The 57,671-nt window shown below is 44.8% G+C and carries 58 protein-coding genes, 2 pseudogenes and 1 riboswitch (1 of these 61 running past the window's edge); of the genes and pseudogenes, 21 read left to right on the plus strand and 39 right to left on the minus strand.

Annotation, left to right across the window (positions count from 1 at the left end):
- Positions 1 to 174: 174 nt before the first annotated feature.
- Positions 175 to 1,767, minus strand: a complete 1,593-nt coding sequence (locus RXV91_RS13480) for an HIRAN domain-containing protein (protein WP_316440293.1) — start codon at positions 1,765 to 1,767, stop codon at positions 175 to 177.
- Here RXV91_RS13480 and RXV91_RS13485 point away from each other — a divergent pair.
- Complete coding sequence (locus RXV91_RS13485; RefSeq protein WP_316440294.1) at positions 1,745 to 1,942, plus strand: hypothetical protein; 198 nt, start codon at positions 1,745 to 1,747, stop codon at positions 1,940 to 1,942. The two genes, RXV91_RS13480 and RXV91_RS13485, sit on opposite strands and share 23 nt — an antisense overlap.
- Positions 1,943 to 2,008: 66 nt before the next feature.
- Here the strand turns inward: RXV91_RS13485 and RXV91_RS13490 are convergent, their stop codons facing one another.
- The 5 genes from RXV91_RS13490 to thiM all read right to left on the minus strand — a co-directional run bounded on the left by RXV91_RS13490 (position 2,009) and on the right by thiM (position 6,314).
- Entirely contained in the window at positions 2,009 to 2,749 is a 741-nt protein-coding gene (locus RXV91_RS13490; protein WP_316440295.1) for a gamma-glutamyl-gamma-aminobutyrate hydrolase family protein, read from the minus strand.
- Between the two features lie 81 nt (positions 2,750 to 2,830).
- A complete protein-coding gene (cytX, locus tag RXV91_RS13495; RefSeq protein ID WP_316440296.1) occupies positions 2,831 to 4,030 on the minus strand; it encodes a putative hydroxymethylpyrimidine transporter CytX in 1,200 nt (399 codons plus the stop codon).
- A complete protein-coding gene (thiE, locus tag RXV91_RS13500) occupies positions 4,030 to 4,683 on the minus strand; it encodes a thiamine phosphate synthase (RefSeq protein WP_316440297.1) in 654 nt (217 codons plus the stop codon). The genes cytX and thiE overlap by 1 nt, the downstream gene beginning before the upstream one ends.
- Positions 4,673 to 5,497, minus strand: a complete 825-nt coding sequence (gene thiD / locus RXV91_RS13505) for a bifunctional hydroxymethylpyrimidine kinase/phosphomethylpyrimidine kinase (protein ID WP_003646310.1) — start codon at positions 5,495 to 5,497, stop codon at positions 4,673 to 4,675. The genes thiE and thiD overlap by 11 nt, the downstream gene beginning before the upstream one ends.
- A 25-nt stretch (positions 5,498 to 5,522) precedes the next feature.
- Positions 5,523 to 6,314 (minus strand): hydroxyethylthiazole kinase, encoded by a 792-nt coding sequence (thiM, locus tag RXV91_RS13510; RefSeq protein WP_316440298.1) that lies wholly within the window; start codon positions 6,312 to 6,314, stop codon positions 5,523 to 5,525.
- A 78-nt stretch (positions 6,315 to 6,392) separates the two neighbouring features.
- Positions 6,393 to 6,498: riboswitch (TPP riboswitch) on the minus strand.
- A 171-nt stretch (positions 6,499 to 6,669) separates the two neighbouring features.
- Here thiM and RXV91_RS13515 point away from each other — a divergent pair.
- A complete protein-coding gene (locus RXV91_RS13515) occupies positions 6,670 to 7,647 on the plus strand; it encodes a zinc-binding dehydrogenase (protein ID WP_316440299.1) in 978 nt (325 codons plus the stop codon).
- A gap of 198 nt (positions 7,648 to 7,845) precedes the next feature.
- Here the strand turns inward: RXV91_RS13515 and larE are convergent, their stop codons facing one another.
- The 6 genes from larE to larA are packed head-to-tail and all read right to left on the minus strand — an operon-like array spanning position 7,846 to position 12,730.
- Positions 7,846 to 8,676 carry an ATP-dependent sacrificial sulfur transferase LarE gene (larE, locus tag RXV91_RS13520; protein ID WP_316440300.1) on the minus strand — a complete coding sequence of 277 codons (831 nt, stop codon included), beginning with the start codon at positions 8,674 to 8,676 and terminating at the stop codon, positions 7,846 to 7,848.
- 24 nt (positions 8,677 to 8,700) lie between these two features.
- Entirely contained in the window at positions 8,701 to 9,417 is a 717-nt protein-coding gene (larD, locus tag RXV91_RS13525) for a D/L-lactic acid transporter LarD (protein WP_003643656.1), read from the minus strand.
- A 4-nt stretch (positions 9,418 to 9,421) separates the two neighbouring features.
- On the minus strand, positions 9,422 to 9,853 hold the full coding sequence (gene larC, locus RXV91_RS13530) for a nickel insertion protein (RefSeq protein WP_003641714.1): 432 nt from the start codon (positions 9,851 to 9,853) through the stop codon (positions 9,422 to 9,424).
- Positions 9,854 to 9,891: 38 nt separating this feature from the next.
- A complete protein-coding gene (locus RXV91_RS13535) occupies positions 9,892 to 10,683 on the minus strand; it encodes a LarC family nickel insertion protein (protein WP_021730410.1) in 792 nt (263 codons plus the stop codon).
- A gap of 30 nt (positions 10,684 to 10,713) precedes the next feature.
- The gene (larB, locus tag RXV91_RS13540) at positions 10,714 to 11,454 is read right to left on the minus strand and encodes a nickel pincer cofactor biosynthesis protein LarB (protein ID WP_012778339.1); all 741 of its coding nucleotides are present in this window, start codon (positions 11,452 to 11,454) and stop codon (positions 10,714 to 10,716) included.
- A gap of 1 nt (position 11,455) precedes the next feature.
- Entirely contained in the window at positions 11,456 to 12,730 is a 1,275-nt protein-coding gene (gene larA / locus RXV91_RS13545) for a nickel-dependent lactate racemase (RefSeq protein ID WP_316440301.1), read from the minus strand.
- Positions 12,731 to 12,981: 251 nt separating this feature from the next.
- Here larA and RXV91_RS13550 point away from each other — a divergent pair, with 251 nt between their 5' ends.
- From RXV91_RS13550 to RXV91_RS13570, 5 genes are read left to right on the plus strand one after another with little or no spacing between them, the layout of a single operon-like run.
- Positions 12,982 to 13,647, plus strand: a complete 666-nt coding sequence (locus RXV91_RS13550; protein ID WP_003641710.1) for a Crp/Fnr family transcriptional regulator — start codon at positions 12,982 to 12,984, stop codon at positions 13,645 to 13,647.
- Between the two features lie 14 nt (positions 13,648 to 13,661).
- Complete coding sequence (cbiM, locus tag RXV91_RS13555) at positions 13,662 to 14,648, plus strand: cobalt transporter CbiM (protein ID WP_316440302.1); 987 nt, start codon at positions 13,662 to 13,664, stop codon at positions 14,646 to 14,648.
- Entirely contained in the window at positions 14,623 to 15,444 is an 822-nt protein-coding gene (locus tag RXV91_RS13560) for an energy-coupling factor transporter transmembrane component T (protein ID WP_316440303.1), read from the plus strand. Before cbiM ends, RXV91_RS13560 begins: the two co-directional genes overlap by 26 nt.
- A gap of 1 nt (position 15,445) precedes the next feature.
- A complete protein-coding gene (locus tag RXV91_RS13565; protein WP_316440304.1) occupies positions 15,446 to 16,177 on the plus strand; it encodes an ABC transporter ATP-binding protein in 732 nt (243 codons plus the stop codon).
- A gap of 20 nt (positions 16,178 to 16,197) precedes the next feature.
- A complete protein-coding gene (locus RXV91_RS13570) occupies positions 16,198 to 16,431 on the plus strand; it encodes a hypothetical protein (protein ID WP_003641706.1) in 234 nt (77 codons plus the stop codon).
- A 67-nt stretch (positions 16,432 to 16,498) separates the two neighbouring features.
- Here the strand turns inward: RXV91_RS13570 and RXV91_RS13580 are convergent.
- Positions 16,499 to 17,276 (minus strand): annotated as a pseudogene (locus RXV91_RS13580) (aminoglycoside adenylyltransferase domain-containing protein).
- 90 nt (positions 17,277 to 17,366) lie between these two features.
- A complete protein-coding gene (locus tag RXV91_RS13585; protein ID WP_316440307.1) occupies positions 17,367 to 18,116 on the minus strand; it encodes a hypothetical protein in 750 nt (249 codons plus the stop codon).
- Between the two features lie 669 nt (positions 18,117 to 18,785).
- Here RXV91_RS13585 and RXV91_RS13590 point away from each other — a divergent pair.
- Positions 18,786 to 20,429 (plus strand): peptide ABC transporter substrate-binding protein, encoded by a 1,644-nt coding sequence (locus RXV91_RS13590; protein WP_316440308.1) that lies wholly within the window; start codon positions 18,786 to 18,788, stop codon positions 20,427 to 20,429.
- A gap of 101 nt (positions 20,430 to 20,530) precedes the next feature.
- Here RXV91_RS13590 and RXV91_RS13595 read toward each other — a convergent pair whose 3' ends face one another.
- Positions 20,531 to 20,965, minus strand: a complete 435-nt coding sequence (locus tag RXV91_RS13595; protein WP_003641701.1) for a pyridoxamine 5'-phosphate oxidase — start codon at positions 20,963 to 20,965, stop codon at positions 20,531 to 20,533.
- A 169-nt stretch (positions 20,966 to 21,134) separates the two neighbouring features.
- Between RXV91_RS13595 and yaaA the strand changes: the two genes are divergently transcribed.
- Positions 21,135 to 21,881, plus strand: a complete 747-nt coding sequence (gene yaaA / locus RXV91_RS13600) for a peroxide stress protein YaaA (RefSeq protein WP_316440309.1) — start codon at positions 21,135 to 21,137, stop codon at positions 21,879 to 21,881.
- 181 nt (positions 21,882 to 22,062) lie between these two features.
- Here yaaA and pepI read toward each other — a convergent pair whose 3' ends face one another.
- A complete protein-coding gene (gene pepI, locus RXV91_RS13605; protein WP_396426782.1) occupies positions 22,063 to 22,947 on the minus strand; it encodes a proline iminopeptidase in 885 nt (294 codons plus the stop codon).
- Positions 22,948 to 23,932: 985 nt separating this feature from the next.
- Between pepI and RXV91_RS13610 the strand changes: the two genes are divergently transcribed.
- The gene (locus RXV91_RS13610; protein ID WP_003641697.1) at positions 23,933 to 24,088 is read left to right on the plus strand and encodes a hypothetical protein; all 156 of its coding nucleotides are present in this window, start codon (positions 23,933 to 23,935) and stop codon (positions 24,086 to 24,088) included.
- Between the two features lie 202 nt (positions 24,089 to 24,290).
- Positions 24,291 to 25,625, plus strand: a complete 1,335-nt coding sequence (locus tag RXV91_RS13615; RefSeq protein ID WP_316440310.1) for an MATE family efflux transporter — start codon at positions 24,291 to 24,293, stop codon at positions 25,623 to 25,625.
- Positions 25,626 to 25,777: 152 nt separating this feature from the next.
- Here the strand turns inward: RXV91_RS13615 and RXV91_RS13620 are convergent, their stop codons facing one another.
- Entirely contained in the window at positions 25,778 to 26,101 is a 324-nt protein-coding gene (locus RXV91_RS13620; protein WP_033610874.1) for a helix-turn-helix transcriptional regulator, read from the minus strand.
- 166 nt (positions 26,102 to 26,267) lie between these two features.
- Between RXV91_RS13620 and RXV91_RS13625 the strand changes: the two genes are divergently transcribed.
- Positions 26,268 to 27,272, plus strand: coding sequence for an NADP-dependent oxidoreductase (locus tag RXV91_RS13625; RefSeq protein ID WP_316440311.1), 1,005 nt, complete (start codon positions 26,268 to 26,270; stop codon positions 27,270 to 27,272).
- Between the two features lie 44 nt (positions 27,273 to 27,316).
- Complete coding sequence (locus RXV91_RS13630; protein ID WP_316440312.1) at positions 27,317 to 27,991, plus strand: type 1 glutamine amidotransferase domain-containing protein; 675 nt, start codon at positions 27,317 to 27,319, stop codon at positions 27,989 to 27,991.
- 29 nt (positions 27,992 to 28,020) lie between these two features.
- Here the strand turns inward: RXV91_RS13630 and RXV91_RS13635 are convergent, their stop codons facing one another.
- The 6 genes from RXV91_RS13635 to RXV91_RS13660 form a co-directional block, all read right to left on the minus strand.
- A complete protein-coding gene (locus RXV91_RS13635; protein WP_316440313.1) occupies positions 28,021 to 28,512 on the minus strand; it encodes a GNAT family N-acetyltransferase in 492 nt (163 codons plus the stop codon).
- A gap of 187 nt (positions 28,513 to 28,699) precedes the next feature.
- Positions 28,700 to 29,584: a DMT family transporter gene (locus RXV91_RS13640; RefSeq protein ID WP_316440314.1), complete on the minus strand. Its 885-nt coding sequence runs from the start codon at positions 29,582 to 29,584 to the stop codon at positions 28,700 to 28,702.
- A gap of 5 nt (positions 29,585 to 29,589) precedes the next feature.
- On the minus strand, positions 29,590 to 29,859 hold the full coding sequence (locus tag RXV91_RS13645; RefSeq protein WP_396426783.1) for a DUF3658 domain-containing protein: 270 nt from the start codon (positions 29,857 to 29,859) through the stop codon (positions 29,590 to 29,592).
- The gene (locus tag RXV91_RS13650) at positions 29,754 to 30,218 is read right to left on the minus strand and encodes a hypothetical protein (protein ID WP_316440316.1); all 465 of its coding nucleotides are present in this window, start codon (positions 30,216 to 30,218) and stop codon (positions 29,754 to 29,756) included. Before RXV91_RS13650 ends, RXV91_RS13645 begins: the two co-directional genes overlap by 106 nt.
- 17 nt (positions 30,219 to 30,235) lie before the next feature.
- Positions 30,236 to 32,254 (minus strand): translation factor GTPase family protein, encoded by a 2,019-nt coding sequence (locus RXV91_RS13655; RefSeq protein ID WP_316440317.1) that lies wholly within the window; start codon positions 32,252 to 32,254, stop codon positions 30,236 to 30,238.
- Positions 32,255 to 32,535: 281 nt separating this feature from the next.
- Positions 32,536 to 33,180, minus strand: coding sequence for an NAD(P)H-dependent oxidoreductase (locus RXV91_RS13660; protein WP_316440318.1), 645 nt, complete (start codon positions 33,178 to 33,180; stop codon positions 32,536 to 32,538).
- Between the two features lie 119 nt (positions 33,181 to 33,299).
- Between RXV91_RS13660 and RXV91_RS13665 the strand changes: the two genes are divergently transcribed.
- Complete coding sequence (locus RXV91_RS13665; RefSeq protein ID WP_316440319.1) at positions 33,300 to 34,220, plus strand: WYL domain-containing protein; 921 nt, start codon at positions 33,300 to 33,302, stop codon at positions 34,218 to 34,220.
- Between the two features lie 87 nt (positions 34,221 to 34,307).
- On the opposite strand, the gene RXV91_RS13670 is transcribed toward RXV91_RS13665, so the two are convergent.
- Positions 34,308 to 34,976 carry a type 1 glutamine amidotransferase gene (locus tag RXV91_RS13670; RefSeq protein WP_316440321.1) on the minus strand — a complete coding sequence of 223 codons (669 nt, stop codon included), beginning with the start codon at positions 34,974 to 34,976 and terminating at the stop codon, positions 34,308 to 34,310.
- Between the two features lie 142 nt (positions 34,977 to 35,118).
- On the opposite strand from RXV91_RS13670, the gene RXV91_RS13675 reads away from it, so the two are divergent.
- Positions 35,119 to 35,568, plus strand: a complete 450-nt coding sequence (locus RXV91_RS13675) for an ASCH domain-containing protein (protein WP_316440322.1) — start codon at positions 35,119 to 35,121, stop codon at positions 35,566 to 35,568.
- Positions 35,569 to 35,648: 80 nt separating this feature from the next.
- Complete coding sequence (locus RXV91_RS13680; protein ID WP_316440323.1) at positions 35,649 to 37,079, plus strand: 4-hydroxyphenylacetate 3-hydroxylase N-terminal domain-containing protein; 1,431 nt, start codon at positions 35,649 to 35,651, stop codon at positions 37,077 to 37,079.
- A 77-nt stretch (positions 37,080 to 37,156) separates the two neighbouring features.
- On the opposite strand, the pseudogene RXV91_RS13685 reads toward RXV91_RS13680, so the two are convergent.
- The 8 genes and pseudogenes from RXV91_RS13685 to arsC form a co-directional block, all read right to left on the minus strand.
- Positions 37,157 to 37,903, minus strand: a pseudogene (locus RXV91_RS13685) (tyrosine-protein phosphatase).
- 166 nt (positions 37,904 to 38,069) lie between these two features.
- Positions 38,070 to 39,413, minus strand: coding sequence for a threonine/serine exporter family protein (locus tag RXV91_RS13690; RefSeq protein WP_316440324.1), 1,344 nt, complete (start codon positions 39,411 to 39,413; stop codon positions 38,070 to 38,072).
- Positions 39,414 to 39,626: 213 nt separating this feature from the next.
- Positions 39,627 to 40,298, minus strand: a complete 672-nt coding sequence (gene pgmB / locus RXV91_RS13695) for a beta-phosphoglucomutase (protein WP_316440325.1) — start codon at positions 40,296 to 40,298, stop codon at positions 39,627 to 39,629.
- Between the two features lie 329 nt (positions 40,299 to 40,627).
- Positions 40,628 to 42,163, minus strand: a complete 1,536-nt coding sequence (locus tag RXV91_RS13700; protein ID WP_316440326.1) for a helix-turn-helix domain-containing protein — start codon at positions 42,161 to 42,163, stop codon at positions 40,628 to 40,630.
- Between the two features lie 173 nt (positions 42,164 to 42,336).
- On the minus strand, positions 42,337 to 42,990 hold the full coding sequence (locus tag RXV91_RS13705; protein WP_316440327.1) for a nitroreductase family protein: 654 nt from the start codon (positions 42,988 to 42,990) through the stop codon (positions 42,337 to 42,339).
- Positions 42,991 to 43,017: 27 nt separating this feature from the next.
- Complete coding sequence (locus RXV91_RS13710; protein ID WP_316440329.1) at positions 43,018 to 43,863, minus strand: acetoacetate decarboxylase family protein; 846 nt, start codon at positions 43,861 to 43,863, stop codon at positions 43,018 to 43,020.
- Positions 43,864 to 43,895: 32 nt separating this feature from the next.
- On the minus strand, positions 43,896 to 44,756 hold the full coding sequence (locus RXV91_RS13715; protein WP_021730379.1) for an SDR family NAD(P)-dependent oxidoreductase: 861 nt from the start codon (positions 44,754 to 44,756) through the stop codon (positions 43,896 to 43,898).
- 369 nt (positions 44,757 to 45,125) lie between these two features.
- Complete coding sequence (arsC, locus tag RXV91_RS13720; RefSeq protein ID WP_316440330.1) at positions 45,126 to 45,545, minus strand: arsenate reductase (thioredoxin); 420 nt, start codon at positions 45,543 to 45,545, stop codon at positions 45,126 to 45,128.
- 467 nt (positions 45,546 to 46,012) lie between these two features.
- Here arsC and RXV91_RS13725 point away from each other — a divergent pair, with 467 nt between their 5' ends.
- Positions 46,013 to 46,438, plus strand: a complete 426-nt coding sequence (locus RXV91_RS13725) for a flavodoxin domain-containing protein (RefSeq protein ID WP_316440331.1) — start codon at positions 46,013 to 46,015, stop codon at positions 46,436 to 46,438.
- Between the two features lie 73 nt (positions 46,439 to 46,511).
- Here the strand turns inward: RXV91_RS13725 and RXV91_RS13730 are convergent, their stop codons facing one another.
- Positions 46,512 to 47,402 (minus strand): LysR family transcriptional regulator, encoded by an 891-nt coding sequence (locus RXV91_RS13730; protein WP_316440332.1) that lies wholly within the window; start codon positions 47,400 to 47,402, stop codon positions 46,512 to 46,514.
- A 105-nt stretch (positions 47,403 to 47,507) separates the two neighbouring features.
- Positions 47,508 to 48,923, minus strand: coding sequence for a DASS family sodium-coupled anion symporter (locus RXV91_RS13735; RefSeq protein WP_021730374.1), 1,416 nt, complete (start codon positions 48,921 to 48,923; stop codon positions 47,508 to 47,510).
- A 463-nt stretch (positions 48,924 to 49,386) separates the two neighbouring features.
- Here RXV91_RS13735 and RXV91_RS13740 point away from each other — a divergent pair, with 463 nt between their 5' ends.
- From RXV91_RS13740 to RXV91_RS13750, 3 genes are all read left to right on the plus strand, one after another.
- Entirely contained in the window at positions 49,387 to 51,756 is a 2,370-nt protein-coding gene (locus RXV91_RS13740) for an FAD-binding protein (protein WP_316440333.1), read from the plus strand.
- Positions 51,757 to 51,909: 153 nt separating this feature from the next.
- Positions 51,910 to 52,743 carry a DUF2785 domain-containing protein gene (locus RXV91_RS13745; RefSeq protein ID WP_060684236.1) on the plus strand — a complete coding sequence of 278 codons (834 nt, stop codon included), beginning with the start codon at positions 51,910 to 51,912 and terminating at the stop codon, positions 52,741 to 52,743.
- A 196-nt stretch (positions 52,744 to 52,939) separates the two neighbouring features.
- The gene (locus RXV91_RS13750) at positions 52,940 to 53,587 is read left to right on the plus strand and encodes a FusB/FusC family EF-G-binding protein (RefSeq protein ID WP_316440334.1); all 648 of its coding nucleotides are present in this window, start codon (positions 52,940 to 52,942) and stop codon (positions 53,585 to 53,587) included.
- A 67-nt stretch (positions 53,588 to 53,654) separates the two neighbouring features.
- Here RXV91_RS13750 and RXV91_RS13755 read toward each other — a convergent pair whose 3' ends face one another.
- The 5 genes from RXV91_RS13755 to RXV91_RS13775 form a co-directional block, all read right to left on the minus strand.
- Positions 53,655 to 54,023 carry a 6-carboxytetrahydropterin synthase gene (locus RXV91_RS13755; protein ID WP_316440335.1) on the minus strand — a complete coding sequence of 123 codons (369 nt, stop codon included), beginning with the start codon at positions 54,021 to 54,023 and terminating at the stop codon, positions 53,655 to 53,657.
- 110 nt (positions 54,024 to 54,133) lie between these two features.
- The gene (locus RXV91_RS13760) at positions 54,134 to 54,784 is read right to left on the minus strand and encodes a nitroreductase (protein ID WP_316440336.1); all 651 of its coding nucleotides are present in this window, start codon (positions 54,782 to 54,784) and stop codon (positions 54,134 to 54,136) included.
- Between the two features lie 249 nt (positions 54,785 to 55,033).
- A complete protein-coding gene (locus RXV91_RS13765) occupies positions 55,034 to 55,615 on the minus strand; it encodes a uracil-DNA glycosylase family protein (protein ID WP_316440399.1) in 582 nt (193 codons plus the stop codon).
- A 29-nt stretch (positions 55,616 to 55,644) separates the two neighbouring features.
- Entirely contained in the window at positions 55,645 to 56,598 is a 954-nt protein-coding gene (locus RXV91_RS13770; RefSeq protein ID WP_316440337.1) for a DUF5655 domain-containing protein, read from the minus strand.
- Positions 56,599 to 56,756: 158 nt separating this feature from the next.
- Positions 56,757 to 57,335 (minus strand): TetR/AcrR family transcriptional regulator, encoded by a 579-nt coding sequence (locus RXV91_RS13775; RefSeq protein WP_316440338.1) that lies wholly within the window; start codon positions 57,333 to 57,335, stop codon positions 56,757 to 56,759.
- A 167-nt stretch (positions 57,336 to 57,502) separates the two neighbouring features.
- Between RXV91_RS13775 and RXV91_RS13780 the strand changes: the two genes are divergently transcribed.
- Positions 57,503 to 57,671 carry the 5' end (the start) of an oxidoreductase gene (locus RXV91_RS13780; RefSeq protein ID WP_316440339.1) on the plus strand. It continues 656 nt past the right edge of the window, so only the first 169 of its 825 coding nucleotides appear in the window; it begins with the start codon at positions 57,503 to 57,505; its stop codon lies beyond the right edge, outside the window.

Raw genomic sequence — 57,671 nt, forward strand, 5'->3', positions numbered from 1 at the left:
ATTAAAATACATACAAAAATATCTGCTGCCAGTAATCAAGTTTTCACTTAATTACCAACAACAGATATTATAGAACCTGAGTTTAAAGCCTCAGCGGGATTTTTTATCGAATTCAATCTGGCTTGTATCACTAGTACTCATAAATCGTACGCAAATTCGTTTTTGACTGTTCGTTCAAAAATTGTCATTCCACCCATGTAAGAATATGCGTAACCAATCCGGACTTTCCGTCTCCGGTGTTGTCTGGGGATGCTCCGGATCGGCAATAATCGCGATACGAGCAATTGCCGTCAGCGGCACCTGTTGGATTTCAAACGTTTCGTAATTGTAAAGCGCTAAGCAGCCCACTAATTGTGCATCATCCTCATCCTTAGTCGTGGTGCTAAATAATTGAATCGGATAAATAACCTGGTCGACCATCCCTACAGTCGGCTGGTAATAGTGCATGGTCGTCAACTCATGATACGTGACTGCATGAATCAACGCCTGTAACAAGGTCTCGTTGACACCTTCCGTACTACCCGCAACTAGCTGAACATGACGCTGATAATTCGCCAGCGCATGATACGTCTGATCACCTAACGTCTGCCGCAATTTTTCTACCGTTATCGCTGTCACACTTGGTTCTAGGCGTTGACCACCCTGATAATTTGGTAATGCGGAGACTAACAAGGCTGCCAACTCTTGCTGCGTAAACGTCGCGTTGGTGCGACTAGGTGTTACTGGATGGTAAGGAACTAGCGGTTGTGAGGAGAAGTGCAATGCTAATTTCAGTGCTGGTTGTACGCGCGGATCACCAAACGGCGCCCAGCTGACCATGAAGCCGGCCTGCATATGTGCACTAACCTGGCCAACCCGGTAAATAACCGCGGGTTGCGCGGCATCATCGACCAAGTTATCATTCAGCCCCGTCTTGGTTTGAGCACTGATACCAACCACATAAAAGCTACTAGCGTTCGTTAAGACCGCTGCTGAAATGTGTTCATTTTGCCACCGCTGAACCACGTCGGCCTTCGCCGTCACTTGACAAGTAATGAGGCTGTCCGGCGGCACTTGTGACCAATCAGGCGTTAATAGATAACGTTTGGTGACGTGTAATTCATCAGTGGGCGTCAACCATGGCGATAACGGAACCTGCTGATACTTAATCGGGTGACCATTGCACATCATGACAATTGTTCCTAACGGTGTCTGTAACGAATGCGTTGGCACCGCCCCTAAATTTGCCCTCGGCTTAGTTAATCGTTGGCGAATTTGTAACGCCTCAATCGGACTCGGGACTGCAGTAGTCCGCCATAGCATCAATTCAAGATGCTGTTTTTGCTGATCCAATACCGTCACGATGCCATACAATCGTTGCCCCTGATCCATCAGTGCCGCGTACGGCTGGTTCTGATACCGGGCAATGTAGCCTAACTTAGCATGTTGCAACGTCCACACCGAGATCGCATTATCATCGTATTGATTGCCACTTTCTCGCTGGAGCAACACCGCCATACCCACTCTGAGCGTCGTTAACGTTGCCACAATATCATCGACATACCGTTCGCCAACGACCGTGACTGTAGCCAATGCGACGGCTGCATCGCCTGTTGAATTTTGTTCAGTTACTTGAACAACTGTGGTCACTGGAATTATTTCAATGTCAGCTGTTTCTGGCTCGTGGGCGCGAACTAACAGTTCTTGCCCCTGATTAATCACAGCGATAACCCGATAGGTCTGCTTCTTCAACGTCATTACGCTCATGCCAGCTTCAATTTGTTCCATAGCGGTCACCCCCTTAGCAATAACTTTATTCCATTATACGAAAGCGTTACCAGTATTAACAGCTTTACGAATTGTTTTACACGTCAGCTTACAATATCTTGGATTAGTTATCGTTGCCATCACCATTTCAGATGTTTCACGTGAAACATTAATTAGTTTTGCGGCCGCACATTAAAAACGTGGTTATCCTACAATTCAGAATAACCACGCCCTATTTTATCAACTTGCTAGTCAATGCTATCTACGCCACACAAGCCCGCACAAACGCCGCAAACAACCGCGCCTGCATGGAGTTTACCTGTTGCATCATTTCCGGATGCCACTGGACACCCAACTGTAGACCACCAGCTGTCGCCTCAATTGCTTCAACAACCTGATCCGCACTTTGGGCCACCACCTGAAAGCCCGTTGCCACCTGTTTCACGGCCTGATGATGAAATGAATTGACCGTGATTGCGTCACTAGTGGTGCCTAAATATTCAGCTAAGGTCGTACCTGGTACGACCTCCACGTGATGCATGCCGTAAGCGGCCAATTGTCCTTGCATGTGTTTTAAGGTACCCTGACCAGCTGGCAGTTCACTCATATCCTGATAAAGATTGCCACCATAGCACACGTTTAAGATTTGTAAGCCCCGACAGATACCGAGCACCGGTTTACCAACGGCGTGGGTGGCACGAATCAGCGCAATTTCATACTGATCCCGTTCCGGATCTACCCCACCCAATTTAGGCTGGGGTTCCTCCCCATACGTCAATGGCGCCACATCTGCACCACCACAAAGTAGTAGACCATCGATCATTCCAACGTACTGTTCAATCGTCGTTGCGTCGGTCGTTACCGGTAATACCAATGGCACGCCGCCATTATTCGTTACTGATTTTAAATAATCACGATTCACATAATCACGGACCCGCCCTGGGAACATCTGGCTGTTCACTGTCACAACGCCTGGTGCGATTCCAATTATCGGTTTAACCATTCTGTCGCCCTCTCTCAAAAAAATCCCACGGTAACATGCGTATTACCAATGGGATTATCATTTACTTTTTACATCTAATTGTCAATGACTAAGCTCGCGATATTCGAGCTCGGTTGGTTTGACGATAATTCCCGTCAACCAGACGGCGATGCTCAGCCCAACCAATACTAATAGCGTCGTGCCACCAATGAAATCAATGGCCTGTAACTGATAATAGGCGACAATCCCCACAATCCACCAGCAAAAGTTCAACCAGTATGGTAACGTAGCGTGCCGCACAAAGTACGTGACGAAGATAATAGCATATAGCGGTGTGAAGACCGAACCAATCAAATACAGGAAGTTCTGATAATACGTCATGGCAACCGTCAGCGCAATCAATAGCCCAACTACCGTCACACCAACGGCTAATCGATTAACATGGCGGCTACCGGTCAGATTAGCCAAACTCGTGGCGGCCGAATAAGTATCTAAAAATGTCGTCGTCACCGTTGAGAAAACGATAATCAGCAATGCAACCAATCCTAAACCGGACCGCGTCAGCAATGCCGTGATATCAGTTTGCCCTGTCCGTAACACAACTAATAGCCCCGTCACAAACATCACTAAACTGCCTAACATATAGCCACCCGCGCTGACTAGTGCGACTGGTAAAGGACGATCAACACGCTGGGTATAATCACCAATTAGTGGCAACCATGAGAGTGCCATCGTAACGTTCAATTCCACTGCTTGCCCAAACGTCATACTAGTCGTTGATACCGACTGACTAGTTGTCGGTGCCATAAATACCATTACGAGCATTAACACCGTCCCGAGCACCAACAAGCCCACAACGGCATTGTTGATTTTGAACAGTAACTGACTACCCATGAGCAACCACGCAATAATCAAAATCGCCACGATGGTTGCCATTAATAGCGGACTTCGAAAGCCAAATAGCTTTCCACTAATACTGTTCATGGCTAACTGAGCATTGACGATCATCACCGCCGTCCAGCCAACGAGTTGCAAGGCGTTGAGTCCTGACGCTAGTAACACCCCGCCGCGACCAAAAGCCAGTTGAGCTGACGCTAGCGCGGACTGGTGCAATTTAGCCCCCAAATAGCCGGCTGGAACCAAGAACAGGCCACAGCCGATCAAGTGCCCCAATACAATCGCAGCCAATCCGCGTGTCAGCCCCAGTGGTGCCATCAGCGTACCTGTTAGGATTTCAGCAATTGAGATAGCCGCACCGAGCCACAGTAAAAATTGGCTCCGAAAAATCCCGTCATGTTTCATCAGTGCACCTCCGTAGCCGTGAGCATCGCCTTGACCGTGGCGGCCATATCGGGACTACGCGTTAACATTGAGATCACCGCAGCGCCAGCCGCACCAGTAGCCGCAATAACTGGCAGTTGCGCGACAGTAATTCCGCCAATGGCGACAACGGGACAGGATGCAGTCATGACTAATTGTCGCAACCCCGTCAGACCGACTACTGGATCCGCATCGGCCTTAGATGTCGTTGGAAAGATGGGACCACTACCAAGGTAGGCAATGCCTTTCAATTGGTTAGCAGTCTGCACTTCAGCTAAGGTTGAACAAGACAAACCGACAAACATTTGATTAGCGACCCGTTGAATAACTTGTGTCACCCGGTCGTCCTTTTGACCAACGTGGACCCCATCTGCTTGCAGTGCGAGTGCCAGCTCGACATCATCATCGACGATAAAGGGAACGTGCGCTTGCGCACAGCGTTCCCGCAATTGCTGCCCCAATGCAAAACGCTCAGCCGTAGTCAACTGGCTATTACCTTTATCTCGGTATTGGAATGCCGTGATGCCTGCATCCAAGGCCGTTTGGACGACCACATTTAGATCCTGTCCCGGCACGTCTTGTGTCCCGCACACAAAATAAGCACGTAATTGTGTGGGTTCAAATTTAAGCGTCATGAACGATCACCTGCTCACTTGGGGTTGCCCAATGATTCAACGGGCCATGACCATGCCCGACCTGGATACCATCCTGAATCGTCCCAGCAACGTACGCCTTAGCCGTTTTAATGGCCGCAGCCATTGACCGTCCTTTTGCTAATTCGGCGGTAATACATGCCGATAGAGTATCTCCCGTGCCGTGGGTCCGCACCGTATCAATCCGTGGAGCCGAAAGCCAAAAGGCGGTCCCGTCAGCCAACAATACGAAGTCATTAGCTAAATCAGGATTATCACCATGACCACCTTTAATAATGACATTGTCAGCACCTAACCCCTGTAGCGCATGTCCAGCTGTAACCATCGCTTGATTACTAGTGATTGCCTGACCGGTTAATCGTTCTGCTTCCGGCAAATTCGGCGTCACAACAGTCGCTAACGGGAGCAGTTCGTCGCGAACCGTTTTAATCGCATCCGCGGCTAATAACGCCGCCCCGCCTTTCGCAATCATGACTGGATCAACTGTTAGCGGCCCAAAATCAACTCGTTTCAAGTTCTCAACAACGGCATGGACGTGTTCAGCATCCGCAAGCATCCCCGTTTTGCAAGCGCGAATGTCTAAGTCAGCTGCTAACGAAGCAAATTGTTCGTCAATGAGCTTCGTTGGCATTGCCATAAAATCTTGGACTCCCAATGTATTTTGAGCTGTCACGGCAACGACTACCGCGGTACCAAAAACGTGACGCGCCTGCATCGTTTTTAAATCGGCCATGACACCGGCACCGCCGCCACTGTCCGTACCAGCAATCGTTGCCACTTGTGGAAATTCATTCATTAAATCTCGCGCTCCTTCATTATATTTAATCAACTTTAGCAATTGTTTGAATTTCTGACACTGTCACTAAGCTCAACCGGTCAATCAAATCAGTGGCAAATGTGGCGGGACGATCGGCCGTCAGCTGACTGGCGACCAGTTCCCCCGCCCCCGCTAAGACTAAGCAAGCCACTTGCGCCGCCTGGTAAATATCGGTTGGACTAACGGCTGTAAAAGCCGCGACGATACTAGAAAGTAAATCGCCCGAGCCCACGTGACGTTGGAAGAGCGGGGTACCATTAGCGACTTTAGCCACGTGCTGACCATCCGTAATAACATCAGTAGGTCCCGACAATATGACACAGCATTGGAATTGCTGTGCACAAGCTTGAGCAATTTCAACCAGGTCGCCCTGACCGCTCCCCGCATCAATGCCCTTCGCTTGCCAATCCATGCCAGCCAATGCCGCAATTTCACCAGCATTGCCCCGAATAACATCGACTTGAAAATCAGATAGTAATGCTAGCGCGACTTCTTTTCGATAAGGGACCGCCCCGACGGCCACCGGATCAAGAACGACTGGCTTATGATACTGATTAGCAAGCTTACCAACCACTCGCATTTGATCAATCTGGGTGGTGGTCAAGGTTCCTAAATTAATGCAAACTGCCCCGGCAATTTGGACCATCGTCTCCGCTTCTTGGACTTCAGCTGACATAATTGGCGAGGCCCCTAACGCGTTTAGCCCATTGGCAACGTCTTGAACCGTAACAAAATTGGCAATGTTAAAAACAATCGGATTGTGATCCCGTAAAGTATTCAATAATTGTAATTCCATAGCAATTCTCCTCCTCATTGACCGTCACGCCAATTAAAAACGGCCACCAATCAACATGCATTGATCCAGTGGCCGCTAACATTAGCTGTGACACTTTCCTACGCAAGTTTGAGCTTACAGGTTCAAAGGGATCGGTACTTACAGCACCATCTCAGCCCATTTTTGGACACCCCTAGTGTTTAAAAATATTCAATTACTAGCCTTAGTCTAACGATTGTAACCGCTAACGTCAACCTTTCCGTTAGCCGAATCACCCTCATTGCTGCTTAATTAATTAGGCATTAAAGTTTAAATTCACCGCCACAACCGGTTATAATAAAAAGCAAATATGTCTTTAAGGAAAGAGTGATTGAAGATGCAAGCACTGGTTGTGCCAGATCCATCCGCTCAAACTATAGAACAGCTGCAATGGCAAGAACGGCCCATGCCCAACCTCGGGCCAACTGAGGTGTTGATCAAGACCCAAGCAGTCGGGCTCAATCCGGTAGATTTTAAATTAGTTGCGGCGGGTAACGCCGCCTGGCAATATCCACACACACTAGGACTAGACACAGCTGGAATCGTGGAGGCGGTTGGCGCTGAGGTCACTAATTTTCGGCCTGGCGAACGAGTTTGTGGGCACGCTAATCTCGCCAATAATGGGACGTTTGCCGAATACGTGAGTTTACCAGCAGCCGTGCTAGCTAAGATTCCAACGACTATGAGCTTTGAAACAGCCGCCGCTAGTCTCTGCGCTGGATTGACGGCTTATCAGGCCCTCCTACGCAAAGCCAATTTAAATGCCGCGCAAACTGTGCTGATTCATGCAGGTGCAGGCGGTGTAGGCAGTATGGCGATTCAACTCGCGAAAGCTGCTGGTAAGACTGTCTTTACAACTGTTTCACAACACAAGCAAGCCTTCGTGGCACCACTGCATCCCGATGCCCAAATCGATTATCATCATGAAGATGTGACCACACGCATTCAAGACCTAACGCAGCAGCACGGTGTTGATCTGATCATTAATACCATTGGTCATGCTGATGCGGACCTACCGCGCTTAGCTTACAACGGCCAGCTTGTCTGTGTATTAGCAACTCCGGACCACTTTCTAAGTAATCAAGTGGTAACTATCAGTAAATTGGACCTCGGTGGCGCCCACCGTAGCGGTAACCCAGCGCAAGTTGCCGATCTTGGGCAAATGACCGCTGCCTTATTAGCTTTGGTCCAAGCTGGCAAGGTCGACCCACTAATTACTCAGGTCTTGCACCGTGACCAACTTGTAACTGGTTTGCAACAACTACAAGCTGGTCAAGTCGTTGGCAAACTCGTCGTGACTTTTGACGCCTGTTGATCTAAAAATGAAGATACGAAAAACGCAGTTCAAGGGCGGCCTTGAACTGCGTTTTTGGGGTGTCTGGTGATAACCGCAACGTGTGCGTATCGGCTGGGGTTACGACTACCATCGGATGGGCGGATGAGTCATGATCACCGCCGCTCAGTCGCCCATCGCCGATTAATCCCGACACCACTATCACTAATTTGATTAGACCTAGGCAAAAGTGGCCAATTGTGCCTTGGTCAACGTATCATTCATCCGACCACTACGGAAGCCGCCTAAGTCAAGGGTAACGTAGCGGAATCCAAGTGATTGTAATTGACGGTTAACGCGGTCGTTAAAGACTAAGAAATCACCAATCCGTGCTTCTGGTAATTCGATCCGCGCAATATCATCGTGGAAGCGAACCCGGACCGTTGGAAAACCTAAACTACGCAAATATTTTTCGGCGGCCATCACTTGAGCAATATTGTCATGTGTCAACGTCGTCCCGTATGGGAACCGTGAAGATACAGAGCATGACGCCACTTTATTCCAGTTCATCAAACCGAGTTCTTGTGCCAAGGCCCGAACGTCAGTCTTGAAGAAATCAGCTTCTTGTAACAAGCTCCGGGCCCCCGCTTCACTACGGGCCTTCAAACCAGGACGATAATCATTTTCATCATTCTTGATCATACCGTCTAAGACAGCGGCACTACCGTTATTAGCCGCAATGTCATTCAACCGGCTGTAGAACATCTTCTTCGCATAGTACCAGCTATCAGGCGTGTTGTTCTTGATGTGGTCATCGCTCAAGTAGTCTAGCGTAGTTCCTTGAACGTTAGCACCTAGTTCTTCGGCTAAACTCATCGCTTTATCGAATTCTTCATCCGTAAATAATTCAGAGTTCGCAACCACAGCGGTCACATTGTCACGGCCTAAAACATCGAGGGCCATCTTCAAAACTAAGGTACTGTCGATCCCACCAGAAAAGGCCACGGTGACCCGTTGTAAATCCTTTAATGCTGCTACTAACGTTGCTTTTTTTGTTGCTAATGTTGCCATAATAAAACCCTTCTTCTATTTAATTTAATTAATTCCAAAAAAGCCATGCATAAACCAAGCGGCAATTGCTGCCCCGACAAAGGGCGCAATTCCTGGCACAATGATACCGTATTGCCAATCACTATCGGCTTTATTGGCAATTGGTAAGATGGCGTGGGCAATCCGGGGCCCCATATCTCGAGCTAAGTTCATTGCGAACCCAGTTGGACCACCAAGTCCCATCCCAATGGCCCATACAAGTAGGCCAACGCCAATTGGCACGATTCCCGGCGTTTTAATCTCAGAAATCGCTAAAATACCCGAAATAAAAATAAATGTATCAAATAATTCCACAAAGAAATTCCGCGGTAAGTTACGAACGGCTGGTGCCGTACAGAATAAGTTCCGAATTGTAATGGGTGAAATCTCATCTGTTGAGGCTTTAAAATGATCAGCATACATGATCCAAACGATCACTGAGCCCACGACCCCACCAAGCACTTCCGCAACGGAATACGGAATAAATAAAGACCATGCGATATTTCCTAATAGACACTGCGCCAAAACCATTGCCGGGTTAATGCAAACATTGCCAAAAATGAATAAGGCAACGCTAATCCCAAAACCCCAAGTTGTAATGGCAAAAATATGACCGGAACCCCGATACTTGGTTCCCTTTAATACGGAACTACAATGAACACCCACCCCAAAAATAATCATTAGGGCTGTGCCCATAAATTCAGCAATCAACTGATGTACCAAAAAATTACGCCTCCTCATCTAATTGATCTACCGCCACTAAGGCTGCCTGGTAGACCGTTCTAAACGGAATATGAAATTGCTGCGCCAGCTGGGCACAATCCGCATATTCCGGCATCTTCTTCTCAATATCTTGATATGTCGCCACTTTAACTTGAACATCACCGTACGGCGTTGCGACCGTTAGGAAGTGCCGTTGCATAATAGTACGTTGCCACGTCTGGTAACGTACACCAATCGTCGTCGTTTCTTGTAAAATCAACTTAGTCAGCAAGTCCTTATCGTTAACGTTTCCCAAAACCGTTAACTTGGTCGCCGGCCGATCTTTCTTCATCTGAATGGGCGTGAAGAACACATCGTATGCGCCCGCCGTTAATAACTGGTTCATCACGTACCCCAGTCCTTCACCCGTCTGATCATCCAGATTAGCCTCAATCATTAAGACAGCATCGGCCGTCCGGTTAACGATTTGCTGACTTAGTTTTTTTTTTCGAATAATACGGCTCGCAGTGCATTGAAACCACCCGTGTCCCGTTTACCAAACCCATAACCAACTTTAGTTGGCACGGCATTTTCCGGTAACGGTCCGAATTCACGTACGAGCGTCTTGACCAAGCCCATCCCAGTGGGGGTAATCAATTCAGTATGCACATCCAACCGTTGTTGAATCGGAATGGCACTACCAACTCGCATCTGCATCACGGCCGGTACGGGAACTGGCATCTGACCATGGGCAACGTTAATAAAACCACTGCCATCGCTTAACGGGGAAGCCATGATGGTATCAATCTGCATCAATTCCAACCCAATACAGCAACCCACAATATCAACAATCGAATCCAACGCACCCACTTCATGGAAATGAACTTCAGCTAGTGGCATGTGATGAACCGTTGCTTCCGCTTGCGCAATTTCCATAAAGATCGCTTTCGCGTGGTGTTTCACGGTATCTGATAAGTCACTGCCGTCAATTAACGCCTCAATATCAGCTAAATGACGCGCTTCATGATCATGATGATGCCCAGCTTCATGCTGATGATGGTGATGTTCCACAAAACCATGGTCCTTACCACCCGCAACCTGAACATCAAAGCTCGTGCCATAGATGCTACTCTGGGCTTCCCGTTGCTGCGTTAATTCATAACCGTGCACGTGTAACTTAGCCAATTCGGTTTTTAATTGCTCAAAATCAAGTCCTAAATCGAGTAACGCGCCCAGAAACATATCACCACTAATCCCCGAAAAAGCGTCTAAATAAAGTGTTTGCATTTATCTTCTCCTTGTTCAGTTAACTGAATCTTACATTTGATTGATCATACTAGCTGAGTAGGCGGCACCAAAGCCATTATCAATGTTGACAACGGTAATCCCCGACGCACAGCTATTGAGCATGGTCAATAGCGCGGTCATACCTTGAAAACTAGTACCATAACCAACGCTTGTCGGCACGGCAATCACGGGCTTATCAACTAGTCCACCAACGACACTGGCCAGCGCACCTTCCATGCCCGCGATCACAATGACCACCCGGGCACCACGAATCACATCCAACTTGGCAAACAGTCGGTGGATTCCCGCAACACCCACGTCATAGACTCGTTCAACACGATTGCCAAAAGTTTCCGCGGTTACTGCTGCTTCTTCAGCGACCGGTTGATCGGAGGTCCCCGCCGTTACCACGGCAATGTACCCTGGTGTTTTCGGTGCCGGTTGTTCTCCGACCGTCATACACTGTGCAGTGGCATGATAAACAGCCGTTGGTAACGCCGGTTGGAGTGCCGCGAATTTTTCCGCGGATAACCGGGTCGTTAAAATCGGTAACGTCTGTTGGGACAAAGCTTGCACGATACCCACAATTTGAGTTGCCGTCTTACCAGCACCGTAGATGACCTCAGGGAAGCCATTGCGGCGTTGACGATCTAAATCGACATTGGCAAAACCTAATGCCGCTGTTTTGCCCGCTTCTAACTGTTGGGCAGCCACCGTCGGACTTAATTGCCCTGCCGCCACTTGTTGTAATATTTCTGCTGTGGTTGCCATACTACTTCACAATAACGCCTAAACCATCAGGAATAACCGTCACTTTAGCGGCTTGACCCTCGCGCGCATAGGCTTTTTCCATGGCTTCATCTAACGTCTTGGCCAGTTCCATATGCATATTCGTAATCAAATCAGGATCAACGAGGTCTGACACAAAAATCACGTGATGATGAACTAAGATTCGAGCAAAGATTTGGGCCGTCCATTGGTCAGGAATAGTTTTAAGCCGTGGCGTGTTGATTGCTTGGTCCAGGAATTCCTTAGGATCATCAACGTCAGCTAAGTTGTGATAAAACCCTTCGCCACCGTGACCATCACGAGCACCGGCAACCATAATAATCGTGCCGCCTTCTTTGTTGGTTGCTTCAGCAGCGGTCATTCCTTTGACGGCCTGATAAATATTTTGATCAAGCGGATAACCACCATTCGTCGAAATCGCAATGTCACAATCAATGGCTGGTACACTAGAAAGTTCTTTGACAAAGTCACAGCCCACTTTATGGGCGGCTTCCATGTCACCGGCAAATGACCCAATGATTTTTTTATCTTCGTCTAAAACAACATTGATAATAAAGGCAAGTTTAGCGGTCCGAGCAGCGTACACCATATCCTTATGAATCGGATTATGCATTAAATTACCGGTCCGGGCCTTCGGTGAGTTAATAAATTCGCCGGAATGGTTCGCCATAATCGTCTTGTATGAAGCAATCCCAGGTAAAACGGACTTCCGACCACCTGAAAAGCCAGCAAAGAAATGTGATTCGATAAAGCCTTCGGAGATTAGCAAATCTGCTTCAGCAGCGACCTTATTAATAATGCAATCGCCGCCAGATGGTAATTGGCCAATCTTGACCATACTACTGTCATCGGTTGAGACATGCATCACGATTTCTTCGTTATTGACGATGTCTTCACCATACTTATTCACCAATTCTTCGTGGGTTGATGGCCGATGAAAACCAGTAGCTACGAGGATCCGAATCCGTGCATCGGGCGCCACTGACCGTAACCGCCGCAATAGGATCGGGGTGATAATATGTGAAGGAACTGGGCGCGTGTGATCGGAACTAATAATCACAATATTGTGCTTCCCACGAGCAAGTTCCTCCAGCTTATCGGAGCCGATTGGATTATCCAGCGACTTCTCGACCGTCTCCTGTTCTGATAATTTGTTATGATATGTTGCAGCTTGCGACACTAACTTACCGGCGTAATTTTCATCATTAATCTGAGCCGTAATTGTGCGCTTGTCATATGGTAAATCAATTGTAACCATGACTTTTAGCCATCCTCTTTCTCTAAAAACTAATTTTTACATGCACGTTTTGTTATACTAGAAGACGGATAACTTGTCCGTTACATTTTAAGTTTTCAAAAATAGTTAACAAATGTATACTTTAAATGCGATTGTCACAATCATGAAAACCGCTATGCTTAAGTAGCGTTACCGTCGTGATTACCGTTGAGAATCGTTATTTTTACCACCCTCAACCTTAAAATTATTCACGAAAGAACTGAAAAACTAAGATGGTATTAACTGATATTGAATATTTACTAAGTTATTTGGAAGCCCATCACGTGCCGACAATCAAAAAAAAGCGGCATACTTACCTGACCTACCATGGTTTAGCCGAACACTATACGTACGTCTTAAAGGACGGCATCATCAAAAACAGCATTATTTTACAAGACGGTCGCGAATATAATTTATCTTATATTGCCAAGCCCGACGTGATCTCCCTGCTGCGTGATGAAGTTTCTCGTTCTACGGACCAACCGTTTAACGTCCGTATTGAGTCCGAATACGCCACTTTCTATCAAGTCAACCGGGTCGCTTTTTGGAAGTACGTCAACAGCACGCCTGAACTGCAAAACTACGTTAAAAATTATTACCGTAAAAAGTTGTCCGAAAACATTCTTCGACTGCAACGGATGGTCATGAACGGTAAAAAGGGGGCCATTTGTGCCTTTATTTATAGTCTTGTTGATTTGTTCGGACGAAAAGTTAACGAAGGGATTCTGATTGACTTTGTGGTTACCAATGACGACATTGCTGGTTTCTGTGGCATCAGTTCCCGAAGTAGTGTCAACCGGATGCTCAAAGAGCTACGAACAGATGGTGTCATTACGGTCAAAAATCACAAATTTATTATTCAAGATGTTAGTTACCTCTTAGATCAAATTGCAAATTAGTGAGGTGCTCATCCGTGCATATTCCGGATAATTATTTAAGTCCCGCAACTTGCGGAACGTTGGTCACCGCGATGGCTCCCGTCTGGACCGTCGCCGTTTTAAAAGTTAAAGTTCAAATCAAAAAACATCATGAAACCCTGCCAATGCTCGGCATCGCCGCTTCATTGGCTTTTTTAATTATGATGTTCAACTTGCCAATTCCGGGTGGGACCACGGCTCACGCTGTCGGGGGAACCCTGTTAGCTGTCTTGATTGGCCCATGGGCGGCGTGTCTTGCGCTGACCGTGACGTTACTACTACAAGCCTTATTATTCGGTGATGGCGGTATCCTAGCCTTTGGCGCTAACGCGTTGAATATGGCGGTCATTATGCCGTTTGTCGGCTACGCCTGCTATCGCCTAGGTCAAAAATGGCACCATGAAAAGTTGGGGCTCGCAATTGGTGCTTACTTAGGCATTAATATGGCGGCGCTAGTTGCTGGTATCGAGCTCGGGTTACAACCCATACTGGCTCATACGGCAAGTGGTGCGCCGCTCTACTGCCCATATGGCCTCAACATTACGGTACCCGCAATGTTGACCGCTCACTTATTAGTCGCCGGTTGGGTTGAAGTTGCTTTCACGCTACTCGTCTTTCAATTTGTAAAACGGGTCGCACCAACTAACCTCTATCAGACGCCCACTCGGCGCAATCAGCGGCCGTGGATTGCACTGCTACTCGGGTTAGCGGTGTTATCACCATTAGGCTTGTTGGCTAGCAATACGGCTTGGGGCGAATGGAGCCCCCAAGAATTACAGCAACGGCTAGCGCAACAACATATCAGCACTCACGCGCCTCAAGGAATGGTCCACGGGTTCCATTTTCAGGCCCTGTTCAGTGATTACGCCATCGCGGGCTTACCGGTTAGTGTGGGTTATATTTTATCGGCCATTACCGCTGTTTTGATTTTCTTACTTTTGATTCGAGGTCTTCAACATGAAACCGACACGTCCCAACACTGATATTCCAGCTTGGCTGCAAACTACGACCACCACGCCAACACCTGCTATTAAAGCGAAATTTTGGCAACGTAATCAGCGTCACCTACGCCAATTACTCAGTCGACTAGCACAGCCAGCGCCAGTCACGGCAACGTCTCATTGGCGCGTTGCACCGCAATTCAAATTAATTCAGCTCCTGTTGCTCGTCATTTTAATTGCTTTAAGTAATAATCTCATTCTGTTATGGGGCCTAGCACTATTAGTTGGGTGCCAATTATTATGGTTACCTCCACGCCAACTGCGCCGTTTTATGGGAAGCTGGCTAATCAGTGTTGGGATGGCCATGCTGTTCGTATTACCGAGCTACTGGTTAGCCGGTCCCACCACGCTATTATTCTTTGGCCTTAAAACCAGTCTAATGCTGGCAAACACTCAATATTACCGTCTAACCACGCCGTTTCAAGATTTATTGGCTGGCTTGAAGGCACTCCATTGCCCTGATCTATTAATTATGACTTTGGCCATTGCCATCACGTACTTACGAATGCTCGGCCAACATCTATTGCTGACGATGGAAGCCCTAGAATTGCGGACGGTCGCCCCAACGGCTCATCCATACCGTTTAATCGGCGCATTATTTGGTAATTTATATCTTAAAAGTTACACTTATGCGCTAGAACTATACGCTGCCATGGAAGCACGCGGGTTCAATGGTCATTACGCGCGCTCAACCGGGCGTCGTACCCATTGGCGCGATTATCTTGCCCTGAGCCCAGCGATTATTGTCTGGATATTATTTATTTTTTGGAGGCATTAACGTGGTATTGATTAAATTGGTGAATATTTGCTATGATTATCCTGACACGTGTGGCTTGAAGAACCTCAGCTTAACGGTCAACTCAGGTGACTTTGTCTGCCTAATGGGACCCAATGGATCTGGTAAATCGACCCTTTTACGACTATTGAGTGGATTAGCTAGTCCAACTAGTGGCACTTATCAGTTTCACGATCGGCCGATTACGACCACTTATCTCGCTGATGCCCAAAATCGACAACAACTTCATCAGCGGATCGGCATGGTCTTTCAAAATACTGATGTTCAACTATTCAACACGTCCGTCACTGAGGAAGTCGCTTTCGGTCCCCGACAACTCGGTTTATCAGCAGCCATGGTTGCGCAACGCGTCGCCGACTGCTTACAATTAACGGACTGTGCTAACTTAGCAGACCGGGTCCCTTACCAACTTTCAGGTGGCGAAAAGAAGCGCGTGGCACTAGCCAGTGTTCTCGCTTTGAACCCTGAAGTTTTATTGTTAGATGAACCGCTGAACGGCTTAACAATTGCCGCTCAGCAGCAAATGCTAACCCTACTGCAACGGCTACAAGCTGCTGGCAAAACTATCATCATGGCAAGCCATAACTACCAGCAAGTCCAAGCCGTTGGTGAACGTTTCATTATCTTTAACAGTACCCACCAAGTCGACGCTGACCTAACGCGCGCTGATCTTGATCAGCAACCCGCTCGGCAAGCGCAATTGATGACTTTATAATTAAGAGGAGTTGAGAAGAGATGCTTAATCCAAATACTGAGATCCATCGTGGTTGGAACCGGCGCGTTGTGACCGGTAAGACTTTAGCTGAATGTGATGAACGTTTAGTGAAGTATTTAAACGACCAAGATTATGGTTCTGGTGAATTCGTTGTTTTACACGAAAATGACGGTAGCAACGAAAACACTGGCTATGATTTACCTGATGGCGATAACTGCTACATTAGTTTCTTGATTTATAACAGCCGACTTTAAGTTGGTGGTGACAAAAATGCTTACTGGTGGATGATCGCCAGTAAGCATTTTTTGTTAAACTCACAAACTATTCTGATTTTAAGCCCAACTCGGCTAACATTATGCGTGCAAACGCCACTAAGACTGATCGTGGCCATCGTATATCCTGTTCGTCCTGTTGGCCGGCATAGGCTGCTAACGCCTGCCTGATCAATGGATGCCACTGTGATGGCAACTGCTGTAACCCCCATTCACCCCCGGCCTGCTTAGAAATAATTAACTGATCTTGCTGGTAAGCGCGAACTCGACAAAGGTTTAATACCCGTATACATTGGTAACTGAACGATCGCCGTTTCAGCATTCGCGATATCAGACTTGATACTGTCCCAGTAGGCCGCCACAGGGACGGAGCCAAAGACCGTTGTAATGGCTGGTCCAAGCAAAACTTGTCCCGCTGCTTGGAGAATCGTTAAGTGAGCAGCAAGATCAGGATCAGTGCCGTGCATCGCCTTTAGGTAGGCCAGCGGTGCCCGTTGATAATCCTCATAATGATATTTTGAAAAATGAAAATCAAACGGGCAAGGATGCACAAAATGCTGGGTTGCACTCAGTAACAGCACGTGAAACTCCAATCCCTTGTGTGGCGCTAATGGCCACAATTGCGTTATGGTAGCTGTCATTAACTGCTGTTTTTCAGCTAATGTTAACGGACGCCGAACAACGATCAGATAGTCTAAATCGCTCACCTGTTCGTTATATGAGCCTAAAACATAGGATCCATGCAGGTAAATACCAACTAGATTGTTTTTTACAATTGCGGTGACCGTTTGTTGGATTGCTTGTAAGAGTTGTTGGGTTCGGTACATGGAAAGCCTTCTTCCCTAGTTGAGACTATTGGTCCAGCAACAAAAATTTATCGAACTACATTTCCGGTCAGTTGTTCCACGTGAAACATCCTACTTCAAATATACACGAGTCAATGCCTCATTTAACCTTTGATTATGTTCCTGAGCTATCCGAATCGTCTGTAAGACTTGTTGTTCGTCGCTCACTGATTGAGTTAATGCCACCCACGTGTCAATGTTAGCTTGGTACGTATCATCACTCAAATGAGTAGGTAAGACCGTTGAAAGTTGCGGCATTGGTTGATCAATCCGCTGTAACGTTAATCCAAGTTGGTTAATAACTTTAATTAGCGATACTAGCGGTGCTTGTAGCGGTTCAGCTAGCGTATCGCTCAATTGCCGAAAGCCCACACTATCACCTAGTGCCCAGTTGCCACTAAAACTAGCTGAATCGACTGCATCATCCGTCCGGCGATAAGTGACATATCGGACCGGCATTGGGCCCTGAACTAATAATCCCGGCATCGTTTCCAAGTTCGTATTAATCGCTTCTAAACTCAATTCCCGAAAATCATGACCAGCTAATTCATAACGACCACCGACCAGTTGATAATCAACCAGACCCATTGCTTTAACCAACCCCGCTTGAATTTTAAAACCATCATAAGCTACTTTAAGGGCGTCGAACACGTCAATCGCCTGTGTATCCGTTCGAAAACCAAAGTTAGGCCCCGCCCCTTCTGGATAAACAAGATTGCATTGATACTGAAACGACATCCCAATCACGCCTAAATCTTGATTAGCCTGTTTAGCTTCATCACTAAACTCACCGAAATAACCAGCAACCACTCTAAAACTCATGATTAATCCTCCTCAACTTTATTAAGCATCTCATCGAATCCGTTTTCATCGTTGATGTCATTATAATTTTTATTACCACACAATGAAAGCAATTAATGCGTACGAAGAGAATTTAAACTTGCTACTCAATATCATCTTGGCAACTCTATCAAGCTCATCTTCCCGACTAATGATCATTTTTTTATCTTGCTGAATTTAGCTGAACAATATTTTTCCAATTCTTGACAACTGATTTTCAAAAGCGGTATACTCATTTCAACAAAATATCGTCCTTATAAACCAATGAGGTGGAGATCAAGATTATCGTGCCCGCACAGAGAGTCATCGTTGCTGAGAGTATGGCCGAACGCAGGTAATTAAATGGACCACCGAGGGCTTTGCCGAAATTAACGTCAGTTGAGAGTACGGAAAGACGTGCGACATACGTCAGTTGTCAGGGAAATGTTAGTTTCCTATGGAGTAGGAGTGTACGCGTGATTTAATCACTAAATTGGCGAACACTCAATTAAGGTGGCACCGCGGTTATCAAACCGTCCTTAACACAGCATTGGCTGGATAAGGACGGTTTTTTTGACGATAAAAACGGGGTGAAATAAATGGTCACGAAACGATGGCAAAACTCATGGATCAAACTAACCAAATACAATTATACTTTTGGAGGATTTAATTATGAGTTTATCCGGAACACACAAATTAATTTTAACAATCGGCAGCGTGGCTATTATTGGCGGCATCGGGTTTACCGTCAACGCCCACTCACGTTCGACCACAACTAAACAGTCGCAAGTTATCAACTTATCAGCTGGCTCAGAAATTATGAGCTTAGATCCCGCGAAAATGACGGACAGCGTTTCTAATAGCCAAGTCACCCAAGTTGACGAGGGGCTCTATCGGCTGAACAGTCAGAGCCAACCCGTCAACGCTTTGGCTACTAAGACAACTGTCACCAATGGTGGTCATACCTACACCATTCAATTACGCCACGATGCGCGCTGGAGTAACGGTAACAAGGTGACCGCTCACGATTTTGTCTATTCATGGAGACGAACTCTTGATCCAAAAAGTAAATCTGAATTCACCTATGTCTTCACAAACATTAAAAATGCCGACGCCATTGCAGCCGGCAAGAAAAAGCCATCAACCCTTGGTGTCAAAGCTAATGGTGACTATCAATTAACAATCACGTTAAGCAAACCCGTCGCCTACTTTAAAAAGATTTTAGCTGTTTCGACCTTTTATCCGGTCAATCAAAATGCTGTTAACAAATACGGGAAGAAGTACGGGACTTCAGCCGCGACGACCGTCTACAACGGGCCATTTACGCTTACTGGCTGGACCGGGACTAATAATACGTGGACCTTAAAGAAAAATCCAGCTTATTACGATCACAAACTGGTGAAACTGCACCAAATCAATTATCAGGTTATTAAGTCCAATACGACTGCCTATAATTTATATCAATCTAATAAGTTAGATAGTGTGACACTTAATGGCGAGCAGAGTGTCCAGAATAAAAATAATCAAGAACTCAAAACACTTGCGGGTGGTCAAATCAGCTTTATTCAATACAATCACCATGACCATGTAGCAGCCAACCGTGAACTCCGCACCGCTTTATCCTTAGCGATCAATCGGTCGCAACTGACCAACAAGGTTCTAGAAAATGGTTCGCTTCCAGCCAAAAGCTTTGGTGTGCGCAATATGGCTAAGAATCCTAAAACTGGTACCGATTTTGTCAATGATGCGACCGTTGATGGTACTGTTAATTATAATCTCAACCAGGCTCGAGCCGCCTATCATAAAGCACAACGACAATTGGGTAAAAAATCGCTAACGTTAACGATTACTTGTGGTGATGATGACAACTCACATCAGGTCGCTGAATTCATCCAGGGACAATTGACCAGTCACCTCCCCGGACTAAAGGTAACAATCAAGGCAATGCCATTTACCGCAATGCTAGGTAAAGTTTCCAAGGGAGCCTTCCAGCTTAATTTAACTAGCTGGAGTATGGATTTTGCCGACCCTTCACAATCATTAACAATTTTGACTGGCGACAGCAACTCCAACATGGGCCACTATCAAAGCAAGGCTTACGACCAGGCAATGCAAGCCGCTGATGGTCCAGATGCTTTGAACGCGACCAAGCGCTATCAAGACTTAGTTCAAGCCGCTAAAACGGCGCTAACTGATCAGGCCGTGACCCCACTCTACGAAGGCCGTTCCCATCTGCTCGTTAAGTCGCACTTAAAGGGCGTCATCTATAATAATTTCAGCGGTGCCGCCAATTATCGGACCGCATATGTGAAGTAACGCCTCATAGTTGCTCCTAAAATTACCCGACCAAAAAGCGTTTCAAGACCATAGCTTAACCTAAGCCGGCCTTGAAACGCTTTTAGTATAGGAATCCAGTGTTAATTAAAAGTCAGTGTTTGCTTCTCGCCACCAACACCCGCGTCAACAAAAAGATCAGTTAGTTTTAATTCAAAAACAACGAGTGTCGATCCAATAGCATCCCAGACTTGTTGATAATTCGGAACTGTTTCTAAATATTGGGGTAGCAAGTCGGTCATCGTCTTAGTTGACCGTTGTAACTTAACGTGTTGGGCTCGTAGATATGGATTGCCCGCTGTTCCATCATTAGGAATCGTAATGAATGCAATATCCGGATTCTGGTCATAAACCTTCAAAGCGGGACTCGTCTTAACTGATGAGAAGTATAGCGTATCTGGTTGTGCTTCGTACCAGACAAAGTTAACGATTTTAACATCCGCTTCATTATTGACGGCTGTGCTGAGGGCAATCTTATTAGTTGATTGAACCACTTGTTTTAATAGTGAAATATCCATACCGACAAACTCCTTTTACTCAATTAGTATCATAATTTCATTATACCGCAATTGATAGTTTTAGAAACGTACGTTTGTCTAATGTGCTATCATATTTCTATAGCTTAGTTTTTGCTTTAAATGCTATCAACATCATTTATAAACTGAACGCTTCGAAAGTAGTGACCTTATGAAAATCATCATTGCACCTGCGAAAAAAATGATTGTCGATCAAGATGCCTTTCCAGCCCTAACTGAACCAATCTATCTTGATCAGACGCAACAACTGTTAACCCAATTACAACACCTCACCTATTCTGAGGCCAAGACTTTATGGCATTGCAGCGATAAATTGGCACAGCCAAACTATGATTGGCTTCAAAAAATTGACCTAATCCGTAATCTGACTCCCGCTATTCTCAGTTACAGCGGTATTCAGTATCATTACATGGCCCCGGACGTCTTTACCCAGCCAGCCCTTGACTATATTCAGGAAAACTTACGAATCTTGTCAGGCTTTTACGGCATTCTCCGACCGTTTGATGGTATCGTTCCTTATCGGTTAGAAATGCAAGCACGGTTGGCTGTTGGTCATACCAAGAACCTCTATGCGTTTTGGGGCGACCGCCTCTATCAGGCACTGACTCCGCGCCCAGAATCCATTATCAATCTTGCTTCTCAAGAGTATGCTAAGACCATTGCACCTTATCTGGCTCCGCATCAATCAATGATTGATATTGTCTTTGCAAGCCTTATCGACGGCAAACCCAAGACTAAAGCCACATTAGCTAAGATGGCACGTGGAGCCATGGTCCGTTTTTTGGCTGAACATCAAATCGATGATGTGACGGCCATTCGCACATTTGACCATCCCGATTATCAATTTGACGAGAAGCGCTCGACGGCCAATCGATTCGTCTTTATCTATCAACATTAAACATCATCACAGCAATCACAAAAGCGCCCGCAGAAGGCTAACTTCCACAGGCGCTTTTGTCTACTTTAAACCTTTTAATAACCATTATAGTGACAGCCAAACAAAATCAGATCACGCCGATAAACTTCTCAATCTAGCTATTCAGCAAATTATTTCCCGGGAAATGATTACGCTCATTTCTCTAATCATGGGCTGCTAGCCAGTGACGCAATCGCGTCATATAGGCCGTGGTTTCATCGATAAACGCCATGTGACGGCTACGGGGAAATAACGTCCAAGTCGCATGAGGTAACTGGTCGACCATGGTCTTAGCGACTAATGGCGTACACAAATCATCCGTTCCACTGGTGACTAAAGTTGGCATCTGCAAATACTGTAATCGGTCGGTATACTCATAATCTGCTAACGTACCAGTCGGATTATATTCATTGGGACCCCACGCTACATTATAAGCCGTGGTCCCCACCCGTTTTGATCGCCGTAGGAATTCAGGATCATCAGCAGTAATCGGGCCCGACGCATGTTGCGTCATAAAATGTTGATTAGCAGTCAGGTAGGCAGCACCTGTGAAATCCTGTAACCGTTCTGCTGTCGCAATAGCCGACTGATCCGCTGGGGACATTAACCGAATCATCCGATGCTGTTCCTGAGCCCACAGTCGGGCTGAAGACAAGGTACTGGCTAAAATTAAACTTTTAATCCCCTGTGGTCGATAGTCACAACCATAAATAATGGCTAGCATACCACCCCAGGACTGCCCTAGTAAGTGAATCTCGGGTAAGTCTAAATACGTACGTAACGCCCGCAACTCTGCCACCCACGTTGCGGCTTGCCATAATTGATCGTCATCAGGTATCGATGAACGCCCACAGCCTAATTGATCATACATGACGATTGGTCGTCCCGTTTGAACGGCCAGGTCATCAAATCCTTCAAAGTAATTATGCGTTGATCCTGGACCACCATGTAGCAAAACTAACGGTGTCTTATTTGATTGCTGATCCCCTACGATTCGATAATACGTCTGATAACCATTAAATGGCATGTATCCTTCTTGCACGTCCAAAATATCACTCACTTTCGTTACTAATTTTTTACTTGTTACGCGTTATGCTAGCCGCTATTTAGCATTAACCATGATTAAAACGTGCCAAACAGATGAATTCCTGTTCGTCAGCAATGCGCGTCCGATTCCGACCTCCGGGACTGGGTGACAATTGCTGGAACGTAAGCCGACGTCGATTTGAGCCCGTGCACAACCCGCCCAGTCTCAAATACGAGTCTTATTCTAAGCCGGAAGGAACCCACTTCCAGCTAAGAATAATTTGGCTACTGAGCATTGTCACCCAGCCCCTCCAGTCGGTAAGCCGCTCGAATGGCTGATGAACGGCCACTTAACTTGGTACAATTGGTCGCTGACTATTTTGATACTGAACCCTTTAAGTTAAATATCAGAGTGCCTTCTCCACTTTTTCGAAATATTCAATTATTACTACGGTAATTCAGAAATAGTGAGTTATCACAAGACCTTTTCAATCTGACAGTTGATTGATAAAATTAACGTTTATGAAAAACAACGACAAATTCAGCAAAAGTTGGGTATATCCTTGTCAGCCATTCGAACGCTATCCCGACTGGAAGGCGTTTCTGACAATGCCCAGTGGTGAAATTTCACTTAGCAAGCGTCCTATGCTTGGTTAGTGAAAGGCCAGTATTTGAGACGTGGGTTTTCGGCTCAAATCTGTGCCCACCACGTTCCGGCAATTGGCAGAAATGCCTGGAGGTCGGTGTAGGACGCGCACCCTAAGCAAGTTTACGCTAACTCGAACTGTTCCCAGCGAACCTAAGCTGGCTGCTTTTGAATTTAAAAAATGGCACGTTTTAATCATAATCGATGACAAATTAACTCGCACAATGCGTACTTATTCCATCCCAATATTAATGTCTACCTGAAAAAGTGAAAAACTTAATTCCATTCTAATACAACTCAAATGACAATGGTGATGTAAGCGCTACAATAGAAGTGCAGAATAATCAGAAACGGGTGAATAATGATGGTATTAAGTATTATTACAGTATTAGGAATGGGATTAATTGCGGCCACTGGTGTGCACTTTATCAATGGCGCACAAGCGATGCACGCAGGAACGGTCGGCCATCATGTTGGTCAGATGCCAGCTAACCTTCACCAAATCGACTTACGTTAATCTCTTAAAAATTCACGTTAATTTTTAGTATTGCCGCTGAAACACTGGGCAATGCTTTTTTTGTCGTTCCTTTAGCTGACCGTCCTTATCAGTTTGGTGCCTTGAGCAGCTTGACAGTCAAGCGTATCATTAACTTATATTATCTTTCTGTTCGTCTAGTCACGCTTCGACCGACCGTTCAGAGAAGGAGTGACTTATTTTTATGAATGATTTATTTGAGAAGGCCCCGATTCCCAAAGCTTATTTTCACTTAGCCTTTCCCGTTGTTCTTGGTATGGTTGCCAGCATGATTTATAACTTAGCAGATACATTTTTTGTTGCTCAAACTGGTAATGCTGATTTAGTTGCTGGTATTGCCCTCGGCAGTCCACTATTTTCGTTTATGTTAGCAGTTGGCGATATTTTTGGCCTCGGTGGGAGTGCCGTTATTTCAAGAGTTCTTGGCCGTCATGATTATCACCAGAGTGCACGGATTAGTAGCTTTTGTTTTTACATTGCGATCGCGCTTAGCTTAGTACTGACAGCCTTATTATTACTATTCGAACAACCAATTTTAGGCTTGCTAGGTGCCACGGCAGCTACCCGCCCCTACATCGCCGACTTTTATCGTATTCTGGTATTAGGATCAACCTTCATTGTCGTTTCATTGGTTCCTGGTAATATTATTCGAACCGAAGGACTGGCCCAGCTCTCTATGATTGCGACCATTAGTGGGACGGTTCTGACCATTATTCTCGATCCCCTATTCTTATTTGGTTTTCACTGGGGCGCTTCGGGCGTCGCTTTTGCCAACGTTTTGGGGTACGCGGTCAACACTAGTCTGTTAGTCCTTTTTATGCGCCGAACCAAAACGCTCTCGTTAGCACCAAAGTTAGCCCATATCTCACGGCCAACCCTGAAAGCCGTCGTTGCTGTTGGGATTCCTGCCTCACTGACTAACCTAACCCAGAGTTTTGGCATGATGATTTTGAATAGTTACTTAGCTGCATACGGCGCCCAAGCCGTAGCTGCCATGGGAATCGTTCAAAAAGTTTACATGGTCGTTATGATGGTTATGGTTGGCTTTGCTTTTGGGGCCCAGCCCTTAATTGGTTACACATACGGTGCTAAAAATTGGTCACGACTGCGGGCAACGTTGCGCTTCGATTTAAAAGTCGAAGGTGGCTATGCAACCATTTGTGCGATTATTCTAATGAGTTTTGCGCCTCAACTCATTAAATTATTTATGAATCAACCCGCCATTGTCACTATGGGCACACACATGTTGCGAGCAATGTTGATTACGACACCATTAGTGGGCTTCATTCTCGTATTCACGACCGTCTTTCAATCAGTCGGTGCGGGTTTGAGTGCTCTAGCCATGGCACTTTCGCGACAAGCAATCTTACTAGGTATCGCCATCGTTATTCTGGCAAAACTCTTTGGTTTAACTGGCATTATTTGGGCCCAAGCAGTTGCCGATGTCCTAACATGTCTACTTGGCTGGCTACTTTATCGGCACACTTTCAAAGATATTCAAGTACCATCCTCAAATTAATAGTACGTCGCGGTGCGGCTAACTATCAGTTTGAAGGCATTATTCAGACACGCCTCGGTCTCACTATTAAGTGAACTAAAAACAGGTATTACCAGAATGGAATTTATTCTGGTAATACCTGTTTTTTCAACCTTATTTATTTTTGCCACAGCTCATTTGTCTACGGACTTGGGCCGGGCCAAATCCGTCTCTAATGATGCCGTCAAATCCTTTAATAGTTTTAGAGTCGCCGTCATGTTAGCTCGGTAATAACGTTCCGTCCCAGTTTTGCTGACTGCTAAAATTCCCGCATCTAACATTAATTTTAAATGGTGTGATACCGCCGGTCGTGATAAGGCGATTTGTGCTGTAATTTGGTTAACCGTCATCTGGTCAGTTCGGCACAGCATCACCAAAATTCGTTGCCGATTTTCGTCTTGAAGAATCGTAAAAATCGGAACACCCTTCTTAAATATTGCCATCGTTCGTTCTGCCAAAAAATCACACCTTTCCAATTACGGTTCGTATTCTTAAACCATTTAACGCTTGCTAAAATTGAAAGTCAAGAATTAATCGTTGACTTTTTGTAAGTAAGCGACTAGAATCAACAGCATGATTTGTTCAAGATGTTAAACATTTAAACCAATATATTAGGAGTCCACTATGCAAGCTGCCATTATTACTAAATACAAGCAAATAACCCCCATGGTGACAGAAGTCCCTGTTCCGACAATAGCTCCCAGCGATGTTCTCGTCAAAATCGTTGCCGCCAGTGTCAACCCAATCGATTTGAAAACCAAAGATGGCGATCTAAGATTGTTACTGCAATACCCCATGCCATTAATTATGGGCAGTGACTTTGCCGGCGTAATTACTGCCGTTGGCGACCAAGTGTCGGGCTTTCAAGTTGGTGACGCTGTTTACGGTCGCGCCCCCAAAGATCGAATTGGAACCTTTGCCGAATTTATCGCCATTGATCATCAAGCCATCGCACTGAAACCAGCCAATCTTAATTTTGAAGAAGCCGCTGCAATTCCATTAGTAGGCTTAACCAGTTACCAAGCACTACACGATCTGATGCACATCCAACCGGGACAAAAGGTTTTCATTCCCGGCGGTTCGGGTGGCATTGGGATTATTGCCATTCAACTGGCCAAATATTTCGGCGCTTACGTCGCCACCACTACCAGTGCGAAACATTTTGACCTCGTTCAATCACTAGGTGCTGATAAAATCATTGACTATCATCAGCAAGACTTTACTGATGTATTATCCAATTACGATGCCGTATTAGATACCCGCGGCGGGCAATCCCTCGAAGCCGCTTTTCAAATTATCAAGCCAGGCGGTCAAATCGTCAGCATTGCCGGCCTTCCCAACGCGCGTTTTGGAAAGGATTACGGACTACCAATATGGAAACAATGGTTATTGGGGCTAGCAACGCGTAAACTGAGTCGGCTAGAAAAACAAGCCCAGGCTACCTACTCGTTTCTGTTCATGCAACCTAATGGCCAGCAACTTGTGCGCCTGCGACAACTAATTGAACAAGGCGTGATTAAACCGGTTATTGATCGGGTTATCCCCCTCGCCAACATCAACGACGCGTTAGCATATTCGTATGCTGGTCACGCCACCGGTAAAATCATTGTCAGTATTCAACCTAATTAGCCAATACCGACCTTCAAACCAGTCTTTTTAAGGAGTCATAATTAATGAAAAAAGTCTTAATTGTTGAAACCAACGTCACCCGTTACCAAGGAACTAACGATCCGACTGGTCTTTGGTTAGGTGAAGCCGCTGAGTTCATCGATGAAATGCAGCAAGCCCAAATTGCCGTTGACTACGTTAGTCCTAATGGTGGCTTCGTGCCCCTTGACCCGCGCAGTATGAAATATACTGATGCCGCCACAATGGCCGTATATGAAAATCCTGATTTCATTGATCGGGCCCTTAAGAATACGCTCAAGCCAAGTCAGGTCAACCCCGATGCTTATACTGCTATTTACTATACTGGGGGCCACGGTGTAATGTGGGACTTCCCGGACAATTCCGAGTTACAGACCATTGCACTGGCCATTTATCAACATGGCGGGTATGTGACTTCCGTTTGTCATGGAATTGCTGGCCTTCTAAACATCAAAGACCAAACGGGCCAATACTTGATTGCTGGCAAAACCATTACGGGCTTTACCGCAACTGAAGAGCTGATTGCCGGTAAGAAACGGGTGGTCCCATTCCTTAACCGTGAACGAGCCACTGCTCACGGTGCTATCTTTAGTCAGCATCGCTTTTATCGCGAATATGCCATTACTGACGGTCAATTGATCACTGGTCAAAACCCGTTCTCAGCACGAGCGGTCGCACGCCAATTGATTGCTAAACTATAAAAAACGGGCACAAGGCCCGTTTTTTTGCGTTAATCTTCAAAAATTCGCTCATGCAAAACACCAAACGGCGCATGATCGATATAAATCTGACCAGTGTCGTGAAATCCATTACGTTGATAAAAACGCTGGGCCACAGTATTATTTGCCAGAACAAGTAGGTAATTCTGTGGATAGTCCGCCTTCAAGCGACGGTGGGCCTGCATCATTAACTGCTGACCAATGCCATGCTGATGATAGTGCGGGTGAACATATAGCGAATACAGTTCGCCCCACCCCTCATAGTTCGTATGTCTGGCCGGACCAAATGTGCAAACCCCCACCACTTCACCGGCAGCCGTCATGGCCAACAACATATTTTGCCATCGTCGTTCCGGGCGCCAAGTTGCCGGCGTTAGTTGCTGTAAATAACTTACGGGCATCAAATCACGATATGCCGATTGCCAAGTCACATAATATAACTGTCGAATTTTTTCAAAGTCACTGTCTGCTTCAGCGCGGACGATCCGATACGTTGACGCCATCAGACTAACCACCTTTCAATTCAAGTTGTACCGCGAATTTAGTCGTTTATATAAATAAGGTATCTGCTAACTGTCCATAAAGAACATCAATTAGATGAATGTTTCACGTGAAACAAAAACACATTGCACTCCAAATTAAAAATGCACCAGTACAATATGCTCATTTTGAGTTTAGTATTAACCTGTGTTATGGACGAACTCGTCGCATATTTAACACGTTTGGCAGAATTACGGCCGTAAGAATAATGACCACGCCAACCATTTGCAACCAATCAACAGTCTCACCAAGCAATACAAATGCAACGACAATCGAGGCTGGCAATTCTAAAGAAGAAAGAATTGGCCCAATGCCGAGCTCTAAGTACGGCATAAATAATGAATACATAACCAGTGGAAAAACCATTGAGAATAGTGCAATCAGCACTCCCCAGCCGACTGTTGCTGGCGTGGTGGGTGCCGTAACTAATTGCGGTGACCACACGATAGCAATGAGTATGAAAGCGCCCAAACACAGCAACCACGTTTTTGATAGCGGATCTAAGTTATTGCCTAAGCTAGCCGTAAACTGCATCGTGCAAGCATACGAACATGCCGCTAAAAAGCTGAGTATCAAGCCCCACGGCGCGAGCGCCTGCGTAATCGGAAACAGTCCAGCAGCTAAAATCGTGCCTATCAATACCAAAGCAATACTGACCATTTGCAGTCGTGAGGGCCGCCGATGATGAATCACAGCCCCTAGTAGTGTTGATAGCCAGACCGCCTGCATCAACATCACTGCGGCCACAGCAACTGGGATAAGCTTTAACGCCTGAATATAAAAGGTGTTAGTAAATCCCGAAGCCGTTCCAGCCGCAATTACCAGTCCGATTTGCTTCCAATTCGTTTGCTGATTACGCAAACGCGCTCGGCGGAAAATTTGAATCACGGCTAAAATCACAACTGCACTCAGAAAGGACCAAAATAGCAGTGGGCCATTAACGACTCCTTGCTGGCGTGCAATCTTAAATAGTGATGCAGGAATTCCAAAACTAACGGCCCCCAAACCAACAAACAGGGGCGCAATTTTCTTCACATTAATCATCCTCTCGTTGACAAGATATGTTGGAGCCTGGCACGATACCACCAGTCTGGCAAGCCCAGTGAGTAGCGCATCAGCATCTCACCAATAATTTGCACAACTGGGCGTCCCGGTTGTATTTGGCGTTCTAACAAGCTGTCATAAAAGTCAGCGGCGACACTGACTAAGTGCCCGTTAAGATTGACCCGTAACGGCGCATTTTCTGCCACAAGCGCTTGCCATTCATAACTATGAGCACGCTGTTCGTTCTTAGAAACGACTTGTACCAACTGTAAGTAATGCGCAATATCTTCTGGCAGTATTTCTGATAACTCAGCGGCACCATCACTTGTCTCAATTGCGCGTCTGTGTCTACTAACTGCTGACATAGCCAGTCAAACCCTACCCAATCATCCGGCATAGACCACCACACTCGTAGTACCGCCCCCTGCTTAACTTGAGATTTTAATGTTGCCAATGCTTGCTTAACAACTGGGTCATCGGCACTGTTGGCGAGCTGTGCTGGGCCATCAGTTGTCAGCCGAGTTAAATCACCAATTTGTAACGACAATGGCAGACTCAAAACTGGCTGGTGCAACTCATATTGCAAAGTTGCCGCGAAGGTCGAATTAAACGTCACATCCGTCATCTGCATTTCCTCAATTTCTATTTTGATGGCGCCTTAAAATGTGCTAATTCCGTATCCGAATAAACATACGGAACATGCGCCATCTCTGGCACTTGATCCCAAGCTACCGGATAACCGGCACCATGTGCACAAAAGACCGAGTCCGGTGTATTTTCTAAATCTGCTGTGGGGACATATTCGGCCTTATCGACAACAGCCATCTCGTTATGACACGGCCGATAACCATCCACGATACATTCCAATTGCCCCTGCCCATGCGTGTAAGCTCGAACCGTCTGTGAATAGTCCTGCATCGCTGCTACTGGCGCCGTTCCCGTAATTGTCGTTAAGTCAGTCCCATCCGTGGCCACGCTCGTATTCGCGACCGGTGCATCGAATTGACCATTCATCCGCTGAATATCAGTCATCGCCCGGCCAACTTGCTCCTGACCAACTTCGAGACGAAACCGATACCACGGCTCCAACAGCTGACAATCACCACATTGTTTTAGCATCATCAAGCCTTGACGCAACGCGCGCCACGTCGCCTCACGAAAGTCCCCACCAACTGAATGAACATTGCTAGCCCGGCCACTAACCAACGTTACTTTGACATCCGTTAGTGGTGCGCCAATCAGGACACCCAATTGTGTTTTGGCTTGTAGATTTGACACAACTTGGTGTTGCCAATTGCGGCCAAGTACTTCCAATGAACAATCGGTCGTAAATTGCAGTCCACTTCCCCGCGGTGCGGGCGTCAGCAACAAATATACTTCCGCATAGTGCCGCAACGGTTCAAAATGACCGACGCCTTCAACCGCCTTGGTAATCGTTTCTTGATACAAGATACTCCCAGTTCCGAACTGTACGGACAGTTGAAAACGCTCTTTTAAGATTTGTTGCAGTACTTCTAGCTGAATCATTCCCATGACCTGTACTCGCAATTCCTGGAGTGGTTCTGACCAAGTCACGTGTAATTGCGGATCCTCATCTTCAAGCTGACGCAAGGCTGCCAAACATGCATGCAGTTCTTCGGCTTGAGGATCAAGCGCATAAGTCAGTACCGGCTGCATGGCCGGCGATAAACCAGATGGCGCGCTACCCAGTCCCTGTCCCGGTCGTGTTCCCGTCAGACCGGTAATGGTGCCAACTGCTCCAGCCGTCAGCACAGGCGTTGTCGCATATTTAGTGCCATTATAAATCCGCAGCTGATTGACTTTCTGATCATCTAGTACAATATCTTTAGGATGTAATTCTCCGCCGGTCATTCGAACCCAGGTCAGCCGTTCACCCTGATCATCGTGCGTAATCTTAAACACTCGCGCACCAAAATCAGTACTCGTCGACCGTGGTTTTGTCCAATAGTCAAGGCCAGCCATCAGGGCATCAACCCCATCTAACTTGAGTGCCGCACCAAAATAACACGGAAAGACTTCCCGGCGTTGAATCATTTGCCGGATCGTCTCATCACTCAGCGCTCCCGTCTCTAAATAATCTGCCAACACCTCGTCATTTTGCATCGCAATCTCTTCAACTGTCGCTGAAGGGATGGTTGGTTGGCTGTCGCGAGCTGTGGTGGCCCCCAACGTATTAAATGCCACACAACCTGGCGATAATGTTTGTTGGATTTGCTTGAGCAATTGTTCGCCATCCGTGCCCGGCGCATCCATCTTATTTACAAATAACATGGTTGGTACGTGATACCGGTCTAATAATCGCCATAGCGTCCGCGTATAGCCTTGAACACCATCAGTCGCTGAAACGACTAAAATTGCATAGTCTAAAACTGATAGCACTTGCTCAGTCTGCGTTGCAAAATCCACATGGCCCGGAGTGTCCAAAAGCGTTAAATTGATATCATTATATTGTAAGTTTGCTTGGTGTGAAAAAATCGTAATGCCGCGCTGTTTTTCAAGCGTATCTGTGTCTAAAAAGGCATCGCCATTATCCACACGCCCTAATTGCCGCAATGTACCTGACCGATAAAGTAACGCCTCGGACAACGTTGTTTTACCCGCATCGACATGCGCAATAATTCCCGCTACAATTTGTTTCATGTGGGGCTCCCTTCACGCATATTAAATTACTGCTTCCAGTATACCGGTTCTGAACGTCAAACGGTTAGTAAAGATCTGCCACTACCGTAGATTGGGACAAATCCCGCCATGTAAGTCTGGCATTCAATTCAAAACCAACCGCTTTAATAACAAGACATCCTTCGGGACCAATCATGCACTACGCAGTCACTTTGCACAGCACGTCGAAAAAGGTATTAGCGGCCATCAATATCAGACCACTAATACCTTTTCAATTATTCTAATCATTACAACGACTGTCGTTAATTATAAAACCGTTCAAAAGCGGCCGCCAAATCTACTTTGGCCTGCTTCAGTGCTTGTGGCACATCCACACCTTGCGTTTGTAACCCTTGTGCCCGTACTATCTCAAACTGATCAAAACCCATGATCTCCGTGAACATCTTATCAAGATATAGCCGTGAAAATTCCATTGGTGTGTAACGGTCATTGCGAGTATAAATTGACCCACTGGCCTGCAGTAACATGACACGATAGTCATTAGTCATCAAGCCCACCGACCCATTTTCAGTGTAACGGAAAGTCTCTCGAGCCACTAAAATATTATCAATATAGTCTTTTAATCGTGCTGGCACGTTGAAGTTATGCAACGGCATCGCAATCACAATTCGATGATGAGCTTTAAACTGTTGTAAGAGTTGTTGATTGATTGCAAATAGTTGTTGCTCCCGAGCCGATAAGGTCACATGCTGAGCTTGTTTTTCCCAAATTCCTAATAATTCAGGTACCGTTGCTTGTGGAATAACCATATCGTAGAGATTGATGATATCAACAGTATCCTCAGGGAAACGACTCCGAAAATGTTGTAAAAAGGCCTGTTCTAACTGAATAGAGTAGTGCGCCGTGTTCCGAAAGTCTGGATGAGCATTAATGATCAAAGTTTGCATATTTAAAAATCTCCTTAATGATTAAATTAATCGTTGGTCGTAATTGACAACAGTTATATACTACAGTCAAAAGGTGCCAGTCTATGTCACCATTAAAATAATTTTTTAGGAGAAATTATATGAATCGTTCTGAACGCCTTAATCAAGAGTTGATTTTTCTAAGCTACCGACAAACATTTCACGTTAAAGAACTAATGCAAGAGTTTAACATCTCCAAACGTACGGCCCTGCGCGATATTAGCTCATTAGAACAGCTTGGCTTATCATTTTACGTTGAGCCCGGTCGTTATGGCGGTTACCAGCTCGTGCAGCAACAACTATGGGTCCCGGTATTATTGAATAGTCAGGAAATCAACGCGCTCTTTTTTGCGCTCAAAGCGCTCAGCTTACTGTCAGCGACGCCTTTTGAAAAATCCTATCAAACAATTTACAAAAAACTCATGGCGACGCTATCTTTAAGTAATCAGCGCCAAGTCGCTAAGTTACAGCGCGTCGTTAACTACTACTCAATTCCTAACCTAGATGCGCCGACACATTTAAGTGATTTATTAACAGCGATACTTGATGAAACGGTTGTCCAGTTGACAACCTCGCTCGTGACCGCTAAATTTCAAATTTTTGATTTATTATATCGACATGGAATTTGGTTCTTCAGTGGCTACGATCTCGACAGTAATGTTTGGGGAATTTACCGCTGTGATACCATTAAGTCTTTTCAAGTCAGCGAACAACCAGCACGATACACTTGGGAACAACTCGCCGAACGGCAACATGCTTATGATCGTGACCATCACAACATACGATACAAATGCGTGCTAACACCTCTGGGCCGTGAACACGTCCAGAAAAATAATTATCCTAATATGCGCTTAGAGCATCAGGACGGTCAAGACTACCTCGTTGGTGGCTATAATCAAGATGAACTAGCTTATATGATCAACTATTTACTAGGATTAGGCCGCAACGTTAAAATTATTTACCCCGAAGCATTAAAAACTGGTTATCTCAAAGAATTACAACAAATTCAGGCTTTTTACTGATGTTCAGTTTGCTGAACAAAAATACCGTTAACCCTATCAAGGTCTAACGGTATTTTTGATAACACCTTCGCACTATTTTTAACAGTTTTATTCAGTCGTGATGTAATCCAAGATCGTATTCAAAACTTGTTGATTCTGGCTGGGCACCGGCGTTTGTAAGATTTCTGCTGTCGTTTGTTTCAAGGCCGAACCAGAAATATAACGACCATCATTAACCACCATTTCCCGTACATTATCCGCAGCCGGCTCAAAGTGAAATTGCAGGCCTACGACCCGATGATTGAATACAAATCCTTGATTAGCCACGCGATCACTGGAAAACAATAAAGTCGCCTCGTCTGGCACAGCAAACATTTCTTCATGCCAGTGTAGTACCGACAAACTGGCTGGAATCCCTGGAATCACCGTACTCTGCCGATAAACGGGCGCCCAACCAACCTCCTTAGCTGGAGCTTTAGTGACTGGATAGCCCAAGGTTTTCACAATCTGTTGCGCGCCATAACACGCCCCAAACAATGGCACATTGCGGTCTAATAGTTGTTGAATCAAGCGACGCTCTTGTTTGATCCATGGTAAATCATCATTGGGACTCATCGGTCCCCCGAGGATAACAAGCATCTCCGTCTCATCCACCGTTGGGAGAACCCCAAATTGATACGGGTGATAGACATACATGGTATGACCATGGGCATGGACCCAATCAGCAATCATGCCAGGCCCCTCATTCGGGGTATGCTGCAACACATTAATTCGCATGGTTCGTCCTTTCCACAACGGCAATGTTTGGTCTGGGTATCGCCTGCAATTACCCAAGATAGGGTCATTATACCACGCTAAATAAAATGCCAATGGTCAGTTTATGCTAAACTTAAAACTAAAACCAATCGGAGGCCCCACAATGGATGTCCAATCCTTTTTTGAACAAGCTAAATCTACACTAAATCTGCCAAAAACAACCCCGTTACAGAGCGCCTATCAGTTTGGTAGCGAAGCCGATGAACTCGCACAACTCGTACTAACTGGCACAAAGACGGCTACCACCAGCGCTTATGATCTATACGAAGCTGATGAACCACTTCCAAAAGTTGGGGCCTACGATATCATCTTAGACGCCCACGATCAACCAGTCTGTGTGACTCGTACCGACCAAGTCATGATTACCCCCTACCTTGACATCACTGCGACGCACGCTTATTTAGAAGGTGAAGGCGACCGCACCTATGCCTATTGGCGCCACGTTCATGACGCCTTTTTTGAACAGGAGTACCAAAGTGCACACCAGGTCTTTGACCCCCAAACCGCACAAATGGTCCTAGAACGTTTTCATGTCGTTTATTCTGCGCACTAAATTAAAACATTGGGCACCCAATGAATTCGCTTCCATTCGTGGTATATTGGAATAGAACTTTCATTAGGGGGAAAATAAACATGCATACTATCGAACAGCTCAATGATGGGCGAGCGGTCTATTTGAATGGACACCGCGTCAATGTCGCTGACGTCCCAATCTTTCGTAAAACTTTAGCCCTGAATAACCAATATTATGCACTTCAACACACTCATGCTGAAGTACACACCTATCTAGAAAATGGTCAGCGCTATGATATTGCTTTTAAAGTACCACGTACCGTTGAGGATTTGCGGCAAAAACACCGCGCTTATCAGGAAATTGCACAAAGTAACAGTGGCATGTTAGGGCGCACACCAGATTTCCTTAATACTGGTATGGCCGTCTTAGCAGAACGCGCTGCCTTCCTCGGACACAACCAATATACCAATTTTGCAGCGAATGCCCGTCATTATGCTGAGTGGGTCAAAAATAATGATATTTTTATTAGTCACGCGCTACAGAATCCACAACTCGATCGCCAAAAAGCTATCAATATGATTTCATCTGGTTATGCAGGTGTTCACACCGTTGAGCGGAATCAAAATGGTATCTTTGTTTCGGGCGCCAAAATGGTCAATACAATGGCCCCGATTGCCGATGACTTACTGATCTTCAATCCACCAGAGTTATTGCTAGCAAATGGTGATAGTAGTTACGCCGTCGCCTTTGCCACACCACTCAATAACCCCGACGTCAAAATTATTTGTCGTAAATTATTGGATCATCCCGCTGCTTCAATCGCCGACTACCCACTCAGTAACGCCCTTGACGAAATCGATGCTTACATTGTTTTTGATCACGCTTTTATTCCGTGGTCAAAGGTTTTTGTCGAAAATAACGTCAAAATGAGTAATCGTTTTTTCATTGATTCCGGCATGTTCATTCAGACGTCCCATCAAGACGAGGTTCGTGGTATTACCAAACTCGAATTAGCAACTAGTTTGGCAATTCGCATCGCACATGTCCTAGGTTTAGATGGGTTCCTAGGGGTCCAAGAAAAACTTGGTCGTTTGACGGCTAATCTTGAGCTCATCAAAGGCACCATCACCCGCTCAGAAGACGATGGTCATTTGGATAAATTTGGCATCTATACACCAAGTCTACAAGCATTACAGGCCGTCCGTTCAACCCTTCCCGAATTCTATGATGAGGCGCTCAGAGTAACCCAACACTTAGCAGCCGGGTCCATGGTTGGCGTACCTAGCTTTGCAGAATTTAATGGTGATAACGCCGCTATCTTAGACCAGGCTCTGACCACCGATCGAGCAACGGCCCAAGAACGGTCTCGCCTGTTGAATTTAGCCTTCGACCTGACCAGCGCTGGGTTCGGCCAACGTCAATTAATGTATGAATATTATCACGGTGGCGATCCAATGCGTATTCGCGCTCAACATTATCAACACGCTGATTTACAAGCTGGTAATCACATGCTTGACCAACTATTGTCAACTGACAGCACTGACCACTAATGATGATAAATCACGCCAGTACTCAGGCTAGTTTCAACTGAGCATTGGCGTGATTTTTACAGTTTTACGGTTCTTGACTACCTAGTCAAATATAATTGACGCAGCTGTTGACACTCCTTGGTGGTCAATTCTAAGCCAGCCTGTAAATAATTTGAGACTATGCCATAGTGGGCTCTGATAACTTCAAAATAATGACTAAAGTAATCAGCATCTACTAATAATGCCTGACTAACAGCCCGCTGTTGTTCCAGCGTTAATTTAGACGCCATCGTCGCCAGAATTTATTGATTAGCGTGCTCACGTGCCTGATTCGTTAACAAGTAATCAGCCATAATCTGCTCATCGCTAACAGCCATGATCTTCAAAAACAGGGCCGCACCGACCCCAGTCCGATCCTTGCCGGCAAAGCAATGAAACACTAGCGGTTGGTTTGGAACTAGTAATAATTGAATAAATCGGCGATAACTTTGACGAGCAGTTGGGTCTAATGCCAATTATTCATATAACTGAATCATTCGGTCATGAACTGCCCCTGTGCTCCTGACCATCGATTGCAAACTCGCATCATTATTCATGACCTGGGCCAATACATCTAATACTTGATACTGTACTTGTGGTTACGTGACATCGAGAAATCGATGACACTCGTCAGCACTCCACATATCAATGATCCGCGTAATTCCTAACGTTGTCGCCAAATATTGCGTTTGCGTCAGCGTTAACTGATTAAGTTGTCCTGACCGATAAATCAATCCGTCTTTAACGACCGGTTGCTGCACATTCCGATAACCGCCTAATGACCTTAAATTAGTAATCGCTACCATGACCAGCCTCCTTAATAAGTTGCGATTCTAATCGTAAACTTCAGTCATATGATTTTCAGTCCAAGACCATTCAAAAAGCCGTTTAGCTGCTAGACACTCCTGTCCAGTGGTTAAACGACTTTTTAAACTATATTCATTCAGCAATTTTCAGCGCTATACTGCCTAATTAATCAAAATGACGCCATTCATGATCCAATAGCGCGCGCGCAACAAACAATCCTAATGGCAGAAACATGATAATTAATACCGCTTTGGTCAGCCACAACGAACCAACACTTATTTGATTATTACCAATACTATAAATCGCTCGGTAAATATATAATCCTGGTACCATAATTACAATCGATGGGACAGTCAATGAGATTCGTGGATAACCATTATAACGATTAACAATCGAAGCAATCAAGCCCGCAACGAGCGCCCCGCAAAAAGCCGCAGCGGCCGGTGGCATGGCTGTTAATTCTACTAGTTCAAGCCGTAATGTGTTGGCAATCGCGCCAATAAAACCCGCTGTAATGGCCATTTTTTGCGAACTATTAAACATAATTGAGAAACCATAAACCCCACAAAAACTAGCCGGTAAACGTAATAAAAGAATCGCTAATGGTGACAACCCTAATGGCAAGAAATCAGCGGGTTTAAAATTCACTAGGGTTGCGACCAACCACCCGACCAGTGTGGCAATCAAAGTAATCATAATTGCATAAGCTAGCCGTTCCAGCCCCGAACGCATATCTAGCTTGGATATATCCAACATGCTCGTAATAAACGGGAACCCCGGAATCACGAATAACATTGCCCCGATATAACCAGCTTCATGTTGCGCCAGAATCTGAAAATTATATTCAAAAATTTTGAAGCTCACCATATAAGCCAGACAAGCTACGGCAACGCTGACCGCGATGCCCGCAATCGTCGTCATTGAGCGTTTACCCATCAACGCGCGAACATAGTTGCCAAGTCCCGCCCCTAGAAAGGAGCAAATCATTTCTGGAATGCCGCCACCAAGTAAAAAGATGAATCCGCTACATGCTAGTCCGGCTGCTAACCCTAGAACCACTGGTGAATATTGTTTGGGGCGCGCTTGCACCTCATCAATGGCCGCATGTACTTGCGCCACCGTTAATCGAGCATACTGCTCATCGAAATCCTTGACAAATTGTTCCAAAATATTCAACTTATCCGTATTGACGCCGGTGTTCGGTAAAGATAATACCTGTGTATAGCTACGTTCGTGATGAAAACACGTGTATTGAATCGAAATCAGGCCAATATCTGCCGAACACGTTAAGTTAAGACTGCGAGCAACCTTATTCATTGCATCACGAACCCGCCATGCTCCCGTGCCACACGACAACATCAGAATACCAACTCGACCGACAATAGAAGTCCGCTCCTGCAAACTTGCGTGCTTGGCCGGTACATCCTCATTACGGATAAAGTCCTTCCACGGAATCGTCATATGATGTCGTTGTGATAACGGCATCATAGACTTGCGATCATTATTCATAGTTTCCTCCATATTGATGGTAACGATTATTAACAAGCTCCTCTTTATTTTAGGCTAGTTTCGCTATTTTGAATAGCTGTTCACAGATTTAAATAAGCAATGTTTCACGTGGAACATTGCTTATTTATCGTCACATTGCAAAAAACTACCTTGCTAACCTCAATAGTACTGGAGATTGCAAGATAGTTCCTGAATATTAAAATTACATAGATTTTATACTAACGCTGCTTCCAAATTAGCCAAGGTTAATTCGCTCGTCGACCTAAAGTTAACGTCTGCCCCCGTCAAAATAATAGGATCACCAATTCCAATCGACGTCTCACCAGCACCGTTAATCGACTGAATCCCAACCTTAGCGTCTTCAACACCCGCACATTCTTCCGGTTTAAGACCTAGTACTTCTGCACCACGCGCAAAAATTTCTGGATCGGGCTTGCCGTGTTTTAAGGTCGCTGGATCAACCCGTGCTTCAAAGTAATGTGCCAATCCTAATTGTTCTAGAACAAGTGGTGAATTCTTAGAAGCTGAGGCTAATGATAAGCGATAACCATGCTTAGCTAAATCAGCTAAAAAGGCCTCAATACCAGGTAAAATTGCCGTTTTATCCATACCTTTCAATAAGTTCAAGTAATTCGTATTTTTCTTAGTCGCGTAAGCCTCTTTTTCGGCTTCTGTATAATCGTTTTCCTTACCACCCGTTTTCAGGATCAGATTCAACGAATCCATTCGGCTGACACCCTTCAAGTTATCAGCAAGTTCTTCACTCCAGGTCACACCCAACTCATCAGCTAATTGGTGCCAAGCTTGTGAATGGTAGACGGACGTATCCGCAATCACGCCATCTAAATCAAATACAAACCCTTTAATATCCGTAAATTTACTCATTAATGATTCCTCCTTGTGAATTACCCGCACAATTAATCTATGATGATCAAACAACGATGCCATTATCTATAGACACTGCAAAACTTGATTCAGCCTATTCGTCCTTGAAAGACATTGTCATAACTCACCTATATTATAAAACGCTTTCAGCTTTGATGCAACCGGTTGCATAGCTATTTTAATGATAAACCTCATGCTTAGTCGTTAAGCTAGTCCCGCTTATCCCAATAGATACGCACTTATTACTGAAAATGAGTAAACTCACCGCTTTATTAAATTTTACTGACGCAACCATCTTTTAACAACCGGTTGCACACTTTTAGCTTCGCTTAGTCTTGGGTTGGGATTGGAATATCCGGTCGATACTGGTACTGATGTTGTGCTAAAAATTGCTGTAATTTGAAACTAGCGGCTAATTTAAAACACGTTTCAGCATCCCGTAAGTCACATCCCGTTAACTCACTAATATGTTGTAGTCGATTACGCAGGGTATTTGGATGAACATATAATTGCTTAGCCGTTCGGGTCAAATTACAAGTCGCATGTAAGTATGCATCTAGCGTCGGCAATAATTCAGCATGATTTTGCCGGTCATAAGCCAGTAACAAGCGTAATGCTGGGTTAATAAAGAAAGGTAAGATTTCGAGATGGTTAACCCGTGCTAATGCTAAATTATAAAATTGGTCTTCACAAAAAATTACCCGACCACGGCCAGTCTTCAGTTGGGCCGTTCGTTCACAAACCGTATACGCAGCAAACGTATCTTCTGGATTAACATAGTGTTGGGACACGATTAGGCGACAATCTGCTTGCTTGGTAATTTGTTGGAGCGCTATTTTGAATTGATTTTGATTGTATGCAGCCAAACCAATTGAAATCAACGCCACGCATTGCTGATGGTAGGTGGAAACTAACACTTGCTTAAACCGTGGTAACATTAAATATTGGAGCCGTTGTTGTAAAATCAGCGGCGCCTGATCAGCTAATGGCTCACAGCGAATCAGAACCATCGCAGTTGGTAGTTGCACATGTTGTTCAGCAAACTGATCAGCAAATGTTCCTCCCTGCCGCTCAGTTAACAATAAATTCAATAACCGGTCTCGTTGCGACTCAGCAGTCGGCATAATTTGATTTTTAACTAACGAGCCAGCAATAACCTGGCCAATCGCATTAATGAGGAGTGCCTGCTGGTCATTTAACGGTTGATTGAGTGCCGGCATGACTAAATAACCAATGGGCTCGGTTCCATTCGCTAATGGCGTAATTAACATCGGCCCTGCTGACAAACGATCCTCCGCCACATAGACCTGCGTCAAAAAATCAGGCGTGTCCGGCGCAAACCCATGATCCAACAACCACTGGCCAACCCGGTTCGTTTCAACTGCCGCATGGATACTCGTTCCATTCAGTTGCGTTGTATGTGAACGAGTCAGAATCTCACCATTTAAATCAATAATCGCCAGCGGATTTTTCAGCAGCCGGACCGCTTGCGCCAATGTTGTATCAAAGTCTGCCGTAATCGCATTAATGGCTAGCTGATTGATGGCCGCTTGAATTTGAATATCATGATGTAAACACTTACCGAGTGTCATTAACAATTTTAGTAACTGATTCTGAGCAGCAATCACCGTGGTTAATCTCACACCCAAATTAACCATACCAACCGTTCGCCGGTGGCCGTGCCAACTATAAGATAATCGAACAATCTGGCTCGATTCGGGTTGCAAATACAGGCGATGCACCATCAAAGCTTCTGTCATATCAACAAATTGAACGTGTGTCACTTCAGGATTATGTGTAAATTTTGTATCAATGTTCACCTCAAATGTTGCAGCTAACTGCCGCAATAACGGTTTTAATTGCATGATCGATTAGCCTCCTTAGTCGCTTTTATCGCCTTCATCATAAGCAATGTAAGCGCTTTTGTAAAGCTGGTTACTGATGAACTGAGTAGCGGCTCTGATTTAAGCTTTAAATTATCTACCGTTCAAAAAAAGAGCGGGTTAGCCGCTCTTTTCACAAACTTATTATGTTAATTTCAACCAAGAAAATCGGTCTGGGTCTTAGCATCGTACCGGGTCGTATGCAGCGGTTCCTGTGCCGCTTTCCCAATCGCAATCCCCATTACGGGAACATACCGTTTTGGATCAAGCCCCAATGTTGGAATCATCTTCTCAAAATCGATACCGGAGAAGGCATTGGCGTCATACCCATGAGCCCGTGCAACTAGTAGCAACTGCATCCCAACAACGGAACAGTCAATCGTCGCATCAAATTTCAAGAAATCCGGCGTTGCATTTTCATATAGTGGTAAGAAAGTTCCCAGAATTTGGTCCAAACGCTCCTTAGTAATATTACCGTCCTGATAAACCTTGTTCCAGACATCCCGGTAAACATAGTGCGATTGGGTGTCACCGGCAATAAAGACGATAGCCGATGCACTGTCAACTTGCGGATAATTGAACTTCATCACAGCCTGCTTGAATTTAGCCTTTGCTTCGGGTGTATCAATTACCACAAAGTGCCATGATTGTAAATTACATGCTGATGGCGCTGTAGCTGCTTCTGCAATCATCTTTTGCAACTCATCACGCTCAATTTTGACATCCGGGTCAAACTGCCGCACTGAATGGCGGTTAAACATCACGTCTGCTAAATCATTGTTCACCAAATTTTTTACTGCTTCTGACATCAGCTATTCCTCACTTTCGTAATCAGCCTAAATAATGTAGGTCGCTGCCTTTGGATTGAAGAAGCTCCGGTCATAACGGCCCGTTAAAAGCTTGGGCATCGTTGTCGCGGCATCGACTTCGTCCAATTTCAAAGTATTAAACATCACTGACGTATCGAAATGGAACCAAGCAGCGCCAAGTGGCTTCAAAACCTTCAGTTCACCAAACGGATCATCATCAGTCGAATCAAGTTGAATGCTTAGATTCCCAGGTTCAACTTGATCAGCCAAGGAACGTAACTGGGTCGCTACTAACTGAACATTACTGAAATGGTTCGTCCCATCTTCATGTTGATCAATATCATATTTGTAGAAGAAACTGTTCATTTCAGCTTCCTTACCTAACGCCAATTGCCCCGCAAATTGTTTCATAATTGATGGATCATTCAATTCACCAGCCGTCCACGAAACGTTCAACAACGTCTTACCATGACGTTCAACCGTGGCCGTCGCACTGTTGTCATTCCGGCGTAATTCGATGGCATCTGCCAGCTTCTTAGGAATTCCGGCACCTTCGCGCCCTGCAATCACACCACTTTCCGCGCCGGGTCCGTGGAGTAAGAGGTTAATTGGATAAGCACCCATCATCTTATCTTTATAGCTAACGAGGGCGAATAGACTTTCTTCAAGGTATGGTGCACTAAAAGTCGGTTTTCCCATATGAACAACATAGCCGCAAACTACTGGCGCCATTAATTTTAACGGTGCTGGAATTAAAGCCTTAAGTGTGGCTTCATCAGTCGCATACGCAAAGCCAATTCCTTCCTGATCATTCATACTTGGTGAAGTCAAAAAGTTGTTAACATCCTGATCACTTGCAATAAAACTTGCCATGGTAAAACACTCCTTTGTCTGCGTGACGATAGTTACATAATCCCGTCCATAATGTGAACGTCTGGCGCACCATCCGTGACGATCCGTTTAACCCGATCTTCAATGAGTGGATTATATTCGGGATGGGTCAAAATGTAGAATCGGTTATCCTCTAAGGCTTTAAAGACGGTATCGGCAATTGTATCAATCGGTTTTCCATTGGTAATGACATATTTCGCAAACTGTTGCCCCTTTAAGTACGCTTCACTTTGATAATATGGGTCCGTTGGATCACTGTATTGCGCTGGTCGGTGATTCTCAGTGTGATAGAGATCCGTCTGCACGAATCCTGGACACATCACGTGCATGTCAATGTCAATATCGGCACGCTGCAAATCATAAGCCGTCGCCTCAGTCATCCCTACGGAAGCAAACTTGCTGGCATGATAAGATGGCATTCCGGGTGTATCAACCAAACCGGCAATTGACGCCACGTTAAGAATATCCGCGTGGGTTTTCTGTTGAATCATAATTGGAATGATGCGCTTCATCGCATAGACTTGACTCATTAAGTTGATATGCATAATCCATTCCCAATCACGAGTCGGCAATTCCCAAATCCGGCCGGGTAATGCGATTCCCGCATTGTTGATCAGCAAGTCAATGCGACCAAACTTTTCCATTGCCTGTTCGACAGCGTCATCCACACTCGCTTCCTTAGTAACATCGGCTGTAATCATCAACGCTTCGGCACCTTTGTCGAGAACGTGCTGATAACTCTCTTTCAAAGCCGGTTCATCAATATCAACCATGGCTAATTTCATACCACGATCAGCGGCACCCTCAGCAATTACTTGCCCAAACCCGTGTGCAGCACCTGTAATAAACATGACCTTATCTTTAAAATCTTTCATGATTCGTTGATTCCTCCTCCAACTAAATTGTGATTTTTTTAACTTGAACAGTTCTATTGAACTGATGACCGGCCATTCATCTTGACTACGCTTTCATACTAACGCGTCAGTCTCTTCGAGGTAATGGGTAAAAACACTACTTTTTACCACTACTAAATGTAGGTTTTATACATGTGTCTTCGTTCACAAATATAACTAACTTGGCTACTTCAGTCACTGAACTACTAGTAGCACGTATCCGGACAGCAAAAAAGCCTCCAAGCTACTCAAGCTTGGAGGCTTCGAATTTTAAATATCACAATTTTAATTTCAAACGATTGCTGAACGTCTCTAACTCACCTGTTTATAAACAGAGGCCGCACTTGAAACTTAGTTCTGACTTAACGTTTGCGCTAGGGTCATCACGTTCAGCTTGATTTGATCACGTACCTGCCGAAAGACTTGTAATCGTTCATTAGTCGCGCCAGTAGCCCGCGCAGGATCAGGCAGTGGCCAATGGTACTTAGTCACTGTAGGCGGGGTCACCGGACAGCGATCACGTGCATCACCACAGAGCGTGACAACAATCTGACACTGATTAAGGTAAGCCACATCAATTAGTTTAGAAGTATGGTCACTAATATCAATGCCAACTTCGGCCATTGTCTGGACAGCTAACGGATTCAGTCCGTGAATTTCCACGCCCGCACTCGCAACTTCCCAGGCTGGCCCTAATAATTGTCGCGCAAAACCCTCGGCCATTTGACTACGGCAAGCATTGCCCGTACATAAAAAATAAATTTTAGGCATGATCGATCATCCTTTCTCTGGCCCAACTAATACCGGGTGGGCCTCAACTTGCTAACGCTCCTCCAACATCGCCATTAGCCTCAGCAAAGTAATTAAGATGCTGAATACCCAACGTGACGCCGGTGCTTCACTGTGTTTCGCCATCAATTACCGGATAAAAATCGCTCATTTGAGCGCGACAACCCGATGATCAATGATGTAATTGGTTCGCCACCACTCATTATCTTTCGGATAATCAGCGACTCCCATTGTCTAACCAATCATTCTATTAACAGTAACCGGACATGTGGTCACTGATTCACAGTCCATTACTGACTTCACCAGTATTTTTGTAATCGATTTCAAAACGATTTATACTAGAATTGATGTTACCAATAGTATACCAACTTAGGCAGTCCGTGCCTATGACTGTCATACTAATTATAAGCACCTAATTTACATTAATTTATTTATTGGAGGTTTTTTTCATGACAGTAGCAATTCGTTATCAAACTCGTAATGGTAATACTCAGGCATTTGCCGAACAAATCGCAACCGTGGCTGGCGTCCCTGCAGAATCAATCGACACGCCCGTTGAACAAGCTGATACGCTCTTCTTTGGCGGGGGAACTTATTTTATGAAACCCGACAAATCGGCATCCGTTTTCATGAAAAGCTTAGATGCTACGAAAGTTAAGCAAATCGCATTATTTACCACCTCAGGAGGACCCGAAGTGGTTTCGGACAAGGCCCTCACAAAGATCGCAACTGAAAAGGGCATCCCCGTAATTGGCCATTTTCATCAAGTTATGGGTGGCAAGGGCATGAAAATCATCGGCAGTGCTGGGGGTAAACTCAAAGCTGAACAGATTGAACTCGTTAAAGAATTTGCACAGAAGATGTTGGCGCAATAAGTGAGCTAATAGCGTTTGGATTGACGATTGCCGGTCTGAACGCTATTTTTCTGTCTTAACATTTACACAGCAGTCACACGGATGTTTGTCTAATTTGGCGCAAAACATCTATGCACTGTTGCTGGTTAGTATTGGGTAAAAAGGACTTCCGGACTGCCAACTGCATGTAGCAATGTAATTGTTCCTTAGGGGCCAATGGAATCCCCACAACCTGATCACTTAACACGATGGAACCTGCAATAACCATCCCTACACCGATATTTTGGGCAACCAGTCCCTCAACTAACGCATTTGTCGCCGCCTCATAAATAATCTTAGGCCTAATCCGACCGCGCTGACAATACTGTTCCAGTGCTAGCCGGGGCAAGGCGTGTTTGGGCCGAGCAATAATTGGTACGCCTTGTAAATCAGTTGCGCGAATTGTCTCTAGCTGGCTTAGCGGACTATTGACATTAACCAAAACCTGCAACTGATGTTCCTCTAAGATGCTCACCCGTAAATCAGTCGAGTGTTCTGGCAGCAGTGTTGAAAACACGGCCGCATCTAACTTACCATTTCGCAAATCAACTAATAACTTTTCAGAATCAGCAATCGTCGTCGTTACTTGATCCAATAAGTGAACTGATATAAATTTTTTAATCACCCGTGGGAGCCAGATTCCACCCGCTACGTTTGAAAAACCCAATCGGACCTGCCGTTCATTAGCGTGCTGAACTTCTAACGCCATTTGAGAAAAAGCCTTTAAAAGCTGGCTAGCCTTAATATACAAAGTACGCCCGGCCGCCGTCGTTACTAATTGTGCCCGATGGTTGGCCTGTGTTAACAAGACTGCATGGTATTCGGATTCTAAACGTTTCAAAGCAGCCGAAATCGCGGGTTGCGTAACCTGAAACTGGGTAGCTGTGGCTGTATAATTTCCCGTCTCAACTAATGAGCAGAAATATCTCAAATCACGTTCATTCACATTAATACCTCCACGCTCAGTTTTACTTGATGCTTAATTTTAACACTAAATAAACGGCAATTCGCAGTCAGTAATGATCACGAATTGCCGCTTATAATTAAGTATTTACCACAAACCTAATAACTTCGTCCAGAGCAGCCCTCCACCTAACCAAATAATATTAAAAATAACACCCACAATTGCGCTTAGTTTCCACCACTCCGCACTCGTCACATAACCCGTACTTGATAGTAATGCAGCAGGGCCTGCCGAATATGGCGTCGTTGATAAGTTGATTGATCCAGCAAATGCCAACAATAAAGCCGCTAAGACGTGGGGCACGCCAGCACCAATAGCAATGGATAAAAAACCGGCGTATAGTGCCGAAATCTGTGTTGAGACACTCGGAAACATATAATGTAAGTAGAAATAAGCCAAAAACAAAATAATTAGAACACTAATCCAGTTCATTCCGTTCAGTAAATGTCCCAATGTTTTTGAAAACCAAGGGAAAAATCCTAACGTCATTAATTTCTTGGACATCATCATAATGATTGATAACCAGACTAAAATATTCCAAGCAAAGTTTTCATTAAGCAAATCTTTGGTGGTTAATACGCCAGTAATTAGTAAAATAACGACCGCAATAAAACTAACTTCGGTAGCATCAATGCCAATCTTAGTCCCAACCAACCATAAAATGATGGCTAAAACAAATGTTACCGACATAATTTTTTCACTAGCGGTCATTTTTCCGAGAGCCGTCAGCCGTGTCGTTGCCCAGCGATGCGCATCAGGGGTTTCCTTAACTTCAGGTGGATAAACTTTATATAATACCCACGGAATAATTAGTAGCGATAAAACTCCCGGAACACAGGCAGCCATGAACCACTGCATCCAGGTCACCGTGATTCCCTGCATTTTGGCTAGCCCAATCGCAACCATGTTACCAGCCAAGCCAGTCAAAAATAGGCCTGATGTAATATTATTAACTTCATACTCAGTAAAAACTAAAAATGAGCCTAATTTCCGTTGGGTCCCCTGTTTTGGGTCAGAGCCCATTTCACGAGAAAGATTATCAATGATTGGGTACATGATGCCATTGACCCGCGCATTATTGCTGGGAATACCAATCGCCAACACGGCATCAACAAAGGACAGGGCGTACGCTAAACTCAACGTGCGTTTACCAAATAAGCTGACAAATAAATAAGCAATCCGCTTGCCAAGTCCCGATTTGATAAAACCAGCAGCCATGAACATGCACATGGCAACCATCCACGCCGTCGAATTACCAAAACCAGTCGCGACTTCGTCCATCGTAAAAACACCCGTTAACGTTGCGACAACAATCCCAATCAGCGTGACGGCCATCATCGGCAACGGCTTGGTGATACAAGCAATAATCGTTGCTACAAAAATAGCAAAGAGATGCCACGCGATAATACTAATAGCTAACGGTCGTAGTGGTGTAAGTAACCAGAGACCAATTCCAAAGACCAACGGCAAAAGAAAGCCCTTCCATTTTACTTGACTCAACATTTGCGATTCCTCCTAACAATTTATTAATTGTTAATTTTTTCACATAAACAGACATCAACAGCTGTATTCCTTTTTTCAGTATCACCATAACTTAATTTATAAGTCTGTCAATCAAAATTTAGCAATACTTAACCCGTGAATGTAATGAAATCAGCTGTACTAAGGCTTAAGAGGACGTCTGTTTTTGTTCATATATAGGATTTTATTTTTATCAACGACAATCACTGGCTTGTTTTTATAAATATAATTTATAAAAAACTAAAATAAAGTTTGCTGCTCGGTTAGTTCCTACTTAATAATCGTTGATCGAATCAAATAACTTTCGCTTGTTATCGTTGTCACAATAACGTTTTGCGGATCTAGTTAAAATTAACGGTTGTTTTTTCTATGTAGTTAATTATATTGAAAGCGTAAACAATCGATGTGCTTATCCAACTAAAAAAATAATAAAGGAATGTTGATTATGAAATACGTCGCCTTGATTGGTACGACTGCACAACAATCTTACAATCGTGAACTATTACAATTTATGAATCACCACTTTAGTCAGCGGGCTACGATTGACGTCAATGAGATTACCGGAATCCCACTATTCAATGAGCCTGATCAAGATGATATTCCAGCCACCGTTCAAACCTTAAATGATAAAATTAGCCAAGCCGATGGGGTGATCATCGGGGTACCCGAATACGATCATGCCATTCCGGCCGCACTCAAGAACGTTATTGAATGGCTTTCTTACCAGCTCCACCCCTTTGCTAACAAACCCGTCATGTTAGTCGGTACTTCCCTTGGCGTACAGGGGACGTGCCGTGCTCAAGGTGACTTACGCAATATTCTCAATGCGCCCGGAGTTGATGCTCAGGTACTCCCTGGCAATGAATACATGTTAAGCTACGCTGCTAAAGCCTTTGATCAGAATGGTCAAATGACCGATGCCCCTTCTATCAAGTTCTTGGAACGGTGCTTCGATAACTTTGAAAAATACGTTAAGGCACTCAACGGCACGCCCGCGCTCAATGTGAACTGGCACGGTAACTACGACGTTATCGTTTTAGGCTTTGGTGGTGCCGGTGCTTCAGCGGCTCGTTTTGCTGCTGATAATGGTGCCCACGTACTAGTAGTTGATGCGGCACCATTTGGCCGTGAAGGTGGCAACACCCGCTACTCCGCCCAACACGTCGTTACGGGTGAAAGCTTAGATAAACTAACCGCTTATTATCAAGCACTGGGCGCGCCATTCAGTACCCCTACTAAGACACTCAACGCCTATTTAAGCGGTATGAGTAAAATTCCAGCATATTTTGAAAAATATCTGGGGATTAAAGCCGTTAGTTGGAAACATGATATTAAACCCGGTGATGCCGTTGCCATCAAAAAAACCATGGCGGAATACCCAGAACTAGCCGGAAGTGATACGATTGACTTTGCCCTCGTTCACAAACGTGATAAAGACGCTGCATTATGGAAACTACTCCGGCAAAAAGTCCTTGAACGAGCTGACAATATTGACGTTTGGTTGGACTCACGGGCACAACATTTGATCCAAGATCCTAATACTAAAGTGATCCAAGGGGTCCAAATCAAACGGGGCGAACGACTGCTTAATATCCATGCCAATAATGGCGTCGTTTTAGCTATGGGTGGTTTTGAAAACAATCCTGAGTTAAAGCAAACCTACTTGCACAGTGATAATCTGACACCACTTGGGACGCTCTATAACCGCGGTGATGGTATCAAAATGGCTCAAGAAGTTGATGCCAAAATGTGGCACATGACCAATTATGAATCTCACGGTATCTTACCTGGAATCACCTTCAAAGAAGACGCCAATGAACGGGGCCGTCAAATTGAACACTGGCCTTTATTAAAGAACGGTAGTATTTTCGTTATCGCTGATGATGGGACACGCTACTTCCAAGAAGACGCTAAGCACCGTCACGGACACGTTTACACACATGGCTCTTGGCTAATCCCAATGAATAATCAGCACCCCTACTTAATTTTTGATCAAACCCAGTACGATGCCTTCAAACAAGAAGAAAGTCAGGCTGGTCAGTTACCGTATCCGAAATTCATGACCAAACTCGTTTCCGCGCCAACGATTGCACAATTGGCCGCCAAATTGGGAGTTCCTGCTAATAATCTACAACAGACGGTAACTGACTTTAATCACTACACAGAAGTGGGACGTGATTTTGAATTTGGTCGTGATCCGCAAACGATGCGTCAACTGGACGATGGCCCTTACTATGCCATTGCTGCGGCCAATGACGTCCTCAACACGCAAGGGGGGCCACAACGCAATGAAAATGCCCAAATTCTCAACGTCAATGACGAACCTATTCCACACTTGTTCGGCGCTGGTGAATTAGGCGGTATCGTTGCAAACTGCTATCAAGGTGGTGGTAATTTAGCCGAATGTTTGATCTTTGGTAAGTTAGCCGGTGAAAACGCTGCTCGTCCAAAGGTAGATAGTGAATCTGTCACCGCCAACGAAGCCAACGGAATTAATGACCTTGTTGATGGCGAAACAGCATCTAATGTTAAACTGGCCGCTGATCAATATCTCGGCAGTTCCAATGCCGGGCTAGGTGGCAAAGTTATTGTGCGTGTGACTTACAACGACCATAAAATTCAAGCAGTCGATGTTATTCAACACCATGAAAGTGAAGATGTTGGTTTAACCGCTATCGATCAAATTCCACAAGAAATTGTGGCAGCCAACTCCACTAGCGTTGACGCCGTTTCAGGTGCCTCTGCATCTAGCCGAGCTATTAAAGAAGCGGTCCAAAATGCGCTGAAACAAGTCAAAGATTCAGTCACGAATTAAGCACAATTCAAAGCGAATATGTATTTGAGAACATCACGTAACTCACGAGTTGCGTGATGTTTTAGTGTCCCGTGGCGAAAGTTTCACGTGAAACATTTTAGGACTTACGGTATTTGATTATCGTATAATGACACTATGAGGAGCTGATTTTTTATGGAAGCAATTATAAATACACTACAAGCAACGCTTAACCAAACTAATTTGCATTTCACAGATAAACAAGTTACCTGGTTACTAAACCATGTTGGTGCTTTAGATCCAGCTATTCGCGACGATTTAGTTTATCAGCTCTTAGGTCGCGGTTTAGAAAGTCAGGCCTTCACTGACTCTCAAAAGCAGCAAATTATTCAACCGATATTGAAAGAGCATTGGTTATTTAAGTCTATTGAAGAACCAACAAACGATAGAGTTTTCTTACGTTCTTTCACCGCACTATTAACGACCGAAATCTTACTCAGCGATACCACTCATCCCTGGCTTACTGATACGACTCGTAATCAACTATTTGACGATGCATTAACCTATCTTGTAAGAGAACACGATCAACGTGGTTTTGTGCGCAATAAAGGTTGGGCCCATGCCATTGCTCATGGTAGTGACCTACTCGGTGTAGCATGGTGTCATCCACAGTTCCCAATCAGCCAATCATCGCGAGCACTATCAGCAATTCAAACTGTCGTTCAACGTCAAAACCGCGTTTTTGTCGCCGACGAGGAAGCTCGCTTAGCACATCCACTTATAATGGCACTCACTGCCCATAAGCTAACTGATAATGAGTTATGTATTTGGCTACAAACTACCAACCAACTTTTAATAAAAGAATTGAATTCTACCGATTTAACGTCCATCTATCGTGAGCATAATTGGCTGCGTTTGATTCACCATCTTTATTTTTGGCTACCGGCTAAAAACATTGGTCGCCTTATCATCGAACAAATAAGTCACCAATATTATGACAAAAATGGGTATCTAGACTTTAACAGCTAGACACAGGCACCATCTATTGCCAAAATCAGCAGCATCCGTTATACTGTTTATCACTGTGGCTATAATCGGCCGCAATAAGGAGATGATTAATGATGATGGCATCATTATCTGTACGCAAAAGTGCTGCTCGTTAGCGACACTTTTCGACAGAACCTTTCAGAGAAGTGTCTGGTTTGAATCTGAAAGGAATTATATTATGCAACCGACAATTACCGCCTATCAATACAGTTATATTACTCAGCAAGTCAATCAGTTAATTAGCGCCGAGCTCGCCGTAAACGATCTTCAAATTAGAGCCGTCGTACGGGCACAAGCTATCGAGCGGATTACGCCACTGCTTCCTAGTGACAATCCAATCACCGCTAATTTCTTGTCCCATTTGCAAACGGACCGGCTAACCCGTGCCAAGGCCCCTCAACTACTTGAAACGCTAATTCCTCTAATTATTCCGTTTCCATCCTTGACGACAAAGCAACTAAGCAAGTTGTTTCGCAAGGTCAAAAAGTTGAAGCAGCCTGTATGGTCACAATTAGCATTACACGAATTGACTTACCTAGGTTGGAATGATGGTGGTAACCAGAAAAAGTATTTAGTAATCCCGGATCATGATCGTCTCATTGGTATCCAGGGAGATTTAGCACCACAAACAGTCAAGGGCGTCTGTGCCATTTGCCAAACAATTGGCAACGTCGCACTCTTTATGTCGACAACCAAGTCATCTGGTCTCGGACCTTACACGCGTAACGGCAATTATATTTGTCGTGACAGCAATCAGTGTAATCGACAATTGACCAACCCGCAGGCTTTAGCTGACTTTTTAGCAGTTGTCCGTCCAAAACGATAATTAAATAAAAATCAGGGCCACCAAGAACAGTTACAACTGCCGTTCTTGGTGGCCCCTTTCATTAATCTTATTCGGTGACGCTGATACAATAAGCGCGTGTTGGCGAGTCGCTGACCTCAATTCGCATGAGTTGCGCCCCGTTGTCTCGCAATGTCTTATCAATCTTGGTAAACAAGTACTCCGTGACATTTTCAACAGTCGGATTAACAGTTTTAAATTCAGGTAAGTCGTTCAAAAATTTACCTGACAATTCATCCAACGCTTGATGCAAGTTTTTTTCAATATCGTAAAAAGCGACCATCGCATCAACCGTGTGCAGTTCACAGACAATTTCCCACGTGTGCGTGTGCTTTTTTCCGGAGCCCGTTGCCCACCGCACCGCATGGCTAGCGTTGACATAGGATTTAATTTTGTACGTTCGTTGTTTAGTCGACATTGCCCAGCCTCCCCTATCAGGTTCAAGTTACCCTCCATCTTAGATGAAACGGTGTCGGTTGGCAACAGTGTCTGCTGGTAAACAGTTGGTTTCTGCCGCAAAAGTGAATACTAATTGATAATGTGCAAAATTTTCGGCGTAGCAACTCGGTCAGTTCGAAATTGATTTAACGGTTTTTCAAGCTTTTCATAGCCTAAAGCAATCCCCATCGCCACTATTTTATTCGCAGGCATCCCGAGTGCATTTCGTACAATAGCCGGATATTTAACCAATTCATAAGATGGTACTGACTGTACTCCGCGAGCAGTTGCGGCCAACATTAACGTCTGCGAAAAAGCGCCTAAATCATAGATTGACCAACTATTAGGGTTAGCGTCGAGCACAAGATAGGCAATCGCCGGTGCGCGATAAAGATTAACACGACTATCCCAATAAGTGGTCGGGCCTGAGTCGATCACGGGCCGAAAAGTTCCGACCCAGTGCCCCATATTTTGGCTAGCAAACGCCGAAAAATCACCCCGGTGTACTTTGGCGAGATCAGCGTCTTCCGTCATCCCTTGCTCAGCGGCAGTAGCATAGTGTTGCTTAATATTAGTTAGTGCGTGCCCCGTTGCAATATAGACTTGCCATGGTTGTGAATTGCCCCACGAGGGGGTTTGCTGAGCATCCGTAACAATCGTTGTTAATAGCTGTGGCTCAATAGGGTCATCTTTAAACGCCCGGACTGAATGCCGGGTGTGAATCGCTTTAATTGTTTCCATGAATTTTTAGCTCCTATATTTTAAATAGTGATGAACAAAGAGAATAAATATCATTATAAAAGATAGAACTATCTTTTTCAAGTAAGGAAACTTGGCTAGCTAAGCGCATCGTCATAAACCAGTAAACTACAAACGTGGTAATACCGAGCCATTCATGCTCAGTATTACCACGTTTTTAACCAAATCAGGCCCTTAAAAGTTACAGTCAACAAGCTATGAACACTGGCCTTAACAAGGCTGTCGTAGACCTTATTTTAATGCAATCTTTACCCGTCGTTGAAGATCCGGCACCACGGTCGTTTGAAACCATGGATTTTTCTTTTGCCAGCCATAATTTAGGGGCGATGGATGCACTAATGGGAAATAATCAGGCAAGTAATCCTGATAATTTTGAACCGTTGCAGTCAACGTTTTTTGTCGTGAACGGCCTAAATACGCCTTGATTGCATATTGGCCCACAAGTAACGTCAGTTGAACGTTAGGCATCATTGCTAGCAGCGGTTCATGCCACTTATCCATGAAGCCCTTGCGCGGTGGCAAGTCACCGCTTTTGCCCTTACCAGGATAGTAGAAATCTAGTGGCATAACCGCAATGCGGTCACTTTGATAGAATTGCGCCCGCGTCACGCCCATCCAGTCCCGTAGTCGGTCACCGCTCGCATCATTAAAGTACGTCTTGGTATTTTGAGCAATGCGCCCAGGTGCCTGGCTGATTACTAAAATAGTAGCTGTCGGTAATACGTGAAATAGCGGATCCCAACCTTTTGCTGTGTATTCAGCGTTATCGGGATCAGCCTTGATAGCTTCAGTAATTTCTTTGATGGTTGTGATATGGATGCACCTGCGATTCGTTTATAGTTTTAGTGACGATAATTTTCCCATGCCTGTTTGATTAAACTCAAGATATATTCAATCTGAGTATCATCTTTCATAATTAACTCATAGTCTCCATTTCCCCAATGGCCAATATTGCTAACATCTCTCAACAAATCGTTGGGATCGTTTAACTCCCCCTTAGATAAATTGATCCAGATTTTTAATTGGTTTTTCTGCGGTAACAAGTCAACCACATTATGATGTTTGATACGTAGTCCGATGTAGACTTTGGTCGGTTTAACTTCAAATTCTGAATCCCACAGCAAAATGGCGGCTTTAAGCTCATCATACAAGTCACAAATATTAGCAGCTGCTCTATCCATGAACATTGCCTCAGTATAGGGCTTCAAATCACTTACTTGATCAACATCCGCCGCTTTCGGAATTGTTTTGGACTGTGACAATGACGTATTAACGTTATTTGCAAAACGACTATTTTCACTATTATTTATAATCTGAAGTAGCGTCAAATAGCCATTCTCAGTTTTCCTAGCCTCATATAACTCAATTGGCAAATTGGGGTTATCGATAGCATCTTTTTGATAATTAGTATAACTACCAGCGATAAAAACAACCCGTGTTTGTGTCCAGTCAAAGTCAGCCACTCGCGCCCGGGCACCAAGCTTTTCATTGTAGGCTAACGTAAAATCAGCTTTATGTTGCAAAAGTGTATTTAAATAGGCAGTGCCCTGATCAACCACACTATCCTTAGACGTTCGTTTATATTCAATGATTACGAAAGTTCGGACTTCGCTATCATACGCCACTGTATCTAACCGATAATGCCCCACTGTAAATTCACTGACAATAAATTGAACTCCTAGGACTAATTCCAGGTTATTTTCAATCAAATTTTGTAGTTCACGTTCAATATTAAAACTTGAAACACTTACTTTACTTAGACTATTTTGACTTTGATTTATTTTATAAAGATCCATGGTAACTCCTAATTGACATCTATACTTATGTTAGTATATTACATCGTCCGACAAGCATTATCATACCATCAAACAAATTTTAAAGATAAGCAAGCTAAATATATACACTGTACGATTACTCATCGCTTATATAAAATATCTTTTATTACGTAAATCTACTAATTAGCACAGCCCGTAAGAATCATTTCAATAACCACACTTAACGGTGTCGTTACCGGATCAACTTGATGTAACCGGACCATGCGTTCATAACTCAACAATGTGTTGGTGCCCATCGCTAAGATGACCCTTGGATCAATCGAACGTATTTCCCCACTTTCAATTCCTTTATCCAATGCCGCTACAATATCATCAAATCGCATGCCAGCTTCATCCTGGGACAAATCCAATGTCGCCATAATTGGTGCCGCTTGAAATTGCTGAATCAAATCTGCATCCTCTGGGTTATCAGCCGCAAATTGATAGAGCGCACGTGCAAACAATGCCAAATTATCAAGAGCACTAACTTGAGCATTAAAGTGTGCAAACAAGTAATCTGACATTTTTTGTTTCCGACTTAAAAACGCTTGTTTAACTAAATCCTCCTTATTCTCAAAATAAATATATATATTAGATTGTGAAATTGCCGCTTTTTTGGCAACTTTAGTCATGGTAATGCCGCCTAATCCCTCTGCATTGATCATTTGAACCGTAGCATCCAGAATATCTTGCCGTCTTTGCTCGTTTTTTTCTTTCATATAAGCACTATAAAAGAATTTTAATTCTGTGTCAAACCATAAATATTCGGTTTGTTTTCTATTGACAAAGAATGAAGATTCTTTTATGATTGTTTTATCGATTAATAATGAGTGACTACTTTTTGAACTTAAAAAGAATATATATTCTCTAAAGGAGATTCCTATTTATGATTACTAAACCCGTTGCATTAATTACCGGTGCCTCTGCTGGCATGGGTGAAGCTGCCGCACGTCACTTTTCACAAGCTGGTTATGAAGTTTATGCCGGTGCACGTCGTGTTGAAAAAATGTCTCATTTAACAAGACTGGGAATTCACACACTTCATTTGGATGTTA

Origin of the sequence: Lactiplantibacillus sp. DA1, from assembly GCF_032681335.1 — a bacterium.
Taxonomy (GTDB): Bacteria; Bacillota; Bacilli; order Lactobacillales; family Lactobacillaceae; genus Lactiplantibacillus.

Excerpts from the sequence above, each read along its gene's own strand:
- RXV91_RS13485 (WP_316440294.1), top strand. The coding sequence starts at position 1,745 with ATGCCAGCTTCAATTTGTTCCATAGCGGTCACCCCCTTAGCAATAACT.
- RXV91_RS13480 (WP_316440293.1), bottom strand. The coding sequence starts at position 1,767 with ATGGAACAAATTGAAGCTGGCATGAGCGTAATGACGTTGAAGAAGCAG.
- RXV91_RS13490 (WP_316440295.1), bottom strand. The coding sequence starts at position 2,749 with ATGGTTAAACCGATAATTGGAATCGCACCAGGCGTTGTGACAGTGAAC.
- cytX (WP_316440296.1), bottom strand. The coding sequence starts at position 4,030 with ATGAAACATGACGGGATTTTTCGGAGCCAATTTTTACTGTGGCTCGGT.
- thiE (WP_316440297.1), bottom strand. The coding sequence starts at position 4,683 with ATGACGCTTAAATTTGAACCCACACAATTACGTGCTTATTTTGTGTGC.
- thiD (WP_003646310.1), bottom strand. The coding sequence starts at position 5,497 with ATGAATGAATTTCCACAAGTGGCAACGATTGCTGGTACGGACAGTGGC.
- thiM (WP_316440298.1), bottom strand. The coding sequence starts at position 6,314 with ATGGAATTACAATTATTGAATACTTTACGGGATCACAATCCGATTGTT.
- RXV91_RS13515 (WP_316440299.1), top strand. The coding sequence starts at position 6,670 with ATGCAAGCACTGGTTGTGCCAGATCCATCCGCTCAAACTATAGAACAG.
- larE (WP_316440300.1), bottom strand. The coding sequence starts at position 8,676 with ATGGCAACATTAGCAACAAAAAAAGCAACGTTAGTAGCAGCATTAAAG.
- larC (WP_003641714.1), bottom strand. The coding sequence starts at position 9,853 with ATGATTGAGGCTAATCTGGATGATCAGACGGGTGAAGGACTGGGGTAC.
- RXV91_RS13535 (WP_021730410.1), bottom strand. The coding sequence starts at position 10,683 with ATGCAAACACTTTATTTAGACGCTTTTTCGGGGATTAGTGGTGATATG.
- larB (WP_012778339.1), bottom strand. The coding sequence starts at position 11,454 with ATGGCAACCACAGCAGAAATATTACAACAAGTGGCGGCAGGGCAATTA.
- larA (WP_316440301.1), bottom strand. The coding sequence starts at position 12,730 with ATGGTTACAATTGATTTACCATATGACAAGCGCACAATTACGGCTCAG.
- RXV91_RS13550 (WP_003641710.1), top strand. The coding sequence starts at position 12,982 with ATGGTATTAACTGATATTGAATATTTACTAAGTTATTTGGAAGCCCAT.
- RXV91_RS13560 (WP_316440303.1), top strand. The coding sequence starts at position 14,623 with ATGAAACCGACACGTCCCAACACTGATATTCCAGCTTGGCTGCAAACT.
- RXV91_RS13570 (WP_003641706.1), top strand. The coding sequence starts at position 16,198 with ATGCTTAATCCAAATACTGAGATCCATCGTGGTTGGAACCGGCGCGTT.
- RXV91_RS13585 (WP_316440307.1), bottom strand. The coding sequence starts at position 18,116 with ATGAGTTTTAGAGTGGTTGCTGGTTATTTCGGTGAGTTTAGTGATGAA.
- RXV91_RS13590 (WP_316440308.1), top strand. The coding sequence starts at position 18,786 with ATGAGTTTATCCGGAACACACAAATTAATTTTAACAATCGGCAGCGTG.
- RXV91_RS13595 (WP_003641701.1), bottom strand. The coding sequence starts at position 20,965 with ATGGATATTTCACTATTAAAACAAGTGGTTCAATCAACTAATAAGATT.
- yaaA (WP_316440309.1), top strand. The coding sequence starts at position 21,135 with ATGAAAATCATCATTGCACCTGCGAAAAAAATGATTGTCGATCAAGAT.
- RXV91_RS13610 (WP_003641697.1), top strand. The coding sequence starts at position 23,933 with ATGATGGTATTAAGTATTATTACAGTATTAGGAATGGGATTAATTGCG.
- RXV91_RS13615 (WP_316440310.1), top strand. The coding sequence starts at position 24,291 with ATGAATGATTTATTTGAGAAGGCCCCGATTCCCAAAGCTTATTTTCAC.
- RXV91_RS13625 (WP_316440311.1), top strand. The coding sequence starts at position 26,268 with ATGCAAGCTGCCATTATTACTAAATACAAGCAAATAACCCCCATGGTG.
- RXV91_RS13630 (WP_316440312.1), top strand. The coding sequence starts at position 27,317 with ATGAAAAAAGTCTTAATTGTTGAAACCAACGTCACCCGTTACCAAGGA.
- RXV91_RS13635 (WP_316440313.1), bottom strand. The coding sequence starts at position 28,512 with ATGGCGTCAACGTATCGGATCGTCCGCGCTGAAGCAGACAGTGACTTT.
- RXV91_RS13650 (WP_316440316.1), bottom strand. The coding sequence starts at position 30,218 with ATGACGGATGTGACGTTTAATTCGACCTTCGCGGCAACTTTGCAATAT.
- RXV91_RS13655 (WP_316440317.1), bottom strand. The coding sequence starts at position 32,254 with ATGAAACAAATTGTAGCGGGAATTATTGCGCATGTCGATGCGGGTAAA.
- RXV91_RS13660 (WP_316440318.1), bottom strand. The coding sequence starts at position 33,180 with ATGCAAACTTTGATCATTAATGCTCATCCAGACTTTCGGAACACGGCG.
- RXV91_RS13665 (WP_316440319.1), top strand. The coding sequence starts at position 33,300 with ATGAATCGTTCTGAACGCCTTAATCAAGAGTTGATTTTTCTAAGCTAC.
- RXV91_RS13670 (WP_316440321.1), bottom strand. The coding sequence starts at position 34,976 with ATGCGAATTAATGTGTTGCAGCATACCCCGAATGAGGGGCCTGGCATG.
- RXV91_RS13675 (WP_316440322.1), top strand. The coding sequence starts at position 35,119 with ATGGATGTCCAATCCTTTTTTGAACAAGCTAAATCTACACTAAATCTG.
- RXV91_RS13680 (WP_316440323.1), top strand. The coding sequence starts at position 35,649 with ATGCATACTATCGAACAGCTCAATGATGGGCGAGCGGTCTATTTGAAT.
- RXV91_RS13690 (WP_316440324.1), bottom strand. The coding sequence starts at position 39,413 with ATGAATAATGATCGCAAGTCTATGATGCCGTTATCACAACGACATCAT.
- pgmB (WP_316440325.1), bottom strand. The coding sequence starts at position 40,298 with ATGAGTAAATTTACGGATATTAAAGGGTTTGTATTTGATTTAGATGGC.
- RXV91_RS13700 (WP_316440326.1), bottom strand. The coding sequence starts at position 42,163 with ATGCAATTAAAACCGTTATTGCGGCAGTTAGCTGCAACATTTGAGGTG.
- RXV91_RS13705 (WP_316440327.1), bottom strand. The coding sequence starts at position 42,990 with ATGTCAGAAGCAGTAAAAAATTTGGTGAACAATGATTTAGCAGACGTG.
- RXV91_RS13710 (WP_316440329.1), bottom strand. The coding sequence starts at position 43,863 with ATGGCAAGTTTTATTGCAAGTGATCAGGATGTTAACAACTTTTTGACT.
- RXV91_RS13715 (WP_021730379.1), bottom strand. The coding sequence starts at position 44,756 with ATGAAAGATTTTAAAGATAAGGTCATGTTTATTACAGGTGCTGCACAC.
- arsC (WP_316440330.1), bottom strand. The coding sequence starts at position 45,545 with ATGCCTAAAATTTATTTTTTATGTACGGGCAATGCTTGCCGTAGTCAA.
- RXV91_RS13725 (WP_316440331.1), top strand. The coding sequence starts at position 46,013 with ATGACAGTAGCAATTCGTTATCAAACTCGTAATGGTAATACTCAGGCA.
- RXV91_RS13735 (WP_021730374.1), bottom strand. The coding sequence starts at position 48,923 with ATGTTGAGTCAAGTAAAATGGAAGGGCTTTCTTTTGCCGTTGGTCTTT.
- RXV91_RS13740 (WP_316440333.1), top strand. The coding sequence starts at position 49,387 with ATGAAATACGTCGCCTTGATTGGTACGACTGCACAACAATCTTACAAT.
- RXV91_RS13745 (WP_060684236.1), top strand. The coding sequence starts at position 51,910 with ATGGAAGCAATTATAAATACACTACAAGCAACGCTTAACCAAACTAAT.
- RXV91_RS13750 (WP_316440334.1), top strand. The coding sequence starts at position 52,940 with ATGCAACCGACAATTACCGCCTATCAATACAGTTATATTACTCAGCAA.
- RXV91_RS13755 (WP_316440335.1), bottom strand. The coding sequence starts at position 54,023 with ATGTCGACTAAACAACGAACGTACAAAATTAAATCCTATGTCAACGCT.
- RXV91_RS13760 (WP_316440336.1), bottom strand. The coding sequence starts at position 54,784 with ATGGAAACAATTAAAGCGATTCACACCCGGCATTCAGTCCGGGCGTTT.
- RXV91_RS13770 (WP_316440337.1), bottom strand. The coding sequence starts at position 56,598 with ATGGATCTTTATAAAATAAATCAAAGTCAAAATAGTCTAAGTAAAGTA.
- RXV91_RS13775 (WP_316440338.1), bottom strand. The coding sequence starts at position 57,335 with ATGAAAGAAAAAAACGAGCAAAGACGGCAAGATATTCTGGATGCTACG.